The 57155-nt window shown below is 61.6% G+C and carries 53 protein-coding genes, 1 tRNA gene, 1 other RNA gene, 1 pseudogene and 1 riboswitch (2 of these 57 cut by a window edge); of the genes and pseudogenes, 24 read left to right on the top strand and 32 right to left on the bottom strand.

Annotated elements, in window-relative coordinates; all coding sequences use genetic code 11:
* The 14 genes from BUB54_RS07010 to BUB54_RS06945 all read right to left on the bottom strand — a co-directional run.
* A protein-coding gene (locus BUB54_RS07010; protein ID WP_048879607.1) for a low temperature requirement protein A crosses the window boundary here: on the bottom strand, nucleotides 1–648 show its 5' portion. Its footprint begins 513 nt before the window's first position; the window shows 648 of its 1161 coding nt (coding positions 1–648); the start codon lies at nucleotides 646–648; its stop codon lies beyond the left edge, outside the window.
* Nucleotides 648–2117 (bottom strand): carboxypeptidase M32, encoded by a 1470-nt coding sequence (locus BUB54_RS07005; protein WP_048879608.1) that lies wholly within the window; start codon nucleotides 2115–2117, stop codon nucleotides 648–650. Before BUB54_RS07005 ends, BUB54_RS07010 begins: the two co-directional genes overlap by 1 nt.
* Entirely contained in the window at nucleotides 2114–2797 is a 684-nt protein-coding gene (locus BUB54_RS07000; protein ID WP_048879609.1) for an SURF1 family protein, read from the bottom strand. Before BUB54_RS07000 ends, BUB54_RS07005 begins: the two co-directional genes overlap by 4 nt.
* A 37-nt stretch (nucleotides 2798–2834) precedes the next feature.
* Nucleotides 2835–3686: a cytochrome c oxidase subunit 3 gene (locus BUB54_RS06995; protein WP_048879610.1), complete on the bottom strand. Its 852-nt coding sequence runs from the start codon at nucleotides 3684–3686 to the stop codon at nucleotides 2835–2837.
* A gap of 36 nt (nucleotides 3687–3722) precedes the next feature.
* Nucleotides 3723–3941: a hypothetical protein gene (locus BUB54_RS06990; RefSeq protein WP_048879611.1), complete on the bottom strand. Its 219-nt coding sequence runs from the start codon at nucleotides 3939–3941 to the stop codon at nucleotides 3723–3725.
* A complete protein-coding gene (locus tag BUB54_RS06985; protein ID WP_048879612.1) occupies nucleotides 3938–4873 on the bottom strand; it encodes a heme o synthase in 936 nt (311 codons plus the stop codon). The genes BUB54_RS06990 and BUB54_RS06985 overlap by 4 nt, the downstream gene beginning before the upstream one ends.
* Before the next feature lie 19 nt (nucleotides 4874–4892).
* Nucleotides 4893–6491 (bottom strand): cytochrome c oxidase subunit I, encoded by a 1599-nt coding sequence (gene ctaD, locus BUB54_RS06980; protein WP_048879613.1) that lies wholly within the window; start codon nucleotides 6489–6491, stop codon nucleotides 4893–4895.
* Nucleotides 6492–6502: 11 nt separating this feature from the next.
* Nucleotides 6503–7417: a cytochrome c oxidase subunit II gene (gene coxB / locus BUB54_RS06975; protein WP_082075722.1), complete on the bottom strand. Its 915-nt coding sequence runs from the start codon at nucleotides 7415–7417 to the stop codon at nucleotides 6503–6505.
* A gap of 148 nt (nucleotides 7418–7565) precedes the next feature.
* The gene (locus tag BUB54_RS06970; RefSeq protein ID WP_082075717.1) at nucleotides 7566–8321 is read right to left on the bottom strand and encodes a cupredoxin domain-containing protein; all 756 of its coding nucleotides are present in this window, start codon (nucleotides 8319–8321) and stop codon (nucleotides 7566–7568) included.
* A 65-nt stretch (nucleotides 8322–8386) separates the two neighbouring features.
* Nucleotides 8387–9145, bottom strand: coding sequence for a lysophospholipid acyltransferase family protein (locus BUB54_RS06965; RefSeq protein WP_241869423.1), 759 nt, complete (start codon nucleotides 9143–9145; stop codon nucleotides 8387–8389).
* Between the two features lie 11 nt (nucleotides 9146–9156).
* On the bottom strand, nucleotides 9157–10206 hold the full coding sequence (locus BUB54_RS06960) for a rhamnan synthesis F family protein (RefSeq protein WP_082075718.1): 1050 nt from the start codon (nucleotides 10204–10206) through the stop codon (nucleotides 9157–9159).
* A 4-nt stretch (nucleotides 10207–10210) separates the two neighbouring features.
* Nucleotides 10211–12193 carry a class I SAM-dependent methyltransferase gene (locus tag BUB54_RS06955; RefSeq protein WP_048879616.1) on the bottom strand — a complete coding sequence of 661 codons (1983 nt, stop codon included), beginning with the start codon at nucleotides 12191–12193 and terminating at the stop codon, nucleotides 10211–10213.
* Nucleotides 12190–13893, bottom strand: a complete 1704-nt coding sequence (locus tag BUB54_RS06950) for a methyltransferase domain-containing protein (RefSeq protein WP_052948408.1) — start codon at nucleotides 13891–13893, stop codon at nucleotides 12190–12192. Before BUB54_RS06950 ends, BUB54_RS06955 begins: the two co-directional genes overlap by 4 nt.
* Before the next feature lie 45 nt (nucleotides 13894–13938).
* The gene (locus BUB54_RS06945; RefSeq protein ID WP_048879698.1) at nucleotides 13939–15252 is read right to left on the bottom strand and encodes a UDP-glucose dehydrogenase family protein; all 1314 of its coding nucleotides are present in this window, start codon (nucleotides 15250–15252) and stop codon (nucleotides 13939–13941) included.
* 128 nt (nucleotides 15253–15380) lie between these two features.
* Here BUB54_RS06945 and BUB54_RS06940 point away from each other — a divergent pair, with 128 nt between their 5' ends.
* Nucleotides 15381–16454, top strand: a complete 1074-nt coding sequence (locus BUB54_RS06940; RefSeq protein WP_048879618.1) for a glycosyltransferase family 4 protein — start codon at nucleotides 15381–15383, stop codon at nucleotides 16452–16454.
* Nucleotides 16455–16486: 32 nt separating this feature from the next.
* On the opposite strand, the gene metZ is transcribed toward BUB54_RS06940, so the two are convergent.
* Nucleotides 16487–17671 carry an O-succinylhomoserine sulfhydrylase gene (gene metZ, locus BUB54_RS06935; protein ID WP_175556475.1) on the bottom strand — a complete coding sequence of 395 codons (1185 nt, stop codon included), beginning with the start codon at nucleotides 17669–17671 and terminating at the stop codon, nucleotides 16487–16489.
* Nucleotides 17672–17729: 58 nt separating this feature from the next.
* Nucleotides 17730–17828, bottom strand: a riboswitch (SAM riboswitch).
* A 55-nt stretch (nucleotides 17829–17883) separates the two neighbouring features.
* On the opposite strand from metZ, the gene BUB54_RS06930 reads away from it, so the two are divergent.
* The 3 genes from BUB54_RS06930 to BUB54_RS06920 all read left to right on the top strand — a co-directional run bounded on the left by BUB54_RS06930 (nucleotide 17884) and on the right by BUB54_RS06920 (nucleotide 19850).
* Nucleotides 17884–17957 (top strand) — tRNA-Gly (locus BUB54_RS06930).
* Between the two features lie 85 nt (nucleotides 17958–18042).
* Nucleotides 18043–19155, top strand: coding sequence for an acyltransferase family protein (locus BUB54_RS06925; RefSeq protein ID WP_048879619.1), 1113 nt, complete (start codon nucleotides 18043–18045; stop codon nucleotides 19153–19155).
* Between the two features lie 149 nt (nucleotides 19156–19304).
* A complete protein-coding gene (locus BUB54_RS06920; protein ID WP_048879620.1) occupies nucleotides 19305–19850 on the top strand; it encodes a hypothetical protein in 546 nt (181 codons plus the stop codon).
* Between the two features lie 3 nt (nucleotides 19851–19853).
* Here the strand turns inward: BUB54_RS06920 and hrpB are convergent, their stop codons facing one another.
* Nucleotides 19854–22241, bottom strand: a complete 2388-nt coding sequence (gene hrpB, locus BUB54_RS06915; RefSeq protein WP_048879621.1) for an ATP-dependent helicase HrpB — start codon at nucleotides 22239–22241, stop codon at nucleotides 19854–19856.
* Nucleotides 22242–22289: 48 nt separating this feature from the next.
* Between hrpB and BUB54_RS06910 the strand changes: the two genes are divergently transcribed.
* Both BUB54_RS06910 and BUB54_RS06905 read left to right on the top strand, forming a co-directional pair.
* Entirely contained in the window at nucleotides 22290–24182 is a 1893-nt protein-coding gene (locus BUB54_RS06910; protein WP_158320132.1) for a protein-disulfide reductase DsbD family protein, read from the top strand.
* An 82-nt stretch (nucleotides 24183–24264) separates the two neighbouring features.
* Complete coding sequence (locus BUB54_RS06905; protein WP_048879700.1) at nucleotides 24265–24927, top strand: class I SAM-dependent methyltransferase; 663 nt, start codon at nucleotides 24265–24267, stop codon at nucleotides 24925–24927.
* On the opposite strand, the gene BUB54_RS06900 is transcribed toward BUB54_RS06905, so the two are convergent.
* Nucleotides 24924–25181: an usg protein gene (locus tag BUB54_RS06900; protein ID WP_048879623.1), complete on the bottom strand. Its 258-nt coding sequence runs from the start codon at nucleotides 25179–25181 to the stop codon at nucleotides 24924–24926. The two genes, BUB54_RS06905 and BUB54_RS06900, sit on opposite strands and share 4 nt — an antisense overlap.
* Nucleotides 25182–25449: 268 nt before the next feature.
* Between BUB54_RS06900 and groES the strand changes: the two genes are divergently transcribed.
* The gene (gene groES / locus BUB54_RS06895; protein WP_048879624.1) at nucleotides 25450–25743 is read left to right on the top strand and encodes a co-chaperone GroES; all 294 of its coding nucleotides are present in this window, start codon (nucleotides 25450–25452) and stop codon (nucleotides 25741–25743) included.
* A gap of 27 nt (nucleotides 25744–25770) precedes the next feature.
* Nucleotides 25771–27414, top strand: a complete 1644-nt coding sequence (groL, locus tag BUB54_RS06890; RefSeq protein ID WP_048879625.1) for a chaperonin GroEL — start codon at nucleotides 25771–25773, stop codon at nucleotides 27412–27414.
* Between the two features lie 65 nt (nucleotides 27415–27479).
* Here groL and BUB54_RS06885 read toward each other — a convergent pair whose 3' ends face one another.
* Nucleotides 27480–27953, bottom strand: coding sequence for an Hsp20/alpha crystallin family protein (locus tag BUB54_RS06885; RefSeq protein WP_052948410.1), 474 nt, complete (start codon nucleotides 27951–27953; stop codon nucleotides 27480–27482).
* 45 nt (nucleotides 27954–27998) lie between these two features.
* Here BUB54_RS06885 and BUB54_RS19915 point away from each other — a divergent pair, with 45 nt between their 5' ends.
* Complete coding sequence (locus BUB54_RS19915; RefSeq protein WP_048879626.1) at nucleotides 27999–28379, top strand: hypothetical protein; 381 nt, start codon at nucleotides 27999–28001, stop codon at nucleotides 28377–28379.
* Nucleotides 28380–28400: 21 nt separating this feature from the next.
* Nucleotides 28401–29054 (top strand): hypothetical protein, encoded by a 654-nt coding sequence (locus BUB54_RS19910; RefSeq protein ID WP_048879627.1) that lies wholly within the window; start codon nucleotides 28401–28403, stop codon nucleotides 29052–29054.
* A gap of 41 nt (nucleotides 29055–29095) precedes the next feature.
* Here the strand turns inward: BUB54_RS19910 and BUB54_RS06875 are convergent, their stop codons facing one another.
* The 5 genes from BUB54_RS06875 to BUB54_RS06855 all read right to left on the bottom strand — a co-directional run bounded on the left by BUB54_RS06875 (nucleotide 29096) and on the right by BUB54_RS06855 (nucleotide 32549).
* Nucleotides 29096–29689, bottom strand: a complete 594-nt coding sequence (locus tag BUB54_RS06875) for a nitroreductase family protein (protein WP_048879628.1) — start codon at nucleotides 29687–29689, stop codon at nucleotides 29096–29098.
* Nucleotides 29690–29785: 96 nt separating this feature from the next.
* Nucleotides 29786–30526 (bottom strand): CHAP domain-containing protein, encoded by a 741-nt coding sequence (locus BUB54_RS06870; RefSeq protein ID WP_073211387.1) that lies wholly within the window; start codon nucleotides 30524–30526, stop codon nucleotides 29786–29788.
* Between the two features lie 285 nt (nucleotides 30527–30811).
* Nucleotides 30812–31162, bottom strand: a complete 351-nt coding sequence (locus tag BUB54_RS06865) for a RidA family protein (protein WP_048879629.1) — start codon at nucleotides 31160–31162, stop codon at nucleotides 30812–30814.
* Nucleotides 31163–31174: 12 nt separating this feature from the next.
* Nucleotides 31175–31501 carry a hypothetical protein gene (locus BUB54_RS06860; protein ID WP_139284821.1) on the bottom strand — a complete coding sequence of 109 codons (327 nt, stop codon included), beginning with the start codon at nucleotides 31499–31501 and terminating at the stop codon, nucleotides 31175–31177.
* Nucleotides 31502–31550: 49 nt separating this feature from the next.
* Complete coding sequence (locus BUB54_RS06855) at nucleotides 31551–32549, bottom strand: NAD(P)H-quinone oxidoreductase (protein ID WP_048879631.1); 999 nt, start codon at nucleotides 32547–32549, stop codon at nucleotides 31551–31553.
* Between the two features lie 63 nt (nucleotides 32550–32612).
* On the opposite strand from BUB54_RS06855, the gene BUB54_RS06850 reads away from it, so the two are divergent.
* Complete coding sequence (locus BUB54_RS06850; RefSeq protein ID WP_048879632.1) at nucleotides 32613–33767, top strand: ABC transporter substrate-binding protein; 1155 nt, start codon at nucleotides 32613–32615, stop codon at nucleotides 33765–33767.
* On the opposite strand, the gene thyX is transcribed toward BUB54_RS06850, so the two are convergent.
* Entirely contained in the window at nucleotides 33753–34658 is a 906-nt protein-coding gene (gene thyX / locus BUB54_RS06845) for an FAD-dependent thymidylate synthase (protein WP_048879633.1), read from the bottom strand. The genes BUB54_RS06850 and thyX overlap by 15 nt on opposite strands.
* Nucleotides 34659–34730: 72 nt before the next feature.
* Between thyX and ssrA the strand changes: the two genes are divergently transcribed.
* From ssrA to BUB54_RS06830, 3 genes are all read left to right on the top strand, one after another.
* Nucleotides 34731–35083: a transfer-messenger RNA gene (gene ssrA / locus BUB54_RS06840) on the top strand.
* A gap of 122 nt (nucleotides 35084–35205) precedes the next feature.
* Nucleotides 35206–35508 carry a putative quinol monooxygenase gene (locus tag BUB54_RS06835; protein ID WP_048879634.1) on the top strand — a complete coding sequence of 101 codons (303 nt, stop codon included), beginning with the start codon at nucleotides 35206–35208 and terminating at the stop codon, nucleotides 35506–35508.
* Nucleotides 35509–35554: 46 nt separating this feature from the next.
* Entirely contained in the window at nucleotides 35555–36241 is a 687-nt protein-coding gene (locus tag BUB54_RS06830; RefSeq protein ID WP_048879635.1) for a hypothetical protein, read from the top strand.
* Nucleotides 36242–36474: 233 nt separating this feature from the next.
* Here BUB54_RS06830 and ispF read toward each other — a convergent pair.
* Nucleotides 36475–36963 (bottom strand): annotated as a pseudogene (gene ispF / locus BUB54_RS06825) (2-C-methyl-D-erythritol 2,4-cyclodiphosphate synthase); the annotation flags it as partial.
* Between the two features lie 102 nt (nucleotides 36964–37065).
* Between ispF and dusB the strand changes: the two are divergent.
* The 8 genes from dusB (at nucleotide 37066) to BUB54_RS06785 (ending at nucleotide 47565) form a co-directional block, all read left to right on the top strand.
* Nucleotides 37066–38121, top strand: coding sequence for a tRNA dihydrouridine synthase DusB (gene dusB, locus BUB54_RS06820; protein ID WP_048879703.1), 1056 nt, complete (start codon nucleotides 37066–37068; stop codon nucleotides 38119–38121).
* A complete protein-coding gene (locus tag BUB54_RS06815) occupies nucleotides 38118–39263 on the top strand; it encodes a two-component system sensor histidine kinase NtrB (RefSeq protein ID WP_048879637.1) in 1146 nt (381 codons plus the stop codon). The genes dusB and BUB54_RS06815 overlap by 4 nt, the downstream gene beginning before the upstream one ends.
* Before the next feature lie 2 nt (nucleotides 39264–39265).
* Nucleotides 39266–40723 (top strand): nitrogen regulation protein NR(I), encoded by a 1458-nt coding sequence (ntrC, locus tag BUB54_RS06810; protein WP_048879638.1) that lies wholly within the window; start codon nucleotides 39266–39268, stop codon nucleotides 40721–40723.
* Nucleotides 40720–42951 (top strand): sensor histidine kinase NtrY-like, encoded by a 2232-nt coding sequence (locus BUB54_RS06805; RefSeq protein WP_048879639.1) that lies wholly within the window; start codon nucleotides 40720–40722, stop codon nucleotides 42949–42951. The genes ntrC and BUB54_RS06805 overlap by 4 nt, the downstream gene beginning before the upstream one ends.
* Nucleotides 42948–44333 carry a nitrogen assimilation response regulator NtrX gene (gene ntrX, locus BUB54_RS06800; RefSeq protein ID WP_048879640.1) on the top strand — a complete coding sequence of 462 codons (1386 nt, stop codon included), beginning with the start codon at nucleotides 42948–42950 and terminating at the stop codon, nucleotides 44331–44333. The genes BUB54_RS06805 and ntrX overlap by 4 nt, the downstream gene beginning before the upstream one ends.
* Before the next feature lie 57 nt (nucleotides 44334–44390).
* Nucleotides 44391–45251 carry an acetyl-CoA carboxylase, carboxyltransferase subunit beta gene (gene accD / locus BUB54_RS06795; RefSeq protein ID WP_048879641.1) on the top strand — a complete coding sequence of 287 codons (861 nt, stop codon included), beginning with the start codon at nucleotides 44391–44393 and terminating at the stop codon, nucleotides 45249–45251.
* Entirely contained in the window at nucleotides 45248–46540 is a 1293-nt protein-coding gene (locus BUB54_RS06790) for a bifunctional folylpolyglutamate synthase/dihydrofolate synthase (protein ID WP_241869424.1), read from the top strand. Before accD ends, BUB54_RS06790 begins: the two co-directional genes overlap by 4 nt.
* A 92-nt stretch (nucleotides 46541–46632) precedes the next feature.
* A complete protein-coding gene (locus BUB54_RS06785) occupies nucleotides 46633–47565 on the top strand; it encodes a purple acid phosphatase family protein (RefSeq protein WP_048879642.1) in 933 nt (310 codons plus the stop codon).
* Between the two features lie 5 nt (nucleotides 47566–47570).
* Here the strand turns inward: BUB54_RS06785 and BUB54_RS06780 are convergent, their stop codons facing one another.
* From BUB54_RS06780 to BUB54_RS06750, 7 genes are all read right to left on the bottom strand, one after another.
* A complete protein-coding gene (locus tag BUB54_RS06780; protein WP_052948412.1) occupies nucleotides 47571–48938 on the bottom strand; it encodes a hydrogenase large subunit in 1368 nt (455 codons plus the stop codon).
* A complete protein-coding gene (locus BUB54_RS06775) occupies nucleotides 48935–50386 on the bottom strand; it encodes a proton-conducting transporter transmembrane domain-containing protein (protein ID WP_048879643.1) in 1452 nt (483 codons plus the stop codon). The genes BUB54_RS06780 and BUB54_RS06775 overlap by 4 nt, the downstream gene beginning before the upstream one ends.
* Nucleotides 50383–51042, bottom strand: a complete 660-nt coding sequence (locus tag BUB54_RS06770; protein WP_048879644.1) for a hydrogenase-4 component E — start codon at nucleotides 51040–51042, stop codon at nucleotides 50383–50385. The genes BUB54_RS06775 and BUB54_RS06770 overlap by 4 nt, the downstream gene beginning before the upstream one ends.
* Complete coding sequence (locus tag BUB54_RS06765) at nucleotides 51039–52001, bottom strand: respiratory chain complex I subunit 1 family protein (RefSeq protein ID WP_048879645.1); 963 nt, start codon at nucleotides 51999–52001, stop codon at nucleotides 51039–51041. Before BUB54_RS06765 ends, BUB54_RS06770 begins: the two co-directional genes overlap by 4 nt.
* 1 nt (nucleotide 52002) lies before the next feature.
* Nucleotides 52003–53667, bottom strand: a complete 1665-nt coding sequence (locus tag BUB54_RS06760; RefSeq protein WP_048879646.1) for a proton-conducting transporter transmembrane domain-containing protein — start codon at nucleotides 53665–53667, stop codon at nucleotides 52003–52005.
* A 109-nt stretch (nucleotides 53668–53776) separates the two neighbouring features.
* Nucleotides 53777–54757 (bottom strand): malate dehydrogenase, encoded by a 981-nt coding sequence (locus BUB54_RS06755; RefSeq protein ID WP_048879706.1) that lies wholly within the window; start codon nucleotides 54755–54757, stop codon nucleotides 53777–53779.
* 72 nt (nucleotides 54758–54829) lie between these two features.
* A complete protein-coding gene (locus tag BUB54_RS06750) occupies nucleotides 54830–55705 on the bottom strand; it encodes a diacylglycerol/lipid kinase family protein (protein ID WP_052948414.1) in 876 nt (291 codons plus the stop codon).
* Nucleotides 55706–55873: 168 nt separating this feature from the next.
* Here BUB54_RS06750 and BUB54_RS06745 point away from each other — a divergent pair, with 168 nt between their 5' ends.
* Together BUB54_RS06745 and BUB54_RS06740 are read left to right on the top strand one after the other, a co-directional pair.
* Nucleotides 55874–56731 carry a UDP-2,3-diacylglucosamine diphosphatase gene (locus tag BUB54_RS06745; protein WP_048879647.1) on the top strand — a complete coding sequence of 286 codons (858 nt, stop codon included), beginning with the start codon at nucleotides 55874–55876 and terminating at the stop codon, nucleotides 56729–56731.
* Nucleotides 56715–57155, top strand: the 5' portion of a protein-coding gene (locus BUB54_RS06740; protein ID WP_048879708.1) for a glycosyltransferase family 4 protein. Its footprint extends 624 nt past the window's final position; only the first 441 of its 1065 coding nucleotides appear in the window; the start codon lies at nucleotides 56715–56717; the stop codon falls past the right edge of the window. Before BUB54_RS06745 ends, BUB54_RS06740 begins: the two co-directional genes overlap by 17 nt.

Here is a 57155-nt window from a genome sequence, read left to right as displayed (position 1 = left end):
CCCCAGCGCAATCAGCACAAACGCCGCGCAACGCTCTGCCATGTGGCGCGCATCCACCCGCCAATCATTCGTCGTTGAACGCCCCAGACCCGGCACGTAAAATCCATTGGCTGGGCCTAAAAGATCAATCAGCAGCGCGACTAGCCACGCCCAAAGGCGCTGCTGCTCATCCACCACACTGCCCGCAAGCCACAACACCGAACCAGCCGCAAGCCACGCAAAAATTCTCTGAAAATTCCTGTAATTTCCGAAATCATGCTGCTTCAAAGCCCACAGCATAAACGCTGAACGTCCCAGGCTCATCACCGTCAGTCCGATGGCAAACCCAATTCCCCGCGTCCCGAATGCCTCAGGTATCGACGCCGCCAATAACAGCGCGCAGAACATCAACCCCAGCATCAGTAGCTTCACCGGCCTATGTTCGGGGTCAATCCAGTTCGTGACCCAACTCGTGTAAACCCAGCTCCACCACATGGAAGCAAACAGAATTGCCCCCTGGAAGCCCCCCAAAACACTCATATGCGCGCGCAGAAATTCAGAAACCTGCGTCACGGCGAACACAAAAATCAGGTCAAAAAATAACTCAACCTGCGTCACCTGTGCCCGCTCACCCTTGCGGCGCAGAAGGCTGAAAGCAGCGCCGCGCATCACCCCAAATAACGCGAGGTTAAATGCGCTTCAAAATAGGCCGGGTTCAACCCCTCCCCCGTCGCTGCCAGCAAAATATCGTTAAACCCCGCGGACGAGCCACGCCCATGCACATGCGCCGCCAACCAGCCGGTCAGCGGCGAGAGATTCCCCCGCGCCAACGCCTCATCCAAATCCGGCAACGCCTTACGGGCCGCAGCCATCAACTGCGCCGCCGCCATCGCACCCAGCGTATAGGACGGAAAATACCCAATCGCCCCATCGAACCAATGGATATCCTGCAAACAGCCCTGCGCGTCATCCGGCGGCACAATACCCAGCAACGCCTTGAAGCCTTCATTCCAGGCCCCCGGCAGGTCCTTCACCGCCAGGTCGTCCGAAAGCAGCGCCTGCTCCAGCCTGAAGCGCAACAGCACATGTGCCGGATAGGTCATCTCATCCGCTTCCACGCGGATAAAACTCCGCTCCACCCGCCGCAGCCTGTGCTTCAGCCCGGCAGGCGTAATCGCCTTGCCAAACGCCTCGGCGGCCAGCGACGCGAGATAAGATAGATACGCATCAGACCTCACAGCCTGCATTTCCACAATCAAGGATTGGCTTTCATGCACCGCCATTCCCGCCGCCGCGCCCACCGGCTGGCGCGCCCAGGCCGCTGGCAGATTTTGCTCATACAACGCATGGCCCGTCTCATGCAGCACCCCCATCAACGCAGCAGCGAAATCCCCCTCGTCATACCGCGTGGTAATCCGAATATCGCTCGGTGTCCCCCCGCAAAACGGATGAGCTGAAATATCCAGCCGCGCCGCGTTGAAATTCAGCCCCGCCGCCTCAGCTAAGCGCCGCGCCAGTACAGCCTGCACCGCCTCTGGGTATGGGCCAGCCGGCAACGCCTCATGCGTCTGCCTTGCCTGAAGCTCCTCGGCCCTGGGCAACACCTCCCACAAAAATGCCTCATAACGGGCAAAAATCGCCCCGGCCTGCGCCGCGCCAATCCCGCGCTGATACTGGCTCATCAGCGCATCATACGGCGTCATCCCCAGCGCCTCGCCCAGAATCACCGCCCCTTCACGGGTCAGCCGCACCACCTCGGCCAGCGCCTCCCGCACGGCGGAAAAATCCCCCGCCTTGCGCGCCGAGCGCCAGATCGTCTCGCAAACCTGGCCCGCGCGCACCTGTGCCTCGACTAACTCGCGCGGCAGCGCAATGGCGCGCACATGCGCCTCGCGCATCAACGCCAGATTTTGCTTATCCCAGCCGCTCTGCTCGCCCGCCTCGGCCAGCTTGTCACCAATCTCCGGCGCGCAGAGAAATTCATGCCTCAACCCCGCCAGCACCGCCAACTGCTCGCCCCGCGCCGCTGCCCCGCCATCCGGCATCATTGCCGCCGCGTCCCAGCCCAACATGGCACTGGCTTCGTCCAGGCAGGCAATACGGTGGAAGGAGGATTTCAGTGCCTCATATGCGCTCATGATTTCAGCAGCCTTTTCCGGGCAATAAAGATAAACTCGAACACCAGGACTCCGGCAAAGCCGAACCAAGTGAGCGCATATTCATAATGGTTGTTCGGCGGGGTCGGCAAATTCTGTGCGGGCTGCGGGAGCGAGCTGCCCGGCAGCGGCTTCGGCCCCATGGCAATCAGCATATAAGGGGCCACATCATGCAGCCCCATCCCCTTGCCAATCACCATGGGGTCCAGCGTGTAATAATGTCCCTTGGCCGGATTATCCGGCGGCGAGAACCACCCCCGGTCAATCGCCGCATGAATATATCCGGCGGGCAGCGCGGGCGGGTTGGCCAACGGCGTGGGCAAAGAGCCCGGCACCCAGCCCAGATCCACCAGCAAAATCTGCCCGCCCGGCCGCCGCAGCGGCATAATCAGCTCACCGCCTGAAACCGGGCCTTCCGGGCTGTTATGAACAATCTGCCCATAAAGCGCGGCCTTGCCGGGCACCCATGTGCCGGTCACAAACACTTTCTCAAATGGGCTAGGCTTGTCGGGCATCTTCACGGGCGGCGCCAACTGGGCGGCACGAATCTCCGCGATAATGCCTTCCTTCCATTTCAGCCTTTGAAGCTGCCAGGCCCCCAGGGCGATAAACAGGCAAAACGCGGCCAGCGCAGTCAGGCCCGGCGCAATCAAGCTGCGCAAAAAATCACCTTATCTCCTTCCGCTGCCATTCTGGCCCTCACCCCGCGGTAATAGCGCTGCGGCCGAGATAGTAGATGCACACAAACAGGAACAGCCACACAACATCCACGAAATGCCAGTACCAAGCCGCCGCCTCGAACCCAAAATGGCGCTGCGGCGTAAACTGCCCTGCCCTGGCACGGAAGAAGCACACGGTCAAAAACAGCGTCCCGATAATCACATGCGCCCCATGAAACCCGGTGGCGATGAAGAACGAGGACGGGTAAATCCCCCCATGATAAAACGGGAACGGCGAATGGGTATATTCCCACGCCTGACCGCACAAGAACGACAGCCCGAGCAGAATGGTCACCCCCAGCCCTCGCACCAGATTTTTCTGGTTGCCCTCCAGCAGGGAATGGTGCGCCCAGGTGATGGTAGTGCCGGACAGCAGTAGCACCATGGTGTTGAACAGCGGTACCGCGAACGGATCAACCGTGGTAATCCCCTGCGGCGGCCAAACCGGCGCAAACGCCGTCCCCATTTTGTCCGGGAAGAAGAAGTAATTGAAATAATTCCAGAAGAAGGAAACAAAGAACATCACTTCCGAGGCAATGAAAAGCGCCATGCCATAGCGTAACCCCACCTGAGTGATGATCTTATGCAGCCCCGGCGTGAGGGCCTCCTTAATCACATCCCGCCACCACAAGAACATCACGCTCAAATCCGCCACCACGCCGATGGTGAGCACAATAAATTCCCGGAAATGCGCTGCCAGAATAATTCCGGCAAAGGTCGTCATCGCCGAGGCGGCGCCAAGCAGCGGCCAAAGACTGGGGTTAACAAGATGGTATGGGTGGGGCACCGTACCCTTCACCTGGTCCGTGGCGGTATGGATTGTTCCGCTCATCTGTCTCTCCCTTTCTGGCGTTTCCTTAGATTATGGTCACCACATCCGTCCGTATTCGTGCAGCTTCACCATCGCGATGACATAGACAATCAAACAAAACCCACCCAACGCGGCGAGCAGCAGATAATTGCGTGCCCGCCTGCGCCGCAGAAACTCCGTCTTCTGTTCATCACTCCACTGCGCCTCGGTAATCTTGACACGCGGCATCCGGTCCTGAGCGTCCTTTTTTTCTGGCTTCATCGCCACGGCGCTCATACCAGCCGGTCCACCGCACAAGCGGCAAAGAGCAGGAATAAATACAGGATCGAGAATTTAAAGCAGGCTCGGGCGGGCTGATCCTTGGTCAGGCTCACGCCTTTGGCATCCTGCCGGTCGCGCAGCACACCCCAGGCATAATAGACAAACACCGTCCCCAGCACCAAGGCGGTGGCGCCATACACCCAGCCTGTCAGCCCCATGAACCAGGGTGACAGCGCCAACGGAAACAGAATCAACGTGTAAACAAATACATTCCACCGCGTATGCCGCGCGCCTTTCACCACCGGCAGCATAGGCACGCCCGCTTTCTCGTAATCAGTCGAGGCGTAAAGCGAAAGCGACCAAAAATGCGGCGGCGTCCAAAAAAACACGATGAAGAACAGCACCATCGGCAGCAGGCCGATATTGCCCGTCACCGCCGCCCAGCCAATCACCGCCGGAAACGCCCCAGCCCCGCCGCCAATCACGATATTCTGCGGCGTACGGCGCTTCAACCAAATCGTATAAATCACCGCATAATAGAAAATCGAGAACGCCAGCACGGCGGCGGCGCACAGATTTGTCGCCATCGCCAGCAAAAGCACCGAGATCACTGAGAGCACGACGCCAAACCCCAACGCCCCCGCCGCCTCAATCTTACCCGCCGGAATCGGCCGCGAGGTGGTGCGGCGCATGATTGCGTCAATATCGCGGTCATACCACATATTAATCGCCCCGGCCGCGCCAGCCCCCAGCGCAATACAGAAAATGGCGATCGCCCCGATCAGCGGGTTGATATGCCCCGGCGCGATAATCAGCCCGATGGCGCCAGTGAACACCACCAGCGAAACCACCCGGGGTTTCAGCAGCGCTAGCCAGTCGCCCGGCTCCGCCCCCAAAGACGGCGTCAGGCTGGCATCATGAAACAGCTCAGTAGTTTGACTGGACAAATCGGCTCCTTAACAACCTTTACCGGATAATCGGCACATCTTCGAACGTATGGTGCGGCGCAGGGCTGGGGATGGCCCATTCCAGCGTCGTCGCCCCCTCGCCCCAGTAATTATCGGCAAGCTTCTCCTTAGAGGTGAATACCCGCCAGATCACATAGAAGAACACCAGCGTCGAGACCCCGGAAATAATCGACCCGATGGACGATACATAGTTCCAGCCCGCGAAGGCATCCGCATAATCCGGATAACGGCGCGGCATACCCGCCAACCCCAAAAAATGCATCGGGAAGAAGGTCAGGTTCACCCCGATAAAGAAGGTCCAGAAATGCACCTTCCCCCAGAATTCCGGGTATTGGTGCCCGCTCATCTTACCGATCCAGAAATAGAAGCCGGCAAAAATAGCAAACGCCGCCCCCATTGAGAGCACATAATGGAAATGCGCGACCAGGAAGTAATCGTTATGCAACTCCTGGTCCAACCCCGCATTGGCCAGCACCACACCGGTCGCTCCGCCAATCACGAACAGGAAGATAAAGCCCAACGCCCAGAGCATCGGCGTCTTGAACTCAATAGACCCTCCCCACATCGTCGCGATCCAGGAGAACACCTTAATCCCCGTCGGCACCGCGATAATCAGCGTCGCCACCTCGAAATAGATCTTGGAATCCGTGGAAATGGCGGAAACGAACATATGGTGCGCCCACACCACAAACCCCACGAACCCGATAATCACCATGGCATAGGCCATGCCCAGATACCCAAAAATCGGCTTTTTGGAGAAGGTGGACACCACATGGGAGATAATGCCGAAGGCCGGCAAAATCATGATATACACTTCCGGGTGGCCAAAGAACCAGAACAGATGCTGGAACAGCACCGGATCCCCGCCGCCAGAGGGCTCAAAGAACGAGGTGCCGAAATTCCGGTCCATGATCAGCATGGTTACCGCCCCCGCCAGCACCGGAATCGCCAGCAGCAACAAAAAGGCCGTCACCAGAATCGCCCAGCAGAATAACGGCATCTTATGCATGGTCATGCCGGGGGCGCGCATATTTAGAATGGTGGCAATAAAGTTGATCGCCCCCAGCAGCGAGGAAATTCCCGCCAGATGCAGAGAGAACAGTGAAAAATCCGTTGCCACCCCTGGCGAATACTGAGCATTGTCCAAAGGTGGATAAAGTGTCCATCCCGCCCCAGTGCCTTTATCCAAAAACAGTCCCAGAAGTACGAAAATAAACCCCGCCACTAGGAACCAGAAGCTCATATTATTCAGCCGCGGGAACGCCATGTCCGGCGCGCCGATCATAATCGGCACAAACCAGTTACCCATCCCGCCAATCAGCGCCGGCATCACGAACCAGAAAATCATGATCAGCCCATGCGCGGTAATGATCGCGTTCCAAGTATTGCCGTTGGTGATGATGTCGTTATGCGGATACATCAACTGCTGGCGCATGATCATCGAAAGCACGCCGCCCACGCAGCCGCCAATAAACGCCATGCAGATATAAAGCGTCCCGATATCCTTATGGTTGGTGCTCATCAGCCAACGCGTGACGAAGCTTTGCTTATGGTGGCCTTGGGCGAGCAGGGCATGATCATTCGCGGTAATGGACATTCTCTAGCTCCTCAGGGCGTGGCGTCAGCCAACTGATTACGGGGCATGGGCGAAGACAGCGGCGGGCGGGCGTCGTTCTGCGTGTAATTGGCCAATGCCTGCTTCGTCCAGGCCAGATAATCCTTCATCGGCACTGCCTTGATCTCGATGGGCATGGAATCATGCCCTAACCCGCAAATCTGGTTGCACTGGCCATAATAGGTGCCGGGCTTGGTAATGGTGGTCCAGCTTGTCAGTTCGGTGCCAGGAATTGCATATTTCTGTACCCCCAGAGACGGCAGATAAAACCCGTGCAACACATCCGCGCTGGTAATCACAAACCGGATCTTCTTGCCCACCGGCAGCACCATCGGGTGATCCACCGAAAGCCGGCGGATCTCACCGGGCTTAATCTCATCATCGGGGATCATATAGCTGGTATAATCGAGCCCCGGCACAGAATTATACTTATATTCCCAATACCATTGATGCCCAGTGACCGTGACCGTCATATACGGGTTGCCGGTATCCGCCTCATAATAGATCAGATTGATAGAAGGTACGATAATCGCCACCAGAATCAGGCAGGGCACCACAATCCAGACAATCTCGATCAGCGTATTATGCGTGGTCTTGCTGGCCTTGGGGTTCCGCGAGGCCCGGAACCGGACCATCACATAGCCCATCAGCAGCGCCACAAACCCAACCACCCCGGCCATAATCCAGAGCACATATTTCATCAGCCAATCGATCCTGGCCTGCATCGGGCTACCCGCTGCGGGAAACCACATCTGCCAATCATGCGGCGCATCAACATATTGGTTCGCCGCCGCCGTCGGATTCGGCGCTGAGGATTGCGCCCAGGCCCCATGCGCCTGCACCAGAAAAATTGCCGTCAGCACGAGCAAGCCCGTCAGCCTTAGGGCTGATACATCTCTCCGCTTCATTATGCTGCGTCCCGCATTATTATTCATGGCCGTTTCCAAGCCTTCTTATGATCTCAGAAATAGAATCCGGACCGGCCAAGATCAAGCTAAATGCAAGGCTGCTCCATTGTGCGTCAGTTTCGGAGTAAAAATAACGAACCATCAGCGTTCAGGGTGCCTTGGCTCCCGAGTTCGCCAGGGTTTGCGCCACCCAGGCCTGATAATCCTTCAGCGGCACGGCTTTAATCTCAATCGGCATCTGCGGATGATTGGTGCCGCAGATCGAGCTACTATGCCCTTCATAAATCCCGGGTTTTTCAATGATCGTCCAGCCATTCAGCAGCGCGCCGGGCACGGCATAAATCTGCACCCCCAACTGCGGCACAAAAAACCCATGCAACACATCCCCGCTGCTCACCAGAAACCGCACCTTCTTACCCACTGGCAACATCAACGGATGATCCACACCTCCTGTCTTTTCAACCACATGGCTAGCAAAGCCCAGCCCGGCCTCAGAAACATAATCGTAATCCCAGTACCATTCATGGGCCGTAACACTCACCGTCACATAAGGCGGTTCATCATTATGGTAGATCAGCTCGATCGCGGGCACCACGAGAAAGACCAGCAGCACCAGCGGCAGCACAATCCAACTCAGGGCAGTCAAAGTCTCCGGGCGCATACGCCGCCCAGCAAGCCCTTTCCGCATCCCCCAACGCAACAGCAGATAAGCCAGGATAAACAGCCCCAGCCCCAGAACCCCCAACACCACCCACAGCACGCCATGCAGCAGCAAACCCAGCTCGGCGCTCATGAAGCTACTGGCGGAGGTCGGCGCCGCAATGTCCGTCGCCGCAACAGCGGGCCACGCCGCCGCCAGAGCCAAAACCACCCCGGCCCACATCCAAAATCCACGTTTTATCATGCTGCTCTTCCGGCCATACCGGAGCTGATAGCCGCTTCCGTCTCGGTCCGGCAGAGGGGGTACCGTCAAGTCTGAGGTGCGTCGCGCCCCTGCCGTAAACGCGCCGCATTGGCGCTGATCGTCTGCTCCATCATCAGGCTCAGCGCCTTGCGGTTGGCAAAACTGCCCGGCGGCAACGGCTCGCCGAACATAATCGTCGCGCGCACCCCGCGCCGGTGCAAAAGCGGCTTCAAATGCGGGGCCAGGTCCATATCCCCATACCAAGCCACCAGCGGCCGGTCGAAACGCCGCACCGGCTGCCCCTCCAGCTCGTCATAAACCACCGTCACCGACTGCACCCAGGGCTGCGCCTCACCAAAAGCCAGAGTAAAAAACGCCGAGGAAAACGGCAGCACACGGTTCCCGTCCGAGGTCGTCCCCTCAGGAAACAATATCACATTATCCCCGCCCCCCAGCCGCGCCGCCAACAAGCGCTGCTCCCGCGCCACGGTCTCACGGCTGCGCGAGACAAAAATCGTCCGCCCCAGCTTGGCGACAATACTAACCCCCGGCCACTGCCCAATCTCCGCCTTGGCCACAAAACAGCCTGGCAGCGTCGCCCCCAGGGCCACAATATCAAGCCAGGAGCAATGATTGGCGATAAACAAGGTCGGCCGATGGGGCGAGCATGGCCCAATCACCCGACGCCGCATCCCTATAATCCGCGCCACGCCCCGCCAATAAACCCGCGCGAACCACGCCTTGCCCCCCCCCGGCAGCAACAACAGCACCGCCTGCAAACAGGCCGCCGGTATCGTCCAGAGCAGAACGGCGACCAGACGCAAAGAAAACCGGTTCAGGGCGCCTTCCCCTTCAGCATCAACCGCAACTCCCGGCGAATCGGCTCCGGGTCAGCCCCCAACGTCTCCCGCACCAGTTCGGCCCAATCACCAACGTCCTGCACCCGGCTCGGATTATCCCGCAACAATTCCCGTTTGATAAACGGAAACCCCGCCAGGAGTAGTTGCCGCCAAAGGTCCGAGGTTGGGTTCAAAGCCACCCGTTCAGCCATCCTCTCGCGGATATGCAGTAATTGTTTTCGGCGCATCGCATACAGCGGGTCCACCTTACCCAGATCCGTCTCGTCTTCCTCAAGCAGGCGGCTCAACGCATCTCGCCCGGCCATGGCGGTCAAGGCCTCATAATTCCACAGCGCGGCACAACGCAGCCCCGCCCGCATCATCGCTTGCGTCACACCAACCTCATAACGTTTCACGATGTAGGTTTTCATCGGCACCGGGCGCACATTCGCCCAGAACGCCCGAAACCCCGCCGCTCGCAACGCCGCCGGGCCGAAGGCCAGAAAAAAAGACTGCAGGTGATACCGTACCTGCCAGCTCTCGGTCAGGCCCCAGACATCAGCCTTGTCGTAATCGATCTGGAGCAGCACATTTCCCAGCGGCAGCAACGGGCCAAACACGCTGTCATTCGCCAGAATCACCTCTTGCGTATCCGCACGCGGTAGCCCCAAATGCTGCAACGCATCCGCCCAGGCCCCAAAATCATACCCAACATTCCGGCGCACCAGCACCGCCGCGCAATGCGCCTGCAACTCGGCCAGCGCCTCGGGCCGCAGCTTGCCGGAATTGGTCACAAACACCACTTCCCGCCCATTGGCTTTGAATTCTTGGATGTAATGCAGCACCTGCGGCCGTACCGCACCGCCCCGGTCAAAATGAATAAACAGCACCAAACGCGGCCCGAGCTTAATCTCCCCTTGCGGCCACGCGCTGATAATCTGCTTCTGCGTACGTAACCGCCCCAGCCCCACCGCCACCGGCACCACCAGCAGCCATTTGACCTGAGACAGAAAAGTATAAATCCACGCCTTCAAACGCCGGTTCATGATGTCACTTGTGACCCAACAGCTCTTTCAAATCCTCCGGCGCCCCCGCATCCGCCAAAACATAAGTCTTTAACAGTCCGTGAACCTCATTATTCCGGCCAAGCCGCTGCAACGCCACCACCTCACCGCGCAAAGCTGGCCAGAAAAGCGGCGTTTCGACATCCTGCCTATGCCGGGCCAACGAATCACGCAACCGCGTAAAGCTGGCGGCACTGCGCGGCCATGTCTCCTGGTCCTGGAGAAACAGCACGCCCACCGCGAATAACGCGTCCCGCTCAGACTGCTCATAGGGCGGCCTCATGGCCAGCAGATAAGGCTCAACCTGAATCAGTAAACTCTTGGCCGCAGCAAAAGCCTGACCATTCACCAGCGTCACGAACGCCCCCAGAACCAAAGCCTTCGCCCGCGTCCTATCCACCCCAGCCTCCAAAACCAGCGCCAGCCGTTCAGGCACAGCTACCAGCCCTTCCGCTTGGTTCATGCTGAGATAAAGCGACGTCAACCGCACATCCTGCCGCAAGGCTTCGGGCAGATCCGCGTCCAGGGTCAAGCTCTCCAGCGAATCTCGCAACCGAGACGCCGCCTCATACGCCCCCGCATTCACTAACCCCACAAAACCGCGCCAGCCCGTAAGCCCATCTCCCAGCGCCAGCAACTCGGTCACCACCGCCTGCCGCCCAGCCTCGGCATCGCACAGCAGCAGTTCCTTGTGCAGCGCTTCCGCAATGCTGGAAGACAGCCAATCATCCCCCAAAGCCCGCTTGGCCAGCGCCGCCTGCAAAGCCGCCACCGCTTCCAGCGCCAGCACCATCAGCGACCGCACCGTTTGGCGCGACGCCCCCCGCGCCAATAATTGCATGGACCTGGCAAACAGCATCATACCAAGCCCGAACGGCATCTTGTTGCCCAGCTCCATCAAGGTCGCCGTGGCCGCTCCATCCGGCAGCGCGTCCAGCGCATCCAGCCTGTATCCAAACCGCGCCAAAGTCCCTTCATTCAACGACGCCCAGGCCGCCTCCGCCGCCGCATCGTCCCCATCATTCACGGCATCGAACAACGCCCGTCCGGCAAAACCAAACTGGATATCCCCCCCCAGCGGCGCCCGCGCGGCCCGCGCTTCCATATAACGCCGGTACAACTGCCAAGCCGTGCACTCATCCTCATCCAGCACCAACGGCGCGGGCGAAGCATAAGCCACCAGCGCTGAGCGTTTCTGGACTACCCGCACATGTGCGAACCCGGCCAGAACCAACGCCTGACGCAGACTTTGCGCACTATGCAGCATCACATGTCGGTTCGGCACAATCAGCCTGTCCAGCTCCAGCGCCGCCAGTTCAGGGCCAATATACTCCACCGCCGGAGTGGTCAGCATCAATACCCCGTCCTCGGCTACGGCCTGCCGCATTAGCTCCAAAAATCCGCGCGGCTCCTCCAGATGCTCAATCAGCTCCGTCGCGACAATCACATCCCACGGTCCGCCAGCGAGCGTCTCCGCCATGAACATGCCCTGGACAATTTCCAGCCCCAGCGTCTCCCGCCCCACGCGGGCCAAGGGCGACGGATCATACCCCACCCCTTGCCAACCCTTGCCATGCACGCAGAAATCCAACCCAAAGCCATAGGCCCCGCCAATTTCCAGAGCCCGGGTCCCGGGAGGCTTCATAATCGGGGCCAGAGCGGCCGCAATCGGCCACGTCCCCACGCCCATCTGCGCATAATAACCCGGCCAACCGATCTCGATCAGTTCGTCATCCCCGTAATCGACATGCGGCAACTCATCCGCAAACAGCACGGTGCAGCCGGGACAACGCTGCAAATGGTAAAACAGGCTCTCCCGGGGCGAGCGGTAATCAACCTCCAAAACCTGCTCCACCGTGCCCTGCACGCCGCAATTTGGGCAGGTCGCAGTCGCTTTGCGTCTATCCAGCCACTCAATAACCGTAAACGCGCTAATCCGGCATTTCCCCTTCGGCGCTGCTGGCATCATGCAAACAATTCCGGGACACGTTGCTTCAGCGCCTCATTCAACTCGGCCCGGCGTTCCCACAACGCCCGGTACCAGTCAGACCGCGCCTGGACCTGGTAAGCCATCATGCGGTTCTGCGCGACATAAGCGCGAGCCGCATCCGCGATCCGCCGCGTCGCCTCCGGATAGGCCAGCAACCGCAGCAGCGTCGCGCGTAACTCCGCCGGGCTACGGAACAGCACGCCGGTCGTTCCATCCTGGATCGAGCCTTCATAAACCACATGACTAGCCAGCGCGCAGACCCGCGCCGCACCGGCCTCAATGAATTTCAGATCCGACTTGGCACGGTTGAACGGGGTATCCCCAAGCGGCATGAAGCTGATATCCGCCGCCGACAACTCATTGAGATAGCTAGCATAATCCACCAACTCCGGCTCAAAGCTTTTATGCGGCGTCTCCAGCGCGTTAAAGAACGCTTCATCAAACACCACCCGGAATCGTAGCCTGTCCCCCACGGCCCTCGCCACCTCGTTCAGTACCGGCATCAGCGGCGCCCAGTCCTTCTGCCGGTTCAGCGCGCCAAAGAACATCGTCAGATGTTCGGTGTCCTGAAAATTCCGTACCCGGGGCAGCTCGAACACGGCATTCGGGAACACCGCCAGCTCGGCATTTTCCCGCAGCAGCGCCTCAGCCAGCGTGGGCGTGCTGGTCTGCACTGCATGCACCCCCCTAAATGTCAGCAAATCCTCCATCTTCACCCCGCGTTCTTCCATGAACATCGGGTGATCGTCGAACTCACTCACTACCACATAATCCTGCTTCAGCAGCGCGCGAACTCGTGCCAGCCCAGCCTCTCCTACCAGCAAAGGCCGGTGCAGAATGGCAATACGCGGCGCCTCCGCCAGACGCGGACGCAAATCCTGCTCGGCGATAATGCTGGTCAGCAGCGCGCTGTCCGTCCGCAAAGCGCGCAGCGGCTCCACCACTCGCACATCAGACACACCGCCCTGCGGGGCCAGCATGGTGGCATTCACCTCCAGCCTTTGCTGCACGACCTTGCGCGCCCGCCAGATCACCTGCAACGGCGCGCAGCGGTTGAGATATTCCTTGGGATCAACCCCCAAAGTCTCCAGCGCGGGGGCCATCGCGGCGGTGAATTTCTCTGCGGGCCCCAGCGCAATCGGCCGGGGCGCGGCGTCAGACAACTCCAGCCCGGCATCCGTCAGTGCCCGGGCCATAGTGCGCGGGGTGAACCAGCGCAGATGCGTGCGGTCGAACAACCCCTGCTCGTCATAATCGAAATTGCCAGTCAGAACCCTCGCCACAAAGCTCCAATGCTCAATATTCGGCATACAGACCAGCACGGTACCATGCGGGGAGAGATATTTGGCATGCTCCTTCAGCACCGCCCAAGGGTCGGTCAGATGCTCCAGCACATCGCCATAAATAATGCAGTCAATGCCGTCCGGCACCTCGAAGGGCATCTGGGTTTTTTCCACATCCCCGACAAACACTTCAGATAGGCGCGCCTGGGCATGGCTGGCGGCTTCCTTATCCATCTCAATGCCCAGAACCCGGCAGACCGGGTTTCGGCGCAGATAATCCGCCCCCAACGCCCCGTGCGCGCAGCCCACATCCAGAATGGTGCGGGCACTCAGGGGTATCTTCTCAAGCAGTTCAGGATTGGCAAAATCGGGGTAATGCGTGTGCGAAGCGTTCAAGCTGTCAATCCTCATACGGCTCGGGATTCAGGATGGAATACAGGCTTATGTCTCAGGCCGGCCGATGCTGGCATAGCTAAAGCCCGCCGCGCGCAAAGGCGCCGGGTCATAAACATTACGAAAATCGACCACGACGTTACCGCGCATCAATTCCTTCAGCCGAGCGGGCGCCAAAACACGGAATTCGTTCCATTCCGTGATCAGTACAAGCGCATCCGCCCCGGTCAAGGCTTCGGCCGAACTCTCCGTCAGCACCACACTCTCGGGCAGCAGGGGTCGGGCGGTCTGAATAGCTTCGGGGTCAAAGGCCTGAATCCGCGCCCCGCGCGAGACCAGCCCGCGAATCAGCGGCAAAGCGGGTGATTCACGCATGTCATCCGTCTCGGGCTTAAAAGCAAGGCCCAGCACCGCGATCACTTTATGCTGAACATCCCCGCCACAAGCCGCCACCACACGTGCGGCCAACCCTTCCTTGCGGGCATCATTCACCGCCACTACAGACTGCACCAGCCGGGACGGCGCGCCCGCCTCCTCGGCAATGCGCATCAGCGCCAACGTGTCCTTGGGGAAGCAGGAGCCGCCAAAGCCCGGCCCAGCGTGCAGGAATTTTTTCCCAATCCGCCCATCCAGCCCAATGCCGCGCGCTACGTCATTCACATCCGCGCCCACCTTCTCGCAAAGATCGGCCATTTCGTTGATGAAGGTGATCTTCATCGCCAAAAACCCGTTGGCGGCGTATTTAATCAGCTCCGCCGTCTCCAACCCGGTAAACACGATCGGGGTTTCCAGCAGGTAAAGCGGCCGGTAAAGCTGACGCAAAACCTCCCGCGCGCGGTCGCTCTCCGCCCCCACCACCACACGGTCCGGCCGCATGAAGTCGGTGATCGCGCTGCCCTCGCGCAGAAATTCGGGGTTGGAGGCCACCTCCACCGCCAAGTCAGGTCGCAATTCGCGCACCATCTCCAGAATTTTCCGCCCGGTGCCGACCGGCACGGTGGATTTGGTTACAATCACCGCCGGATGGTCGAGCACCTTCAGCACCTGTTCCACCGCCGCGAACACATAAGTCAGGTCCGCATGGCCATCGCCGCGCCGCGTGGGGGTGCCGACAGCAATAAAAATCGCCTCAGCCCTCTCGATCGCGTCTTGCAGCTTCACCGGAAATGTCAGCCGTCCAGCCGCGGCATTGCCCGCCACCAGCTTGTCTAGCCCCGGCTCATAAATGGGTATCTGCCCCTCGAGCAGCATCTGGCGCTTGGTGGGGTCAGCCTCGTAAACCGCCACCTCCACGCCGAATTCCGCGAAACAGGCGCCCGAGACAAGCCCGACATAGCCGCCCCCGATAATCGCGATTCTCACCCCAGCCACTCCGCTCCGGTATGGTTCCGTCTTGCTTCTGGCGCGGGGGCGCGGGGGCTGCAAGCCCTGTATTTCTGAAATCCCGGCATCTTCAAATTTCATGCCGTTTCAGCCATGGTCCGCGCCACATGATTCTCACGACCCTTACCGCTTTGTCATTGCCGCGTCATCTCGCCCTGATGGGCGGGCTCGCGATTTTTTCGGGCATTATTGTCCGGGTCATGATCACTATTGGCGTGCCGGACCACCCAGACGCCCGAAAAGCCCACAGCACCACCACCCCCAAATCCGGCGGGGTGGGAATCGTCTGCGCCTTCCTGCTTGGCGTGCTGCTGCTCTACCGCTACGCCCAGGTGTCACGAATCGCGGAGCCGTATTTCATCGGCGTGATCGCCGCGGCCGTGCTTATAGCGCTGGTGTCGCTGTTAGATGACATTAAGAACATGCCCTACAAGGTCAAACTTGGCGGGCAATTCGTCGCGGCCCTCACCGCCGTGGCCTCCGGCCTGTGGCTGCACAGCATCGCCCTGCCTTATTGGGGCTATGTCGATCTCGGTTGGGCTGGCCTGCCGCTGACAGTTGGGTTTCTGCTGTTCGTCACCAACTCGATGAATTTCATCGACGGGCTGAACGGCCTCGCCGCAGGGGTCACGCTCATCTCCTGCCTGTTTTTGGCGGGAATTGCCGGGGTGCTGGGCGGATTTTTCATATATACCGCCTCCTTGCTGCTGGCGGGTGGGGTGCTGGGATTTCTGCCTTTCAACTACCCCAAGGCGCGGATTTTCATGGGCGATGTCGGCAGCCAGTTCTGCGGCTTCATGCTGGCTTTGTTCGGCATCGCCGCCGCGCGGTTTGAGCAGGTTCAGCTCTCCTTCCTGCTGGTGCCGTTTCTGCTGTCAGGCGTGTTGTACGATGTCAGCTTCACGCTGGTCCGGCGCCTGCTGGCGGGTGAAAACATTGCCCGCGCGCATAATGGCCATCTGTACCAGGTGGTGCGCCGGGCGGGCATGAACGCCGAAACCGTCGCCATCATCCATTGGCTGTTCGCGGGGCTGGGCGGTCTTACCGCCATTGCCTTTATCAGCACCCCCTCCATGCCCCGACTCTGGATCGGGCTGGTGCCGTTGCTGGTGCAGGCGGTCTGGACCTTCTATGTCGCCGCCCGCGCCCGCCGCGCGGGGCTGGGGCGTTGGTCCAAATAAAAAAGGCCGGGGGATCACCCGGCCTCTCAGGCTTAAACCTGATCGAGCGCCTGGGTCAGATCCTCGATCAGATCCCGCGCATCCTCCAGCCCCACCGAGAGGCGGATCGTGCCATCGGTAATGCCGAGCTTGGCGCGTTCCCCTGGGCCGATCTTCATGTGGGTCGTGGTGGCCGGGTGCGTGGCGAGGGATTTGGTGTCGCCCAGGTTATTCGAAATCGTGATAATCCGGAACGCGTTCATCATGCGGAACGCCTCCGCCTTGCTCCCCTTCAGCTCAAACGCCACCAGCGTGCCGCCGCCGCTCATCTGGCTCATCGCCAGTTCACGCTGCTTGAAGGAGTCCAGGGTCGGATACAAGGCGCGCTGGATTTTCGGATGCCCCTCTAGGAACCGCGCCACGACCTCGGCGTTTTCGCTCTGTGCCTTCACGCGCAGTTGCATCGTCTCCAGCCCCTTGAGGATCACCCAGGCATTGAAGGGCGAGATAGACGGGCCGGTATTGCGGAAGAAGGGCTGGAACACTTCCTCGATCCATTTTTTGGAGGACAGCACCGCCCCGCCCAGCACGCGACCCTGGCCGTCCATGTGCTTGGTGGCGGAATACACCACCACATCCGCGCCCAGCTCCAGCGGCTTTTGCAGCAGCGGGGTGGCGAACACATTATCCACCACCACAATCGCCCCGGCCTCGTGCGCCAGCGCGGAGACGGCGCGCAGGTCCACAATGTCCAGCATCGGGTTGGAGGGGCTTTCAAGCAGAACTAGGGCGGCAGGCTGACTCAGCGCAGCTTTCCAGCCTTCCAGATCCCCGCCATCCACAAACACGCTCTCAATGCCGTATTGCGGCAGCAGGGTGGAGATGATCCAGTGACACGAGCCGAACAAAGCCCGCGAGGCCACAACACGGTCCCCGGCCTTGATCCCGCACATCACCGCCGCATGAACCGCCGCCATGCCGGTGGCCGTGGCGCGGCAGGCCTCGGCACCGTCAATCTTGGCCAGGCAGTCCTGGAGCATTGTCACGGTCGGGTTGGCGAAGCGGGAATATTGATAATGGTCGGCCTGGTTGGCGAACACAGACTCGGCCATCTCCGCGCTTTCATAGGTGAAGCCGGAGGTCAGGAAGAGGGCTTCGCCGTTCTCCTCCAGATTGGTACGGATACGCCCGGCATGGATCAGATCCGTGGCGAGGCGGGTTTTCAGCGGTTCGGACATTGTTCGTGGCCCAATCTTAAAAACAACGCGTTCATCCGGCCACAGGAGAACCCGGCACGCAACCGTGCCGCAAGCCTCTTTAGCGCGCTTATTTTGCCTCTCCCCCGCAAGGAAGCCTCGCCGCAATCCGGCCGGACAAATCGCGAGGTGCATTTGGCGTACGCCGCATGGCTTGCGCGGTCAATGCCATCGGATTATGAACGCCCTCGCAGGCGGGTATGATGTAATGGTAGCCTGTCAGCTTCCCAAGCTGAATGCGCGGGTTCGATTCCCGCTACCCGCTCCAATTTTCCCCTCAGTTGATTCCGCTGCCACTTCCCCCCTAAGTGCTGCCCGGCGAAAGAGGCAACCAAATAAGGCGGCACGAACAGATGGCGATAACGCAAACAGAGCCTGGTAAGGCAGCCAAAGAAAAGCTGTACACGCTGGAATTAGGCCGGTTTCTGGCAGCTTCCGTGGTGGTGCTCACCCATTGGCTGCCGGAGGTGAACAGCCACGCTAGGGCAGGGCAACAGATTTTTGGCGGATTCGCGGCCCCCGGTGCGCTGGGGGTGCAATATTTCTTTGTGCTCTCCGGGTTTGTGATGGCCAGCGCGCATCATCAGGATTTCGGCCGTCTGACCTCGCCGCTTAAATTCTGGTGGCGGCGCGCCTGCCGGATTTATCCGGTTTACTGGCTGGCGCTGTGCATTCCCGCTTACTACCTCTACGGCTTCATGACGCCGGATTTCAGTTTCCGGCTCTTCTCGCTGGTGCCATGGAGCAATGCCGAATTCATCGCCCCGGCCTGGACCTTGCGGTATGAGATGTCCTTTTACATTATGTTCGGCCTCGCCTTGCTGCCTTATATCGGCCGTCCGATTCTGGCCTTGTGGATTTTCGCCGTGTTCTGGCGCTGGGCGCCACATGGGCTGTTGGGCATATTGCATCTGCCCCCGCCTTATCTGATCAACAAACTCTCCAGCGGCTGGGCGGATAAATTCACGGCCTATCAGGATTTCTATTTCTTCGCCGGATTGCTGGCGGGTATTCTGGCCGTGAAATGGCGGCCAGGAGTAACATGGAGCGCGGTGCTGACCGCCTTTGGGTGTATCGCTGGGCTGCTTGCCCTGCCGTATATCAAATGGGGCGATGCGTATGGCCCCCCGGCTTTTGTGATGGTGTTCTGCCTCGTGCTGGCCGCTTTGCTGCTTGGCGTGGCCGGGCTGGAGCGCAATGGAAAGCTGCGCCTGCCGCGGCTCGCCGCAACTCTGGGCGCCCTCTCCTATCCGCTTTATATTTTGCACACACCGCTGATGCTGGTGTTCCACGCCAATGCCGCGCATCTCAGATTCGGCGGTTTCAGCATGTATTTTCTATTTTTAGCCGGGTTGGTGGTGATTTATGCCGCATCGCAGTTTGTAACCGTTTTCTACGACCAACCCATTCAGAAAGGGTTGCGGCGCTTCAGCCGGGCTGTGGTCCGGCGGCCCGCCACGGCCTGACAGGTTTGAGGGGAAAAGCCATGCACCCCTCAGGTTTTTTCAGAATCGAAAGAAAACCTTAACCCTTCCGCCGCAAAGTTCCGCTCCACGGGGACCAGACAATCCTGGTCCGCCTCACGCAACAGCGAAACAGTTGGAAGGAACCAAGGATGCTTTCGCAAATTAGTCCTGTCTCACCACCGCCCGGTGAACGGCGTTTGGCGCATCGCCAGGAGGTGGAAAATGGCAGCCACCTCGCCCAACGCAGTTTTTTACGCGTGCCTGGGCAAAAGCGCCAGTATAAATGCCGGATCACCAACAGCTCCGCCATTGGCTACCGGGCGGTGATCCTGTCCCCTTCGCCGGATGCCGGGCGGCATTTTGCCGTGGGTCAGGCGCTGATGCTGGAACATAGTGGCGGATGGGCCCGCACCGTGGGGTTGCGCTGGAGCCAGGGCAATATGCTGGGGCTGGAAATTCTCGACCCGGTGACAAGGCTGATTCTAACCGGCGAGCAAGGGGAAAAGATCGTCCATGACTGCCAGCTGCTCGGCACGCATGGGGAGCTGTACCGGGTCAGCCTGCCGGAGCCGCCCGTGCTGTTTGGAGTGTTCACGCTGGAATTGCCGAATGGGGAGAACCTGCCGGTGCGGGTGCGCTGGGCGCTGGCAGACGAAATCTGCTTGCAACTCGCCCAGCCACGCTATCGTCTTTAGTTTTTATTCCCAAGGGCGTTCCGGCCAGTCGTGTTTCGGGTAACGCCCGCGCATGTCCCGACGGGCATCCGCCCAGCCGCCGCGCCAGAACCTAGCCAGGTCGGCCGTGATAGCGATAGGGCGTTGCGCCGGGGAGAGCAGCGCCAGTTGAAGCGGAATTTTGCCGCCCGCCAGAATCGGCGTGGAATCCGTCCCATAAAACACATGCGCCCGGGCGGAGGCAACGGGCACGGGGCCTAAATAATCAATTTTCACCCGCCCGGCTTTGAGGTTCAGCTCCGCGGGCAGGTCTTTATCCAGCCGTACGGCTTGCTCGTGAGAAAGCTGGGCGCGGAGAATCTGGTAGAGGTCCAGGCTTTTTGCTTCTTTCAGGCTAGCCATGCCCGCGAGGTACGGGGCCAACCAATCCTGCACGCTGGCGGCCAGAGCGGGATGGGTCAGGTCGGGGTAGGCCGCATCCAGCCCGCGCATAACCGCCACGCGGGCGCAGAGATTTTCCGCCGCGTCGGTCCAGTCCAACTGGTCCAGGCGAGTGGAGAGCGCCTGGGCTAGGGCGGCCTGGATTTCCTCCGGCGCCGGGGCGGCGGAACGGTCCGCCAACACCAAATTGTCCAGCCGCACCCGCTCCCGAACCGAGACAGCGCCGCTCAACGGCTCAAAGCTCGTATCACGCGTGGTTTTACAGCGGGCGGTCAGGAACGCCGGCAGGTCGTTCACGTCCAGCACCGCGCCGAGGCGGATTTTGGCGCCACGCCCATCCAGCGCCGCCACGGCGATGAGCTTGTGACGGGCCAGCGGGTCCGAAGCCGGCAGATTGCCCGAGCCGCCGCCGGCGAGCCGGTAAGACCCCGGCTCGCCGCGCGCCTGGCCGATCCGGTCCGGGAATCCCGCCGCCACTATGGGCCCGGGAGAGCCAAAGCCGGGGATGCTCCCCACCCCTAAACGGTGGCGATAAATTTTAGCCGCCTGACGCACGCGGGAGAGAATGGCGCGGTCTCCTTCCCCACGCCCGGCCAGGGCCTCCAGCCGCAGGGCCAGGTCCGCCGAGACGGTTTGGAGGAGAAAATCGCGTTCCTCCAGAATCGCGGCAATGTCGGCGGCCAAGGCGCGAGTGGGTTTGTCCTGTGCCGCCAGCATCATCGCAGCGAGGCGCGGTTCAGCCCGCAGGCGGGCCATGTCACGGCCCTGCGGGGTGATCTTGCCAGTGTCGTCCAGCGCTCCCAGCTTGGTCAGCAGGGCTTGCGCGGCTTTCAGCGCGCCCTCAGGCGGGGCGTCCGGGAAGGGCAGATCCGCCGGGGATTCGCCCCAGGCGGCGCAGGCCAAGGCGAGGCCGGACAGTTCAGCAGCGAAAATCTCTGGGCGGTCAAATTGCGCCAGGCCACGATTCAGCGCCTCGCTCCAGAGCCGGATGGCGACACCCGGCCCCAACCGCCCCGCGCGCCCGGCACGCTGGGCGGCGGCAGCGCGGGAGATGCGCTGAGTGGTGAGGCGGGTGAGGCTAGAATTTGTGTCCAACACCGGGGCGCGGCGATATCCGCCGTCGATGACAATTCGCACGCCGGGCACGGTGAGCGAGGTTTCCGCGATGGAGGTGGAGAGCACCACTCGGCGCTCCTGATGCTCACGCAGGGCTTTGTCCTGCGCCTCGCGGGAGAGGTCGCCGTGCAAGGGCAGCACCAGAGCCGGGCAACGGGCAAGCGCCTGCTCCGTCCGGCGGATCTCGGCCATGCCGGGCAAAAAGACCAGAATATCACCCGGATGCTCAACCAGCGCCTCGCGCACCGCTTTGGCAGCGGCGTCCGGCAAGTCACGCAGGGACATCAGGTCCCGCTTGGCGTGAATATGTTCCACGGGGAACTGCTTGCCCTCGCTGGTGATAATGGGCGCTTCCAGCAGGGCGGAGAATTTCTCCGCCTCGGCGGTGGCAGACATGGCGAGGATTCGCAGCTCCGGCCTCAGGCCGCGTTGCAGGTCACGCACCAGGGCCAAGGCGAGATCGGCCTCCAGGCTGCGCTCATGCACCTCGTCAAAAATCACGAGATTCACGCCGGAGAGCCCGGGGTCGGAGAGCAGGCGGGAGGTGAGCAGACCCTCGGTGATGACCTCGATCTTGGTTTTGGGGCCGACGGCGCTGTCCAGACGGGTGCGGAATCCCACACGCTCCCCCGCCTCCTCACCCAGCAGTTCGGCCATGCGCATCGCCGCCGCGCGGGCGGCCAAGCGGCGCGGTTCCAGCAGCAAAATCTTGCCCAGCCCAGCCTCCAGCGCCCGCAGCGGCACCAAAGTGGTTTTGCCCGCACCGGGCGGGGCCACCAGCACGGCGTTGCCGCCTTCGGGCTTTAAGGCATGCAGCAGGTCCGGCAGGGCATCTGTAACGGGAAGGTAAATCATGCCGCGCCCTGGTATCAGAGGCTAGGCTTTTATGCGATGTTCAGGCTCATGCGTTTTCTGCTTCTGCTCGTTTTGCTACTGCTTCCACGCTTGGCCCTGGCGGCAAGCAGCACAGTCTACAGCTCACCCCGCGATGAGGTGCGGCTGATTTCGGCCAGTAATGACGCGCAGAACGGCACGGTGAAGCTGGCGCTGGATTTCACCCTCAAACCCGGCTGGCATATTTATTGGCGCGACCCGGGGGACGCCGGTTTTCCGCCCAGCGTGAGCGCTGAGGCGCCGGTGACGCTGGGGCCTATCGCCTTCCCGGCGCCGGAATTTTTCTCCCAGGCTGGGGTGGGGGCGTATGTGCTGTCCGGCCATGTGGTGCTGCCATTCACCTCCAGCCATGTCAGCGGGAATCAGGTCAGCGTACAGGCGCGCTGGCTGGTATGCTCCAACCAATGCGTGCCGGAACAGGCGCATTTCACCTTAAATTTAACGGGCGGCCCCGCCGCCGAAGCCGGGCTGTTTCCCGCCACGCCGTCCATCGTACCCTCACCCTATGCGGCGCATCTGGCCGCTGATGGCACGCTCAGTCTGACCGGCGTGACCGCCACGCAGGTGAAGGCGGCCCGGTTCTTCCCGGATTCCGCGACTGTTCTGGTGAATGACGCACCGCAGCCGCTCTCTTTCAGCGCGCAGGGGGTGCAGTTGCACCTGAAGCTGGCGGGGAAGCCCCCCGCCGCGCTCTCCGGCGTGCTGGAACTCACCGACCCGAGCGGCCAGACCCAGGCTTTGCGCCTCACCACCACCCCCGCGCCCCCAGCCGCGCATGCGCCCTGGTGGCTGTTGGCCTTGGCGGGCGGGCTAATTCTCAACCTCATGCCCTGCGTGTTTCCGGTGCTGGCGATGAAAGCCGTGGCCTTCGCGCGGATGGGCGGGGCGGCACATGGGCATATAAGGCGCGAGGCGCTGGGCTACACGGCGGGGGTTCTGGTTTCCATGGCAGCCCTGGGCGGAATGCTTTTGGGGCTGCGAGCTGCGGGGATTTCGGCCTTTTGGGGATTTCAGTTCCAGTCCCCGGTTTTTGTAGCGCTGGCGGCCTGGGTGATTTTGGCGGCGGGACTGAGTCTGGCGGGGCTGTTTCATCTGTCCATGCCAGGCTTTATCGGGCGGGTTCCGGCACAACATAGTTTCCTGACCGGGCTGCTGGCGGTGCTGGTGGCCACGCCCTGCACCGCGCCCTTTATGGGAGCTGCCATTGCCGCCGCGCTGGCTCTGCCGCCGCTGCCCGCCATGGGGCTGTTTCTCGCGCTGGGGCTGGGGCTGGCCTTGCCGATTCTGATGATCGCGGCAGTGCCGCATCTGGCCGCCGCCCTGCCCCGGCCGGGACGCTGGATGATGTTAGTGCAGAAGCTGCTGGCCGTCCCGATGTTCGCCACCTTTGTGTGGCTGGGCTGGGTGCTGTTCCAACAGGCGGGCGCACCCGCCTTGGCGCTGCTGGCACTAGGCGCGCTGACTTTGGGGCTGGCCTTGCCGCGCCGCCCGGTTTTCGTGCTGCTGGTGCTGGTGCTGCTGCCGTTTTTCCATGCTGTTCCGGCGCGCCCGGCGTTAACCTTGCCCGGCGCGCAGCCTTATAGCGCATCGGAGTTGGCCGCCTTGCGGGCGCAAGGACGGCCGGTTTTCATCGACCTCACCGCCGCCTGGTGCATCACCTGCCAAGTGAATGAGCGTTCCACCCTGGCCACGGCCCCGGTGCAGCGCTTGTTCAAGGATAAAAACGTGGCGGTTCTGGTGGGGGACTGGACAGACCGCAGCCCCGCCATCACCGCCTTGCTGGCGGCGAATCACCGTGCCGGGGTGCCGCTTTATCTATACTACCCGCCCGGCCAGGAAAGCGCGAAAGTGCTGCCGCAGATTTTAACCCCCGGCATTGTCGCAACGGCGATTTCAAGGTGAATCCGGGACCTAACCATTGCACCAGCCGCCGTTCCGCGCAAAGCTTTGTTACTCATCAATGACAGGCGCCAAGGATATCAGGATGCGAAATGTCTCCGGCGCGGCGCTGAGCGGCCCGCGCGCGAAACTGGATGCGGATACGATTCGCGCCACCTATTCCCGCTATGCCAAGTCTTACGATAGCTGGTTTGGGCTGATCTCACGCGCTGCCCGCAATGCCGCCGTGACGGCGGTAAATAACGCGCCCGGCCACCAGGTGCTGGAGGTTGGGGTGGGCACGGGGCTGGCCTTGCCGCTTTATAAATCGGCCAAGCGGATCACCGGCATTGATCTTTCGCGGGACATGCTAGCCATCGCCCGGGAGCGAGCCTCCAGGCTGGGGCTGCATCATGTTGAGTCCCTGCTGGAAATGGACGCGCAAGCCACCGAGTTCGAGGATGACAGCTTTGATGTGGCGGTGGCGATGTTCGTGGCCTCGGTGGTACCGGACCCGCACGCCTTGGTGAAGGAACTGCGCCGGGTGGTGAAACCCGGCGGCAAAATTTTGTTCGTAAATCATTTCGCCAGGGAAAGCGGGCCTGTGTGGTGGGTGGAACGCGCCATGGCGGGGGCGTCCGGCAAGCTGGGCTGGCACCCAGATTTCCGGCTCGGCCACATGTTCAGCCCCGCCGACCTTGCGACCGCCAAGGTGCGGGATATGCGGCCGCTGGGGCTGTTCCGGCTGGTGGAAATGCGGAACGATTAATGCAGGGTCAACAATTCCCTCGCCATCCAGCGTGGCGGGGTGACGAGGGCTACCTGCGCGACACGCACGGAATGTAATTTGCCATCCAGATTGCTGGCCCAGAAATCCAGGAACTTATGCAGCGCCGGGAATTTCGGGGCGAGGTCCAGCTCCTGCCAGATATAGCTCTGCAGCAGGCCCGGGTGGTCCGGCATGTGGTAGAGGATCTCAGCGGTGGTCAGGCGATAGTCGCGCATTTGTAAGGCGAGGGACATACTCCAATCACTCCATTGGCTTGATTGCGGCGGATCCCCGGGGTTTCATCAGTTTGCCATACACAACCCCCTGGTTTGCAACTAAATTCTTCAATGAAACCAAAAACTTAGCACTCACCCCCGAAGAGCGCTGCTGTTCCTTGACTTCTTCAATATCAAGGGCTACATCGGTGGCACTCTCATGGAGGGAGTGCTAACAGCCGCGGTGCCGCATTCTGGGCCGGGCAGGCTGGAAAGCTTTTAAGACATAACGTTTAGGAGCGATCAAATGGCGAATTTCCGCCCTCTGCATGACCGCGTTGTCGTCCGTCGTATTACGGCCGAGGAAAAGACCGCGGGTGGCATCATCATCCCCGATACCGCCAAGGAAAAGCCGCAGGAAGGTGAAATCGTTGCCGCTGGCCCGGGTGCCCGCAACGAGACTGGCGCACTGGTGGCCCTGGATGTGAAGGCTGGCGACCGTGTTCTGTTCGGCAAGTGGTCCGGCACCGAGGTTAAGATCGACGGGGAAGACCTGCTGATCATGAAAGAGTCTGACATTCTCGGCGTCATCGCCGCCTAATTCATAAAATTCTGAAGGAGTCACAACATGGCTGCCAAAGACGTCCGTTTTGGTTCCGACGCGCGCGACCGTATGCTGCGCGGCGTCGATACGCTTGCCAACGCTGTTAAGGTGACGCTGGGCCCGAAGGGCCGCAACGTTGTCATCGAGAAGTCCTTCGGCGCGCCGCGCATCACCAAGGATGGCGTGTCCGTCGCCAAGGAAATCGAACTGTCCGACAAGTTCGAAAACCTGGGCGCCCAGCTGATCCGCGAAGTCGCTTCCAAGACCAACGATCTGGCCGGTGACGGCACCACCACCGCGACCGTGCTGGCCCAGGCCATCGTGCGAGAGGGCGTGAAGGCCGTGGCCGCTGGCCTAAACCCGATGGATCTGCGCCGTGGTATCGACAAGGCCGTTGCCGCCGTGGTTGAGGAGCTGAAGAACCGTACCAAGAAGATCACCACCCCGGGCGAGACCGCTCAGGTTGGCACCATCTCCGCCAATGGCGAGTCCGAGATCGGCGACATGATCTCCAAGGCGATGCAGAAGGTTGGCAATGAGGGCGTGATTACGGTTGAGGAAGCCAAGGGCATCCAGACCGAGCTGGACGTGGTCGAGGGCATGCAGTTCGACCGGGGCTATGTCTCCCCGTACTTCATCACCAATCCGGAGAAGATGATTGCGGACCTCGACAATCCGTACATCCTGATTTTCGAGAAGAAGCTCTCCCAGCTTCAGCCTATGCTGCCGTTGCTCGAGTCCGTCGTGCAGTCTGGCAAGCCACTGCTGATTATCGCCGAGGACGTTGAGGGCGAAGCCCTGGCCACCCTGGTGGTGAACAAGCTGCGCGGCGGCCTGAAGATTGCCGCCGTGAAGGCTCCTGGCTTCGGCGACCGCCGCAAGGCCATGCTGGAAGACATCGCCATCCTGACCGGTGGCCAGGTGATCTCCGAGGATCTCGGTATCAAGCTTGAGACCGTGACCCTGAACATGCTGGGCAGCGCGAAGAAGGTGCTGATCGAGAAAGAGAACACCACCATTGTTGAGGGTGTGGGCTCCAAGGAAGACATCACCGGCCGCGTCAACCAGATCCGCGCGCAGATCGAGGAGACCACCTCCGACTACGACCGCGAGAAGCTGCAGGAGCGTCTGGCCAAGCTGGCTGGCGGTGTTGCCGTGATCCGCGTCGGCGGCGCCTCCGAGGTTGAGGTGAAGGAGCGTAAGGACCGCGTTGATGACGCGCTGCACGCCACCCGCGCCGCGGTTGAGGAAGGCATTGTCCCCGGTGGCGGTGTGGCCCTGGCCCGGGCCTCCAAGGTGCTAGACGGTCTGAAGGCCGACAATAACGACCAGATGACCGGTATCGAGATCATCCGCCGTGCCATCCAGGTGCCGCTGCGTCAGATCGCCGAGAACGCTGGTGAAGACGGCGCCGTGATCGCCGGCAAGGTGCTTGACAATGGCGAGTACACCCATGGTTACGACGCCCAGTCCGGCGCATTCAAGGACATGGTTGCCGCTGGCATCATCGACCCGACCAAGGTTGTTCGTACCGCTCTGCAGGACGCTGCTTCCGTGGCTTCCCTGATCATCACCACCGAAGCTGGTGTAACCGAGCGCCCTGAGAAGAAGGCGCCAGCTGCTCCTGATATGGGCGGCATGGGCGGCATGGGCGGCATGGATTTCTAATCCGGCCTCTCAGCCAGAAACAGGAAACCCCGGGGGCAGCCCCGGGGTTTTTTGTCGTACGGGACTCAGCCCAACTGCTTGACCTCGATCTTTTTAGGGGCAGGTTCGCTGAGCTCGGATTTCGGCAGCGTGACCGTGAGGATGCCTTTATCCGCCGAGGCGGTGATGGCGTTGCGCGCGATCCCTTCCGGCAATGAGAAGCGCCGCTGGAAGGCGCCGTAGCTGCGCTCGCTCAGATAATAGTTTTTCTCCTCGGTCTTGGTGTCGCTGCGCTTCTCACCTTTGATGACGAGCACGCCGTTGTCCAACGCAACATCCACATCCGCCGCCGCCATGCCGGGCAGTTCGGCGGTGATGATATAGGCTTTGTCTGTTTCCTCGATATCAACGGAGGGCCATTGCGGGCTGGAACCGCCAAACAGGCTCCAGGGCGCATTATCCAGGCTGAACCGCTCGAACATCCGGTCCAGCTCATCACGGAAACTGCGCCAGGGGGCTGGAACGGCGCCCACTTTGGGACTTAGATCTGATTTGGCCATGCGACTCTCCTTTGGCTGTCAACGCGGCGGGAAACACCATCCACCATGGGCTTGCCACACCATTCCGTACCCGCCATGCAAGCGCATCATTCTGTACCCGTGATGGCCGGGCCGGCTATGATTCTTGTCAAAGCCAGCGCTTTCATGCCCGCCAGCCGGCAAAGTCCGGCGGTGGATGAGGAGTATGTCCGGCTGCTGAGCGGGTTTAACGATATCTTTGTGAGCATCGCCATCGCGCTGGTGGCCATTGCAACTTATGTGCTCACGGCTTCAGCCCGCGAGCGCGGCGTGGCCATGGCGGCGGAAGCTTGGCTACTTGCCGAATATTTCACCCGCCGCCGCCACATGGCGCTGCCCAGCATTCTGTTACTGCTGCTTTACGCCAAGGGTGTGGCCGAAGTGCTTGTGCATGTTGTGGGGAGCTAGGTCGCAGGCCATCTGCTCGCTTTGCTGCCATTTGGGGAGATTGGCACCAAGACAGGGCTCTATCTGACGATCGGCTTTGCCGCCGGGCTGGAGGCACTGGCCATTTACGCCCATTGGCGGCGGTTTCATGTGCCGGTCACGGTGGCGGCAGGGACGGGCTCGCTGGTGCTGCTGGTGGTTTTCCTAGCGCTGGGGTTTGCACCGGGGCTGCTGCCTTATTGGCCCTGGCTGATGATTCTGGGCGGGCTGTGCGTGTTTGTCCTGGCGCTGCGCTGGGATATGTCAGACCACACCCGCCAGACCCGCCGTGTCGATGTGGCCTTCTGGCTGCATTTGCTGGCCGCGCCCATGCTGGTGCATCCGGCTTTTTATCTGCTGGGGCTATTGCGCGGGGGACATGCGGGCGATGCCGCCGTCGCGGTGGGGCTGTATGCACTGCTAGCAATCGTGGCGCTGCTGGTGGACCGGCGGGCCCTGCTGGTGTCAGCTTTGGGTTATGTGATCTATGCGCTGGCGCATGCCATGGGCACGGACAACAGCGGACTTGGCGGGCTGGCGGTTACGGCGTTGATTGCTGGCTGTGCGTTGCTGCTGCTCTCGGTTTTCTGGCATCGCGTGCGGATGGGCGTGCTGGCATGGCTGCCGGACCGGCTGACCGCCAAATTGCCTGCGTAACCGGTATGGGGGCTTTGAAGAAAGCCCCCATACGTGGATGATTAGAACCCGCCCTCAAGGGCAAGATCCGTCAACGGCTTGCGGGGGCTTGGGGCCTCGCGGGCCTGAAGGGCTTCCGGCAACAGGGTCTTGGGACCTGGGCGGCCGATGGCCACGGCTGCCTCAACCCGGAAACCGGGTGGCACGTTCAACTCTGTATAAGAGCGCTCCAAGTCAAACCCGACCATGCCATGCGCCTGCCAACCCATGAAAGCCGCCTGCAAGGCCAAATAGCCCCAGGCTGCTCCGGTATCGAAGGAGTGGCTGTAGGAAGGGGCAGGTGTGTCCTTGCCCGGCACCGCCATGGTCTCGGACGATACCATGAACACCAAAGCGGAGGCGGTCTTGGCCCAGCTCTGGTTAAACTCGTTCAACAGGCCCAGAAACTTGTCCCAATGGGCGTTGTCCCGCCGAGCATACACAAAGCGCCAGGGCTGCGAATTGTAAGAGGAGGGCGCCCAGCGCGCGGCCTCGAACATGGTGCGTAATGTGTGTTCCGAAATTTCCTCGCCGGTGAAGGCGCGGGGTGACCAGCGTTCAAGAAAAACCTGTTCGATCGGATGGTCAGCGGTACGGGAATTGGCCGTAAGAGACATGGCATCGCTCCTTGATAAAGTAACGCGATGCGAACTTAACCGAGCTTGGCTGGACAGGCAAAAACCTGATAAATGAAAGAAAATCCAGTTAGTGGCTTATTGCAGATTCCGATTTGGCGCCTCTGCGGCAACCGGGCGGGAGACGGGTGCCTCAGCGACTTCGTTACCGCTGCCGCCATTTCTGGCGATCACCGTTTCAATCGGCGCACTCTTATAAATAAAGCCGTAGGTGGGATAGATGGAGCCCAGCGCGCTGGAATTTCCAAGTTCAACCCGCACTTCGGTCCAGTTATTATCCGGGGAGACATCCTGCACCGTCACGTCGTTGGTGATGGTGCCTGGCACCCAGTTAGCCTGGGTCACGAGGATTGTGCGGGAGTCCAGCACTGCGGTGACCACCGCAACATGGCCCAGCGGCATACGGTGGATCGGGCGGAAATTCAGTACCGCACCCACATGTGGAGTATTGCCGCGCGCATAACGCCCGGCGGCCTTGGCCCACCAGAGAAACGCGTCGCCCGTAATGTCGATATGCGAAACCTCGCGCGCATAGGGTACGCATTGCAGGCGGGAGTGACGGAATTCAGCCTCGATCCTCTGATGCTCGGAATAACGTGTGTGGGAGACGTAATGCACGTCGTGCCTGAGCTTATGGTGGCTCTTCTCGTGATAGCGGATCGAATGTTCCAGCCGGTGGGTTGTGCGGTGGGTGGAATGATGGGGGGTGGAAGCGTGAGCGGAAACGGGGAGAACAATGGCTAATGCCGCCAGGGAGACACCTGTAACACATGCGCGCAAGACGCTGCGGAGGAATATGCCTGCCTTTTGTTCCACCATTTTCGTGCTTACCAAACCCGTTCGTGAAGCCGAGAAACTATGTCTAACGGCTACGTTTGGATTGCGTTAAACGCAACACAACGCTGCGACAAAATTACAACAGTAACAGAAAAACGTTCATCTACCCTTCATCTGCAAATGGCGTTTAAGACAGTTTTCCTAAACGCCGAAATCGTAACGACTTTCCTGTGCCGTGAGACGACGCCAGCCGAGTCGAAAAAAGGGGAGCTGTGGACGCTCCCCTTAAACATCTCATTATTAACAGAAAATAAATCGATTCCGGGCTTACCGACAGGCGGTGATCATGATCTCAACCAGGTAAGCTGGGTCCGCCAGTTTGGCTTCCACGCAGGCGCGCACGGGCGCCTGGCCTTCCGGCAGCCACTTCGTCCAGACTTCATTCATGGCGCCGCGATCTGAAATATTTTTAAGCCAGATCTGCGCTTGGAGCAGACGTGTATTATCCGTGCCATGCGTTTCAAGCAGGGCATCAATCTGCGCCAACACGTCTTGGGTCTGGGCGGTGATGTCACCGGACGGATCCTGCGCGACCACCCCCATAGTGTAAACAAACCCGTGATACTCGACCGCCTTAGACAAAACCGGGCTGGCCTCGGTGCGGATGATGCGGCTCATGAGAAACTCCGTTCAGTTAACGATATGGGGGGTCACAACCGGCACGCCGTTCACGGTGGGTGAGCCATTCTGGTTGCCGATCTGCTCGCAACGCTGAATCTGCAGGGCGCGGTCGTTCATCGCACCCATGCGCTCGGCATCAAATACCTGGTTCGGTCCGCCATAGCGCAGCCCGGTTTGGGCCGTACGGGCCTGCAGATTGACCGTGCTGTTCTGATACATGGCGTTGGCCTGCTGGGTGCAGGCGGCTTGGTTGGCGACCTCAGCCGGGGTTTGTTTCTGGCTGGCGCAGCCAGCCAGAAACAGGACCGCGGCCACGGCCGGAAGGCGAGCATTCATGCGTGGATTCCGTTTGTCTGCGCCAGCCATATTCTTTTTGCCAGAAAACTCAACCAGCTACGCGCAGCAAAATTTTGCCTATATGGGTGCTGGCTTCCATCAGCGCATGGGCCTGCGCCACCTGCTCCAGGTCGAACACCTTATCGATAACCGGGGTCACGGCGCCGCGTTCCAGCAATGGCCAAGCTTTCTGCTTCAAGGACGCCGCGATGGCCGCCTTTTCCGCCGCGGAGCGCGGGCGCAGGGTGGAGCCGGTGATGGTGAGACGCTTGAGCATGACCGGCAACAAATCCAGCTCCGCCTTCGCGCCCTGCTGAAAGGCCACCTGCACCAGCCGCCCGCGCGGGGCGAGGCTTTTAATATTGCGCTGGATGTAAGAGCCGCCGACCATGTCCAGAATCACATCCACCCCGCGCTTATCCGTGGCCTCGGCGATAACCTGCTGGAAATCCTTGGTTTTGTAATTGATCGCGGTGGCGCCGTAACGCGCGATGAAAGCGCATTTTTCGTCCGACCCGGCGGTGGCGAACACCGTAGAGCCATGGGCGCGGGCCAACTGCAGGGCTGTGAGGCCAATGCCGGAGGTGCCGCCATGCACCAGCAGGCTTTCCTCGGGCTTCAGGCCCGCCATGTCGAACACATTCGCCCAGACGGTGAAGAAATTTTCCGGCAGGGCGGCGGCTTTCAGCGCGTCATAGCCATCCGGCCAGGGCAGGCACTGGCCGCAAGGGACGGTGACATATTCCGCATACCCGCCGCCATTGCACAAAGCGGTGACTTTATGGCCGGGGTAAAACCCGCTGGCATTGGGGCCGAGTGCGGCGATCTCGCCCGCGACCTCCAGCCCTGGCACCGGGCTGGCGCCGGGCGGCGGCGGGTAGAGCCCCTTGCGCTGCATCACGTCCGGCCGATTCACCCCCGCCACCTGGACGCGGATCAGCACCTCGTCATCCTTGGGCACGGGCAGCTGACCTTTGGCCAAAACCATGGCTTCCGGGCCGCCGGGGGTGGGGATATCGATAAAATGCATTGTCTCGGGCAAAATCATGCGTCCATATCGACGCCTTCAACCCGCTTGCGTCAAGCCGAGGCCGGTGCAAGTTAGCAGCGCATGTCTTCACTCCCCCGCCGCTCCTTGCTTGGCGCCGCCGCGGCGCTCAGCTTTGCCGCACCAGGCCGCGCCGCCACCAAGGTAGGCGCGCCGCCCGCCAGCACGCCCCCTGCCCCACATTTTGGCGCTGTACTGCCGCTCACCGGCGCGTATGCGCTCTCTGGGGACGAAACGCTGCGCGGGATTCAGCTGGCGATGGACAAGGTGAACGCAGAAGGCGGGGTTGCGGGTCAGTCGCTCGCCGTAACGGCGACGGATATGCCTTCTCAGAGCAGCGCGGCCGCGGCGGTGAAGGGGCTTATCTCGCAGCAGCATGTGAATCTGCTGTTTGGCAGCGGCGCATCCGCTCTCTCGTACCCCGCCACGGCGGCGGCGGAGCTGGCGCAGGTGCCGTTTATCGAACTCACCGCCCCGGCGGACGGCATCATGACGCGCGGGTTTAAATTCCTGCTGCGCACGGGGCCCAATACCAGCATGACAGGGAATCTGGCGGCGAGTTGCATCCAGACCCGGTTCGCCAAACGCAGACTGGGGTTTTTGTTCAATACCGGCGCCACGGCCGGGGCCATCGCCGCCGCGGTTATCGCCGCGCTGAAAGCCGCCCAGTTGCCGATCACCCTCATGGCGGGCTACGCGGAGGACACGGCTGATCTGTATGTCCAGACCGAGCGGATGATGCGCGCCAGGGTGGAGGTGCTGCTGCATGCCGCCGGGCCAGATGACACGCTGGCCTTGTTCCAGGCCATGAAAAGCCTGGCGTGGCGGCCGGATGATCTGATTGGCTGTGGTGAAGGCTATGGGCTGCGCGACACGGCGGCGGCCTTGGGCGGGGCGCTGAACGGCACGCTGGTGATTGCCGCACCGTTTTATCCCGGCAAGGCGGAAAGCGTGGCGCAGGCTTATGAGGCCCGCTACGCCACCCCACCGCGTTCAGCCGAGTCCTGCACCGCTTATGTTGGCGCCAAGCTGACCTTTGATACGCTGAAGGCCGCCAGGGGCGACCCGGGGAAGCTGCTGGCCATGCTGAGCGCCGTGAATCTGCCCCAAGGAGCGTTGCTGAACGGCTTTGGGGCGGTGTTCGATATTACCGGCCAGAACACCGCCAGCTTCGTGACGCTGCAACGCTGGAAGGACGGGGTTTTAAACCCGGCCTAACGCGGCGTAAAACTCCGCCCATTCGCGCTTGGAAAGGCCCGAGGTTTCCTGCGTCACTGCCTCGCCCGCCAGCATTTTCTTCACGCAATCAAGCATCTTGGCGGAGAAGGTGACCGCCCCCAGCCGGTAGTCGCAGAACGCTTTGTAAGAAAGCGGAACCCAAGCCTCGGTGAGTTTCAGCATCGCCTCGGCATAGACGCGGATCTCGTACTGGGCGTGAGAATCGGCACGCAGGCGCAGAAAGTGGAAGAGGTTGTGCAGATCCGTCTTCCAGTACCATTGGGTATAGGTGTTGAGCGTGAGATTCATGCGCGCCAGCTCCCGCGCCAGCCCGACCTCGTCACCCAGCATGTCCTCGTAATGGCCATAGGTCTGCTCGGCGTCCTGACGCAGCAGACCCAGCACGCGGGCGGTGATTTCGGCATCCAGAACCTCCCCTCGGCCCTGGCGGTTATCGGTGCTTTGCTTGGCCATCTGCTCCGGCGCGGGGAGGTAGAAGTCCTTGTCCAGAATGGAATAGCGCGCGGAATATTCGTTCACATTGGCGGTGCGGTGACGAATCCACTGGCGCGCGACGAAGATCGGCAGCTTCACATGAAATTTGATCTCGCACATCTCGAACGGGGTGGAGTGATAATGGCGCATGAGGTAGCGGATCAGCCCTTCATCCTCCAGCGCCCGGCGGGTGCCGCGTCCGTAAGAGACACGGGCCGCCTGCACCACGGCGGAATCGTCACCCATATAATCCACCACGCGCACAAACCCGTGGTCCAGCACCGGGACGGCGTTGAAAAGCTGTTCTTCCAACTCCGCCACGGTGGGGCGGCGGGTGGTGTGGGAGGCGGCGCGCGCGGCCTCGATCTCGGTCTGCTGTTCGGATGAAAGGCTCATGGTACCTCTCTTTCATATTGCTGCGATTCGTCCCTATCACGAAGAGCAATCTTGCGGCAGAAGCACAGTCCGGCTCTTTCACATCTGCCGAACACGAACTATATAGGTGGCGTCAGCTTGCTGACTATGGTGATAAACGGTGCGTGAAATAAGCGTTGTGGACCCGGGGGCGGTACCCGGCGCCTCCACCATTTTCCGTGGGCCTGGGCGAATCGGCATGAGCCGGTTGCGGTTCAGATCCGGGGTTATGGGGGCGAAATAGACTCGACACGCGTGGTAAAGACCCACCTTTTGCCCGGCATTGTACCGCCGTTATCGGGCTAATTTTTAAATGCGAACGATAACAACGTAGCATTCGCTGTCGCCGCCTAATAAGCGGAGATAAGCGCGGCACGGGGGGCGCCGGGCAACAGAAGCCCCCCACTCTCTTTCCTGCTCCACTCTGGAACATTGGTTGCACTGGCGTGGCCATGAATTATCGTGCCCGGGCTGGTGACGTGCCGCACCCGCCTCACCGGCCATTAATGTCTTTGAGGAGGAGTATTCCATGCCGGACCAGAACAGCGTCTATGTTTTCGCCACCCTGACCGCCTCCGCGGGCAAAGAAGCCGAATTGCGCCAGATTCTCCGCAATCTGGTTGACGACACCCGGAAGGAGCCGGGCAATCTGAGCTATCACCTCTATGAAGGCACCGAAACGCCGGGCACTTTCCTGGTTTATGAGTGCTATCAGGACCAGTCGGCGGTGGAGACCCACATGGCCAGCCCGCATCTGCAGGCAGCCCTGGCAGCGGCCGGGCCGTTGCTTGGCGCGGCGCCGGTGATCACCTCCGCGAAGGAAGTCGCCTGAATTTAACGGCTTGACTCAAAATGATTTGGCCCGCTGACATGCGCGCATGAGCGGGCCAAATCCATGGGATAACTATTTTGCCAGCCTCGGTGCGCCTTTATGCGAGGAGGTTCAGGCATTTGAAAGCCTGGGGCAGAATTGTGAATTCGCGTTTGTGCAGCATGGCAATGGCTTTGGCGAGGGCAATTTGCTCTCATGGGCCTTGGTCGAGGGCGGCATTCCCAGCCTGGTGAAATTGCTGAAGCAGGATTTCGCTGGGCTGTTCGCGCAAGACGCATTGGAGCCGCTACATGAGGGGCTGCTGCTCAAGGACAAAAACTACCAAATTGCCTTTCACTCCCGCTGGATGGTCCGACAAGAAAATGGCGTTATTACGCCCAGGCCAACCCAGGAACGGGACGCCATTTATGCCGAAGAAGCCGCGAAACACGCTTATCTGATCGATAAAATGCGCCGTCAGTTGGCGGAGGGTAAGCGCATCTGGGTTTATAAAAGCCTCACACCTGTGAGCTGGCCGGATATTTTAGCGTTGCATGCCGCCTTGAACAGATTTGGCCGCAACCAGCTGCTGGTGGTGCAGAACCAGCCGGAGCGCGACGGGCAAGCTGAACCGCTCGATCAAGATATTTACCTGGGCTATCTGGAGCGTTACGCCTCCCCCGCGAAAACCTGGTATTTTGACCCCACGGGCTGGAGCAAGCTGTTGCCCGCCACGCTGCGCCTGGCGCGCTGAGCAAAAAAAAGGCGGTGCAAAATTGCACCGCCAAGTTTAGGGAGGAAACGTCCAAGAAATAGGAGAAGAAACTCATCCTATGGCTCAATGATATATCTGGGCGGCGCATGCGACGAAACATGAGATTTCGCAGCGCAGCAATACCAAAAAGCTGGCGGCATGAAGTTTTATTCACCGACTTCATGCGGCCGTATCCAGCCGCCTAGAAAAAATGCAGAATGATTCAGGAGGCGTTACCCCTCCGGCACCAGCACGATCACGGCGGCCTGCGCGGCAATACCCTCGCCGCGACCGGTGAAGCCCAAACGCTCAGTTGTGGTAGCTTTAACGGAGACCAGATCGACGGAGACGCCCATCAGCTCCGCCAGCCTCTCGCGCATGGCTTGGGCATGCGGGCCAATTTTTGGGCGCTCGCAGATAATCGTAACATCCGCGTTGGAAAGCCGGCCGCCGCGCGCGGCAATACGCTCCGCCGCATGGCGCAGAAAGCGGGCGCTGTCGGCGTCTTTCCATGTATTTTCGCTGGGCGGGAAGTGGCGGCCGATATCGCCCTCCGCCAGGGCGCCGTAAATGGCGTCGCACAGCGCATGGATACCGACATCGGCGTCTGAATGGCCCGCCAAGCCTTTTTCATGCGGAATTTTGACACCGCAAATGATCATGTCGCGGTTATCCGCCATGGCGTGAACGTCAAAACCTGTGCCGATGCGCGGGATCATGGTGTGTTTCTCCTGAGATTGCCGGGCGGGAATGCACGTGACGCAGCATTATCGTCAATAACCATCATTGCACGGCGGGGCATTGGCAACTAATTTGCCCAAATGATGAGCAATGACGTTTTCCCCATGATCAAGCCGCTGACGATCGGAACAGGCCCGCGTCAGGTCCGGCTGGATCACCCTGTCATCCTCGCCCCGCTCTCTGGCGTGACCGATCTGCCCTTCCGCACCTTGGTGAAGGAGCATGGCGCCGGGCTGGTGGTTTCGGAAATGATCGCCTCCTGGGCGATGGTGCGGGAAAACCGCGCCACGCTGCGCATGGCCGAGGTGGTGGCGGGCGGCGGGCCATCCTCTGTGCAGCTTGCCGGCTGCGACCCCAAGGCCATGGCCGAGGCCGCGAAGATTGCCGTGGGGCTGGGAGCGGATCTCATTGACATCAATTTTGGCTGCCCGGTGAAAAAGGTGGCGATCGGCCAGATGGCCGGGTCCTCCCTGATGCGTGACGAGGTGCTGGCTGGGCGCATTCTGGAAGCCACCGCGCGCGCCGTGGACGTGCCGGTGACGCTGAAAATGCGCATGGGCTGGGACCATAATAGCCTGAACGCCCCCACCCTCGCCCGGATTGCCGAACAGGCGGGCATTACGCTGCTCACCGTGCATGGCCGCACCCGCCAGCAATTTTATGAGGGCACCGCTAACTGGGACTTTATCGCCGAGGTGAAGGCCGCTACCTCCTTGCCGGTGATTGTAAACGGGGACATAACCACCGCGCATAAGGCCGCCGAGGCGCTTCGGCGCTCCAACGCGGACGGCGTGATGATCGGGCGCGGCTCTTATGGCCGCCCCTGGTTCCTGCGGCAGGTGATGCATTATTTGACCACCGGGGAGCTGGTGCCGGCACCGTCCCTGGCGGAGCAGAAGGAAATTCTGCTGCACCATTACCGCGCCATCCGCTCGCACTTTGGCGACCGGCCGGGCGTGCGTCTGGGGCGCAAGCATGTGGCTTGGTACAGCCAGGGGCTGCACAGTTCCGCCGGGTTCCGCGCCGAAGTGAACCGGCTGGATACCGGGGAGGCCGTGGAAGCGTTGATCCATCAATTTTACGACCCGCTGATTGAACAAGGGTTTGTCCGGCAGGATGAAATGGCGATTGCAGCATGAGCAGCTTCAGAAAGGCGTTCAAGCTGGTACGCCGAGCACCACGTGAAAAGCAGATCGACATCGACCCCGCGCAGATTATGGAGGCGCTGCCCATCGCCGTGATTGTGGTGGATGAGCAGGATGCGATCTCCGAGGTGAATTACGCCGCCGAGGAGTTTTTCGGCGCGTCTAAGAGCATTTTGCAGTCGTCCAATCTGGGCGAATTGCTGCCGGTGGATCATCCCGTGTTTCTGATGATGGAACGCGCCCGCAGCGCGGGGGTGACCATCGCGGAGCATGACCTGGTGATGGAAGGCCCGCGCATGACCCGGCGTGGCTGCGCGGTGCAGGCCGCCCCGGTACTGGATTATCCCGGCTATGTGTTGCTCACCTTCCAGGATGAATCCGCTGCCAAGGCGCTGGATCAGCAAATGTCCGCCCGCAATGCCGCGCGTTCCATCACCGGCATGGCCGCGATTCTGGCGCATGAGGTGAAAAACCCACTCTCCGGAATTCGCGGCGCGGCGCAGTTGCTGGAGCTTAACGCCACGCCGCAAGACAAGGAGCTTGCCGTGCTGATCCGCGATGAAGCCGACCGCATCCGCGCCATGGTGGAACGAATGGAGACATTCGGCGAGAAGAAGCTGGAACGCCAGGCGGTGAATATCCACCGCGTGCTGGAGCATGTACGCAAGCTGGCCGGGTCTGGCTTTGCGGAACGCATCAAATTCATCGAGGTCTATGATCCTTCTCTGCCGCATGTGTTGGGGGACCGAGACCAACTGATCCAGGTGCTGCTGAATCTGGTGAAAAACGCCGCCGAGGCGATCTCCGGCAGCGACAAGCATGATGGTGAAATCCACCTCACCACCGGCTTTCAGCATGGCGTGCGACTTTCCGCCGCCATTGGACGATCCCGCCCCAATCTGCCGCTTTTTGTCTCCGTGCGGGACAATGGCCCCGGCATCCCCGAGGATATCAGGCGGCATTTGTTTGAACCTTTTGTTTCCACCAAGGCAGCGGGGTCTGGTCTTGGTCTTGCCCTGGTCGCGAAAATCGTGGCCGACCATGGCGGGTTGATCGATGTCGATAGCCGCCCCGGACGCACCGAGTTCCGCATCCATCTGCCCGTTTACGAAGATCCCGAAGAAGGCGTGAATTAAGTATGACGCTTCCCACCGTTCTTGTCGCCGATGACGACCGCTCCATCCGTACCGTTCTGACTCAGGCGCTGGGCCGGGCCGGATATCAGGTGCGCGCCACCTCCTCCGCCGCGACGCTCTGGCGATGGGTGGAGGATGGCGAAGGAGATGTCGTGATTACTGACGTGATCATGCCGGATGAAAACGGGCTGGACCTGATTCCGCGCATCCGCCGGATCCGCCCGGAGCTGCCGGTGATCGTGATGAGCGCGCAAAGCACGCTGACCACCGCCGTCCAGGCCACCCAGCGTGGCGCGTTTGAATATCTGCCCAAGCCGTTTGACCTCACGGACCTGCTGGCGGTGGTGGACCGGGCGCTGAAACAGCCGCTAGTGATTGCCGCGCAGGCTGAAACGCCAAAAGCGGTGTCCGACGAGCCGATGCCACTGATCGGCCGTTCACCGGCGATGCAGGAGATTTACCGGATCATCGCGCGCCTCACCACCACGGACCTGACCGTGATGATCAACGGTGAATCCGGCGCGGGGAAAGAGCTGGTGGCCCGCGCTCTGCACGATTATGGCCGCCGCCGCACCGGGCCGTTCGTGGCGATCAATATGGCGGCGATCCCGCGCGAGCTCATTGAAAGCGAACTGTTCGGCCATGAACGCGGCGCCTTTACCGGGGCTACCAACCGGCATATCGGCCGGTTTGAGCAGGCGGCGGGTGGCACCTTGTTTCTGGACGAAATCGGCGATATGCCGCCAGAGGCCCAGACCCGCCTGCTGCGCGTGTTACAGGAGGGCGAGTTCACCACTGTGGGCGGGCGCCAGCCGATCCGCGCCAATGCGCGGATTGTCGCGGCCACCCACCGGGATTTGCGCGCGCTGATCCGCTCCGGCCAGTTCCGCGAGGATTTGTTCTACCGGCTCAACGTGGTGCCAATCCGGTTGCCGCCTCTGCGGGAACGGCCTGATGATATTCCCGTGCTGGCGCAGCATTTCCTCAACAAGGCGCAGTCCGAGGGGCTACCCGCCAAAACCGTTGAGCCGGCGGCCATGGCGCTGCTCTCGTCCTACCGCTGGCCAGGGAATGTGCGCGAGCTGGAAAATCTGATCCGCCGCCTCGCCGCACTGGTGCCTCAGCCGGTGATCTCCGAGGAAATTATCACCCAGGAGTTCACAGAATATGCTCCGCCTGAAGAACCCGTGGCCGCCAACCCCGGTGAGGACAGCGACAATATGTCCTCGGTGGTGGAACGCCATATTGCCCGGCTGCTGACCTCCTTGCGGGAATCCGGCGAGGAAGGCGTGCTGTATGAGCGAGCCTTGGCGGAGCTGGAACGCCCGCTGATCCGCATGACGCTGGCGGAAACGCGCGGCAACCAGATCCGCGCCGCGGCGCTACTGGGGCTGAACCGCAACACGCTGCGCAAGAAAATCCGTGAGCACGGGATTGGCGTGCAGCGCCGGGTGGGATGAGCGGCCAACTGCCACAATCTGAAAAGCCTCCCGCACGCTCCAGGCTTGCCTGGGCGGTGGATCTGATGCTCGGGCGCGTGGCGACGCTGCTGGTCGCCTCCGTGGCGCTGGTGCTGGGCATTGTCACCTTCGCGCTGCTGGCCGGGCGGGTGCATCTGTCCCTGCATTCGGGGACGGCGGTTGGACTAATCGTGGCGGATTTCGCGGCGCTGCTGCTGCTGATTCTGGTGCTGGCCGGGCGCGTGACTCGCGTCGTGCTGGAGCATCGGCGTGGCGCGGCGGGGGCCCGGCTGCATGTACGGCTAGTGCTGCTGTTTGGCGGCGTGGCGGCGGTGCCTGCGATTCTGGTAGCGGTGTTCGCTATCGTGTTCTTTAATTTCGGCGTGCAGGCCTGGTTTAATAACCGGGTGCAGACAGCCCTGGCTGAGAGCGACCAAGTCGCGCAAGGCTATCTCTCGGAACATGAGAACGATATCAGGCTGGACGCGCTGGCCATGGCCAACGATCTCTCCCAAGCGGGGTCGGTGTTTTTTGGCAACCCCAACGAATTCGCCTCTTATCTGGTCTCCCAGACCTCAACCCGCGGCCTGACCCAGGCGGTGATTTTTGACCCGCTGAGCGGGCAGGTGATTGCCTCAGCCGGGCTATTCGCGGGCATTGCCGCCAGTATTCCGAACCATAACGCCATCGCCCAGGCCAATAGCGGGCAGGTGCCGGTGATCAGCCCGCCCGGCAGCACAGTGGAGCAGGCGGTGATCAAGCTCGACATCACCCCGCCGCTGATGCTGATGGTGGAAAAGCCGATCGACCCAGCGATTCTGGACCATGTGAGCAAGACTAAGCAGGCGGTGGCGGAATATCAACGCCTTGCCCGCAACCGCTCGCAGCTTGAAATCTCCTTCGCGATGATCATTGCCGTGCTGACGCTGCTGGTGCTTTCGGCATTGATCGGCTTTGGGCTGGTTATCGCCAACCAGATCGCCAAGCCACTGGGGCATCTGATCCGTGCGGCGGAAACTGTGCGCGATGGCGACCTGGATGTGCAGGTGCCCGAGCGTAATACCGGCGATGAGATGGCCGGGCTCTCCCGCGCGTTCAACCGCATGACCGCGCAGCTCGCCGCCCAGCATAAAGCGCTGCTGGACATGAACGACCAACTCGATGAACGCCGCCGCTTTACAGAGACGGTTCTGGCGGGCGTGTCCGCCGGAGTGATCGGGCTGGATACCAAGGGGCGGATCGAGTTGCCGAACCGCGCGGCCTCCGAATTGCTGCGGCTCGACCTTTTGCCGCAGACTGGCCAGCCTCTTGCCGAAGTCGTGCCAGAATTCGCGCCTCTTATAGCAGCCGTGATGGCCGCCCCGGAACGCGCCGCCACGGCGCAGATCGAGCATGGCGCCGGGGCGAGTAAGCGCGTGCTGCTGGTACGGATTGGTGCGGAGATGAATGAAAATGTCGCGGACGGGTTCATCGTGACTTTCGATGACGTGACGGAGCTGATGTCCGCCCAACGCAAGGCCGCCTGGGCCGATGTGGCGCGGCGGATCGCGCATGAAATCAAGAACCCGCTTACCCCCATCCAGCTCTCGGCCGAGCGGCTGAAGCGGCGCTTCGCCAAGGAAATCACCTCCGACCCGGAGAGCTTCACCCAATGCGCCGAGACCATTGTGCGGCATGTGGGGGATATTGGACGGATGGTGGACGAATTCTCCACCTTCGCCCGGATGCCGCAGCCGGTAATGCGCCCCCAATCGCTGGAGCGACTGGCCCGCGAGGCGATGGTGCTGCAACGCGTTGCAAACCGGGACATTGAATGGAATGTGGTCATCGACAAGCCGCTGCGGGCCTCCTGCGACCGACGGCTGATTGGCCAGGCATTGACCAACCTGCTGCAAAACGCCGCCGATGCCGTGACCATGCGCCAGGGCGCGCGGCATGTTACGCTGCGCCTGCACCAGAAAGGCAGCATGGCGGTGCTGAGCGTGACCGATGACGGGATCGGGCTGCCGGAGACCGGACGTGACCGGCTGACCGAGCCTTATGTGACCCATAAACCGAAAGGCACGGGGCTGGGGCTTGCCATTGTCGCCAAGATCATGGAGGACCATGGTGGGCGGCTTGAACTGAAAACTGCGCCGGGCGGAACCGGCGCTGAAGTGTCTCTGATTTTACCGGCCTTGCCGGAGGATGCGATGGTGGAGGAAGCGAAGGAGTTGCCTGCCCGATGACCGAGATTCTGATCGTGGATGACGAGCCGGATATCCGTATGCTTGTCGAAGCGATTCTCAAGGATGAAGGCTATGAGGCGCGTTGTGCCGGCACATCGGACGAGGCGCTGACCGCCTATCGCGCCCGGCGCCCGAATCTCGTGATTCTCGATGTGTGGCTGCAAGGCTCCAAACTGGATGGAATCGGGATTCTGGACGTGCTGCACCAGGAGGTGCCGCGCGTGCCGGTGGTAATGATCTCCGGCCATGGCACCATTGAAACCGCAGTCGCCGCGATTCAGCGCGGGGCCTATGACTTCATCGAAAAACCCTTCAATTCCGACCGGCTGCTGCTGGTGGTTAAACGCGCGTTGGAGGCCGCCAAGCTGGAGCATGAAAATGCCGAGCTGCGCCTGCGCGTGGGCAACGACACCAAGCTGACCGGCGAGGGCCATGGCATTGCCAGCCTGCGCAACGCAGTGGAAAAAGTGGCCCCCACCGGCTCGCGCGTGCTGATTTCTGGCCCGCCAGGGGCTGGCAAGGAGATTGTGGCGCGGATGATCCACGCCAAATCCCGCCGGGCGGATGGGCCATTCGTGGTGATGAACAGTGCCATTCTGGCGCCGGAGAAGTTCGAGGCCGAGTTGTTCGGGGTTGAGGCCGGGCCGAACAGCCCTCGCAAGCTGGGCGTGCTGGAACGCGCCCATGGCGGCACGCTGCTGCTGGATGAAGTCTCTGAACTGCCGCCGGAAATGCAAAGCAAAATCGCCCGCGTGTTGCAGGACCAGAGCTTTGATCGCGTGGGCGGCACAACTCGAGTGAAGGTGGATATCCGCGTTCTGGCCACCACCGTGAAGGACCTGCAGACCGAGATCACCGAAGGACGGTTCCGGGAGGATCTTTATTACCGCCTCGCCGTGGTGCCTCTGCGCGTGCCCGCCTTGAAGGAGCGGCGCGAGGATATTCCGGCGCTGGCTAGCTATTTCCTGCACCATGCGGCTGAAATTTCCGGTCTGCCGCCGCGCAGCTTGGCCTCGGACGCGGTAGCGGCGCTACAGGCGCATGACTGGCCGGGCAATGTGCGCCAGCTGCGCAATGTAATGGACTGGCTGATGATCATGCGCTCTAATGAGCCGGGCGAGTTGTTCCATGCGGAGCATCTGCCCACCGAGCTCGCCGCCCACGCCCCACGGGCTTTGGCGATCGACCCGGCGGCGGATGTGATGTCTCTGCCGCTGCGCGAAGCGCGGGATGTGTTCGAGACACAATATCTGCAGGCCCAGCTTTTGCGGTTCGGCGGCAATATTTCCCGCACGGCGAATTTTGTGGGCATGGAGCGCAGCGCCCTGCACCGCAAGCTAAAGCAGCTTGGCATTGGCGCGGCGGAAGATAAGGTGGCCTGAAGCGCCGCCGCGCAGGAATCTTCCCTTTCCGGCGTAAACAGGTTAATTCCCTGCCTCATGAGCTGGCTCACCGAATATGTCCGCCCCAAAATCCGCACCTTGCTTGGCCGCAAGGAGGCACCGGATAATCTGTGGCATCAATGCCCCTCCTGCCAGCAGATGATTTTTCATACCGAGCTGGCGGCAGCCAAAAAGGTCTGTCCGCATTGCGGCCACCATATGCGCGCCACCGCGCAGGACCGGCTGGCCTGGACCTTCGATGATGGTTCCTTCACCAAGATCGAGCTGCCAAAAGCCGTGCCGGACCCGCTGAAATTCCGCGACCAGAAGCGCTATGCCGACCGGCTGAAGGATGCCCGCGACAGAACCAAGCAGGATGACGCAATTCTGGTGGCCCACGGCACGGTGGGCGGCGCCAATACGGTTGTGGCGGCAATGTCTTTTGAGTTCATGGGCGGCTCCATGGGCTCCGCCGTGGGTGAAGGGCTGGTGGCCGCCGCAAGGCTGGCCGTGCTACAGAACGCCCCGCTGATTGTCTACACCGCCTCCGGCGGTGCGCGGATGCAGGAAGGCGCCATCAGCCTCATGCAGATGCCGCGCTCCATCATCGCCAGCCAGATGGTGAAGGAAGCCGGGCTGCCTTACATCGTGGTGCTGACGGACCCGACCACCGGCGGCGTTACGGCCTCCTTCGCGATGCTGGGTGATATCCAGATCGCCGAACCGGGCACGTTAATCGGCTTCGCGGGGGCGCGTGTGATTGAGCAGACCGTGCGCGAAAAACTTCCCGAAGGCTTCCAGCGCGCTGAATATCTGCACCAGCATGGCATTATCGACATGGTGGTGAAACGCGGTGAACTGACCGAAACACTCGCGCGGCTCATCTCCCTGGCCACCGCCAACAAGAAAGCCGCTTGACCAACGAGTTGCACCGCGAGGCCGGAGCCACAGGCGCCCGGCTGAAAGTCAGCGCGGCGCTGGAGCGTCTGCACAAGCTCTACCCGCGCATGATCGACCTCAAAACCGACCGACTGGAACGGCTGCTGGCGGATCTCGGCGCGCCTGAAAAACATCTTCCGCCGGTGGTCCATGTGGCGGGCACCAACGGCAAGGGCTCCGTCTGCGCCCTGGCGCGCGCCGTGGCCGAGGCGGCGGGGCTGAAGGCCCATGTTTTCACCTCTCCGCATCTGGTGCGGTTCAATGAGCGGATCCGGCTTGCGGGCAAGCTGGCCACGGATACGCAACTGGCCGAGGCGCTGGATGCGATTGAGGCCGCGAACCAAGCTAACCAAATCACGGTGTTCGAGGCCATCACCGCCGCCGCGCTCTGGCTGTTCTCGCGGATACCGGCGGATTTGTGCATCATCGAGGTCGGTTTGGGCGGGCGGCTGGACGCCACCAATGTCGTCTCCCCCACCGCCTGCGCCATCACGTCCATCTCGCTCGACCATCAGGATTTTCTGGGCAACACGCTGGAGCTGATCGCGGGAGAGAAAGCCGGGATCATCAAGCCCGGCATCCCGGTTGTGACCGGTTACCAGCCCGCCGAAGTGCTGGCGCGCATTGCCGCCGAGGCCGCGCAGAAAGGAGCGCCGCACCTGCGCCGGGGGCTGGAATGGGCGGTGGACTCCATCGCCACGGGCATGATTTTCGACGGCATCGCTCTGCCTCGCCCGGCGTTGACCGGACCGCACCAGATTGAGAATGCGGGCATTGCCCTCACCGCATTGCGCGCGGCCGGGTTCAGCATCACGCCGCAAGCCATGGCGGCGGGCTTACGGGCGGCTGAATGGCCCGCCCGGCTGCAAAAGCTCCAGGGCAAGCTGGCGGCGATGCTGCCGCGAGGGTCGGACTTGTGGCTGGATGGCGCGCATAACCCCGGCGGTGCAGAAATTCTGGCCCAGCAGTTGCAGGCGTGGGGCACGCCCACCACCGTGATTCTGGGCATGAAGCAATCCAAGGACGTGGCGGAGTTCATCCGCATCATCGCCCCTCATGCTGCTTGCCTTTATGCAGTGGAGGAGCCGGAGCAGCATTTGGCCTTACCGGTGGCGCAGATCATTGAAGCATCAGGCGGGCATGCCGTGCCGGGGCCGGATTTGCGTGGCGCACTGGCACAGATTACCGCCCCCACCCGCGTGCTGATCTGTGGCAGCCTGTATCTGGCGGGCGAGGTTTTAAAGCTCGATGAAGCGGTTACGGCCTGAGCCTCGGCAAGGCTTTTCCGCTTGTCATGGAATTGTCTCACACACGGGTTCGTAGCGTTTGCTACAGGGCGCCGGTAGCATCAGGAGCCGTCATGAATCTGACACGCCGCCAATTCACCACCACCAGCGCCGTTCTGGGCGCCGGCGCCGCGCTGGCCCGCCCCGCCAATGCCGAGGACGCGTCCATCTCCTTCCTGCTAGTCGGGGATTGGGGGCGGCATGGCTATCATCACCAACGCGCCGTGGCCCGCCAGATGGGCCGCACGGCGCAGGAGATCGGCAGCCTGCACACTGTCTCGGTGGGAGATAATTTCTACGAGAACGGGGTGGAGTCAGTTTCCGACCCACAATGGAAAAGCTCGTTCGAGGATGTATACACCGCGTCCTCGCTGCAGACGCCATGGAAAGTGACGCTCGGCAACCATGATTACCGTGGCAATGTGCAAGCGCAGCTGGATTACACCAAGCACAGCCAGCGCTGGCAGTTGCCTGCCCGCTATTACATGGAAACCGCCACCCTACCCGGCAGCGCCACAGCGGCGTTTTACTACCTGGATACTTCACCCTTCATCAAAAAATATTACGGCACCCGCGTCGCGGTGGACGGGCAGAACAGCCAGGAACAGCTCGACTGGCTGGACGCGAAGCTCACCGCCTCGACGGCGGAGTGGAATATCGTGATCGGGCATCACCCGATCTATACCGCGCAGTCTGATGCTGATGGGTATGACCATGACCAGCCAGACATGATCGCGCGGGTGAATCCCATTCTGCAAAAACATCATGTGCCAATTTATGTTTGCGGGCATGACCATCTTTTACAGGCGGTGAAGATGGACGGCATTTCTTACGTCTGCACCGGCGCAGGGTCCGAGACCTACCAGCCGGAGCCCGCGATTCGCGGCGGCTTTGCCTCTGGCGCGCATGGCTTCATGGTGGCCCGGCTTTCAGGCCGGCGGTTGGACTATTCGCTGGTGGATGAGCATGGCAGCGCGCTTTATTCCCAGTCCATCGTGCGGGCGTAAGGCGCCTACAAATCCACGCCTGAGTAAGACCCGTTGATCGATTTATTGATCAACGGGAAATCCGCGAGAATGGCGGTGGTGGCTGCGTGTTCCAGAAGCGGCCAGTGCAAGGTGCTTGCATCCGCCACAAAGGCGTCCTGGATCTGCCCGTTATCAATTTTCAGCCAATGCCAGACGGGGCCGCGGAAGCTCTCCGCCACCCCCAACCCCATGCCACTGGCGGCATTAGGCGCCAGCGCCACCGTGCCTTCAGGCAGCGCCTCGAGAATGACGCGGATCAGCCGGATACTTTCCGGGATTTCCCGCAGCCTGATCTTGATACGGGCTGCCACGTCGCCATCCTGTTCCACCGGCACCGCCAAGCCGAGTTCCCCATAAGGCGGATAGCCCGGCATCACCCGAGCATCACGATTCTGGCCCGAGGCGCGCCCCACATAGCCGCCCGCGAAATATGAAGCCGCAAGTTCAGGTGGCACCAGTCCCGTGCCCACCACGCGGTCCTGCAGACTGGCGTAATCCTCAAATACGCGCGTCAGGCTGGGCAATTCCTGCTCAAGCGCGTGCAGCGCATCCTCCATCGCATCTGCCCCACCTTCGGCCAGATCCCCGGCCACGCCGCCCGGCACCACCACATCCATCATCAGCCGGTGGCCAAAGGCGACCTGCGCGGCAGCGCAAAGATATTCACGTATCAAGGCAAAGCGAGAATCCAGAAAAGCGAACCCGGCATCGCCCGCCATGGCGCCGATATCGCTGGTATGGTTGGCCAGACGCTCCATCTCCGCCATTAAGGCACGCAAGGAAACAGCGCGCTCGGGCACCTGCGTTCCCAGCGCCTCCTCTGCCGCGCGGGCGAAGGCGATGGAGTGCGCCACCGTGGAATCGCCCGAAATCCGGGCCGCATAACGCGCCGCCTGCCGGGCGGATTTTCCGCGCATCAGCCCCAGCGTGCCTTTATGCGCATATCCGAGCCGGGCCTCCAGCTTCAACACTTGGTCCCCCACCACAGAGAAACGGAAATGCCCCGGCTCGATGATCCCGGCATGTATTGGCCCCACCGCCACCTGATGCACACCCTCAACTTCCGGGGCCTTGAAGTCAGGCCAGGGGGCGCGACCATCCAGCTCGCGGAAATGCTCCACCGCCGTGCGGGTCTCGGTAAAGCCGGTGGCTTTGTGGCCGTTCAGATCCTTGGCCAAACGCTGGAACCAGTTGGCACCGGGGTAATGCAGGGTTGGGTAGGCGCCGTCTTGCAGCTCCACTGCCACCAGCTCATCCGGCTCATACAAGGCGTAAGCGTGGGAGGAGTCCGTCCAGAGCGCGATGAAATGCCCTTGATGCGCGGCCCAGGCCTCTGGGGAAAGCAGCTTCATTGTAATGTCTCCGCCGCGTGAGAGAGTAGGTTCACCAGCGGTCCCGGCATGGCGAAGGCCACCACAAACACCAGTACCAGATGCAGCCCCACCAGCCACGCGTCGCGCCCGGCCGGTTTGGGCTTTTCATACGACGCCGGGGCAAAGAGCAGCGGGCCGATATTCCGCGAGATCGCGACCGCGCAGAGCAGCAGCCCCAACCCCAGCGGCAGAGACATATAAGGATTCTTCTTGATGGTCTGGCTGATGATGATGAACTCGCTGGCGAACAAGCCGGACGGTGGCAGGCCGGTAAGCGCGAAGATACATGCCCCCAGCAGCCAGCCGACTTTTTTATTCGCCTGCAGCAGCCCACGCAGATGCGAGAACCCGTAATTCCCCGGACTAGCCGAGCCGCGCAGGCTGGCGGCGCGGATCAGCGCCAGAAACAGGCCCGATTTCAGCAGTGTATGCAGCACCATGTGCAGCAGTCCGCCAAAAATCGCCACCGGGCCCCCAATGCCGAACGCAAAAGCCGAGATGCCGGATTGCTCGATGGAGGAGAATCCGAAAAACCGCCGCGCATCCCGTCGGCGGGAGAAGGAAAACGCCGCCAGAAACAAAGAGGCCAGCCCCAGACTCAGCAGAAACGGCCCCGGCGGCATGGCCGAGCCACCCGCCGCCGCGTTGGCTTGCATCAGATGACGGAAGCGCAAAATGGCCAGTAGCGCCACGTTGATAAGCAGGCCGGAGAGGGCGGTGGTGAGCGGTGCCGGGCCTTCGGCATAAGCATCCGGCAGCCAGCCATGCAGCGGCACCAAGGCGGCCTTGGTGCCGTAGCCGAACAGGATAAACACAAACGCCAAGGTCAACAACGCGCCATCCATATGCGCGGCATGGGCGGAGAGGGCGGTAAAGCTCATCGCCGCAAAACCGGGCCCCAGGGCAGGCTGCGCAGCCAGATAAACCAGCATGGTGCCAAACAAAGCGAGTCCGATGCCTACACCGCCGAGGATGAAATATTTCCACGCAGCTTCCAGCCCTGTTGGGGTGCGGTAGAGGCTTACCCCCAGTGTCATGGCGATGGTGCCACCTTCCATCGCCGCCCAGAGCAGCCCGACATTATCCGCGTAAAGCCCCAGGAGCGTAGTGCCCAGCACAATCTGGAACAAGGCATGGTAAAGCCGCCAACGCTGTGCTGGCATACGCGCCGTATCCGCGCTGACATAGCCGATATTCACCAAGGCGGCCGTCAGCCCGACAAACCCCGAGACTGTGCCAAACAAGGCGGCCAGCGGGTCCACTGCGACCAGCCCGGCGCTATGGCCCCAGAACACCGCCAAGGTAAGGCCGAACAAGGCCAGGCTAGCAACGGCGTTGCCAATGGCCCCTTGGCGCGGCGTGCCCGCCAACCCCAGCAAGGCCGCCGCCACAAATGGCAATCCAATGGCGAAAAGCGCGAAATTCACCGGCCCCGCCTTTCAATTTCCTCAAGGCCGGAGAGGTCCAGCGTGTCGAAGTGCTCACGGATGCGCAGCAGGAACACCCCCACCACCAGAAACGCTAGCAGCACCAGGAGCGCGACGGAAAACTCCGCCACAAATGGCATACCCGGCATACCGACGGCCGCCAGCACCAGCCCGTTTTCCATGGACAGAAACCCAATGATCTGCGCCAGCGCATTGCGCCGCACGATCATCAGCAGCAGCCCCAGCAGCACCACGGAGAGCGCGATGGCCAGATCCTCCCGCGTGAGGGAGATGGAGCGCATCGTGGTCGGCAGCACCACCAGCACCGCGACGCCGATGAGCGCTAAGCCCAAAATCATCGACAGCGCCATGGGCATCGCGGTTTCAACGGCGCGGACCATGTTGAACCGCAGCACGATCTCCCGCAGACCCCAAGGCAGCAGCACCGCTTTCAGGGCAAAGGTGATCAGCCCGGTCAGATACAGCGCCATTTCATGCTGTGCATAGCCCTGCCAGAGCGCGGCAACGGAGAGGATCAGCGCCTCAAGCTGGTAGAGCGTGATCATCGCCGCCAGCCGCCTCTGAGAGAGTTGCAGGAAGGCGCAGAGCAGGATGATCCCGCCCATCAGATGCGCGAGAGAGAAGGTGAGGCTCATGCGCCGATCCTCGCCGCCACAAACAGGAACACGCTGGCCAGCATACCCAGCAGCAACGCGGCGCCCAGAAACTCCGGCACGCGGAACACGCGCATCTTGGCGCGCGAAACCTCGAACACCGAGAGGACCGCCGCCATCACCAGCAACTTGACCACCCACAGCGCCAGCCCGCCGGGCCAGGAGAGAATATCCGCCGCCCGCGCCATGCCGAAGGGTAGGAAGATGGTGCCGATGAGGTTCATCCAGGCCACCAGCCGCAGCATCCCGGCATAATCCAGCAACGCCAGAAGGCGGCCTGAATATTCGAGCACCATCGCCTCATGCACCATGGCGAGTTCCAGATGGCCGGAGGGGTTGTCCGTGGGGATGCGCCCGGTCTCGGTCAGGGCCACAGTGAGCATGGCCGCCAGCGCAAAACCGAGCGAGACGGAGATGCCGATATGCGCGGTGCGGAAGGTGGCGGCGATGCCATCCAGGCTGGTGCTGTGGGCCAGCAGCGCGAAGGCCAGCAGCAGCACCAGCAACGCACCCTCGGCGAACAGACCGAACAAAGCCTCCCGCGCAGCACCGGCCCCGCCAAAGCCAAAGCCGGTTTCCAGCCCACCAAGCATGGTCGCGGTGCGGGCCAGGGCGAACAGCCCGATGACGGTGATATAGTCTGCCGCCGGAGCGGTGAGCAGGCCGGTGGCAAAACCAGGAATCAGCATCGTTGCCACGGTCACGGCCAGAAACGCGCCTAGCGGCCAGAAGGTAAACAAATCCGTTGCCGTGTCCGGCACAAGCGTGCTTTTGCGCAACAGCTTGACCAAATGCCAGTAAGGCTGCGTCAGAGGCGGGCCGCGCCGCCCTAGCAGCCAAGCTCGCAGCTTGTTCACCAGCCCCAGCAACAGCGGCGCCCCGGCGAAACAAAGCCCGATATGCAGTGCTGTGGCCAGCACGGTGAGGGTGATAATCAACATCTCAGCCGCCCTCCCCCAGCCCTAGCACCAGCAGGAACACCACCAACACCGTGAACACAAAGGCCAGACGCTCCCGGATGGTGGCGCGGCGTACACGTTCAGCCAGGCGGACCAAACGCGTCTGGACCCTGAACAGCGGGACGAACAGAAAGCGTTCTGCCGGGTCGGTCTTGGACACCCCCAGCAGGCCCTTGCCCATCACGCGCATCACCGGCTCGGCAAAGCCGGTAGCGCTAACCTGGGTGTGCGGGTCGCCAAAAGGCAACCAGGCGGGCGGGCGGCCAAAGCCGCCATTCCAGGCCGGCGCTTCCTGCAGGCCGCGCACGCCCCAGCGTGTCTGCACAAACCCCGCCGCCAGGGCCGCGAACCCGGCCAGGATTAACAATGTCAGTGGTGCATAGGTCAGCGGTAAGGTGTGCGCCTGCGGGGCCAACAGTAGAATAACAGGACTCATCAGCTGCAAAAGCAACCCCGGCACCAGCGCCACGGGAACGTTCAGCGCGCCTAGCAGCACCATAGCCACAAGCGGGCCGCGCCGTAGATCTTCCGCCGCCGCCGCATGCAGGCTGCGCGGGCGGCCCAAAAACCCCAGTCCGATAATCCGCACCGCCGCCGCCAACGCCAGCGCCGCCCCTATGCCCAGCACCGCCAGCAGGGCAGAAAACCCGATCCGCGCCAGAATCCCGCCCGTTGCCGCCGCGCCGATAACCGCATGAAACAGCAGAAACTCCGGCGCGAAGCCGGGCCCCAGCGGCAGCGCCCCCATCCCCACCAGCCCCAGCAGCATCAACGCGCCAAGCCTTGGCATCCCACGCATCAGCCCGCCCAGCCAATTCAACGAGGTGGTGCCGGTGGCGTGCTTCACCTCTCCGGCACCGATAAACAGCAGCGGCTTGAACAGCCCATGCGCCACCGCGCAGAGCAGGGCCGCCTGCAACGCCACGCCGGCCAAGGCGGCATCGCCGCTGGCCTTGGCATAAAGGGCGAGCCCCAGCCCCACGGCGATGAGCCCCACATGCTCAACGGTGGAGCAGGCCAGAGCTGTTTTCAGTTCCACCTCCAGCACCGCCCGCAACGCGCCGATCAGGACAGAAAGCGCCCCCGCCGCCACCAGCGCCTCGCCCCACCATGGCTGTTGCGCCGAGGCCAGATTGATGAAAGCGTAGCGAATGAGCACATAAAGCGCGACCTTCACCATGCCGCCTGACATCAACGCCGAGACGCCCGCCGGAGGGGCAGGATGCGCGCGAGGCAACCAGCTATGCAACGGCGCCAGCCCCGCCTTAGCCCCCGCTCCCAGCGCGATCAACACAAACGCCAGCGAGGAGGCTGGTAAAAACAAAGCAGGGATCAGGCAGGCGCCTGAGAAAATCGCGATTCCGGCGTAAAGCGTGGCGGGTTTGCGGTCGCCTTGCAGCACCAGCAGCCAAGAGGCGGCACTCATCAGCTCGAACCCGAAGATCAGGGTAAACTGATCACCCGCCAGTAACGCCAGCGCCATGCCCAGCACAAACACCCAGAACGCCACCGAGGCCCGCATGCCCGCCACCGCCGCCGCCACCACCTGCGGCAGCAAAATGCAGCCAAACAGCAGGGATAAGGCATCAAGATGCAGATGCATCCCCTGCCCCGGCAAGCCAAACATCAGGCCGATGGAATTTCCCACATCTTCCCCCTACCAAACCCCTTGCCGCGCCGCCAACTGCCTTATGCAAAAAGAAAAAGGCCCTCCCGTGGTCGGGAGAGCCTTCTTATATCGACGTACCGGCCGAAACTTACTTCAGCAGGTCGGCCACGGCGGCCTGTTCTTCCAGCAACTCGTTCAGCGTGTGCTGAACGCGGCCCTTGGAGAACTCGTCCATCTCAATCCCCTTCACGCGGGTATATTTGCCGTTCTCGCAGGTGCAGGGCACGCCGAACATCACGTCCTCGGGCACGCCATAGTCACCATCGGAGGGGATGCCCATGGAAACCCAGCGGCCGTTGGAGCCCAACACCCAGTCGCGTACATGGTCGATGGCGGCATTGGCGGCAGAAGCGGCGGAGGACAAGCCACGTGCCTCGATGATGGCGGCACCGCGCTTGCCAACGGCGGAGAGGTACGTGTCCTTGTACCAAGCTTCGTCGTTGATGATCTCGGGCATCGGCTTACCGGCGCCAGTGGCGTTGCGGTAGTCGGCATACATGGTGGGGGAGTGGTTGCCCCACACGGCCACTTTCTCGATATCCTTCACCGCCACACCGGACTTCTCGGCCAGCATGGAAACCGCGCGGTTATGGTCGAGGCGCAGCATCGCGGTGAAGTTCTCCTTCGGCAGATCCGGGGCGGACTTCATGGCGATGTAAGCGTTGGTGTTGGCTGGGTTGCCGACCACAAGCACCTTCACGTCGCGCTTGGCGACATCGTTCAGCGCCTTACCCTGAACCTTGAATATCTCGGCATTGGCGGCCAGAAGGTCGCGGCGCTCCATGCCGGGGCCACGGGGGCGGGAGCCGATGAGGATGGCGATGTCCGCATCCTTGAACGCCACGCGCGGGTCGTCACTCGGGCTCACGCTTTGCAGTAGCGGGAAGGCGCAGTCATTGAGTTCCATGATGACACCGTTGAGCGCCTTCTGCGCCTGCGGCAGGTCCAGGAGATTCAGGATAACTGGCGTATCCTTACCGAGCAGATCGCCATTGGCGATACGGAACAGAATGGCATAGCCGATCTGGCCAGCGGCACCAGTCACGGCAACGCGCACGGGGGTTTTCATCTCTTTGGTCTCCTTCTTTGGGGGCTGGCTTCCCATAGAACTCTCGCCCGCCCCGTCAAGCCCTTTGGCCGCCTAACCCACAATCAGGGAAATTGGCGCTTCAGCACTGATAACGCCGCATGGCGTGGCAGATAACGCATCCCCGTCAGCCTGGGTCAAAATGCCCTCATTTGGGACAGCGAATTCCACATGGCTGCCGCTGACCACGCGCACCCCTGGGCAACGCGGCAACAACCCCAGAGGCAGCGCCGCGCCGGTGAGCAAGGCGGGCCAAGTGCCTGGCTTTTCAAACAGGACCACCTGAAAGCCCGGTGCCTCCGGGTGGGCTTCCGGCGCCAGCAGATAAGGCCCGCCATAAAGCCGCCCCTTGCTGACCACTACGCTCGCGGCCTGATGTGCCATCCCATCCACCGTTACGCGCACGAGCGGAAAGCCATAAGCCACGGACTCCCACAAGGATTGCCAGACATACGCCCCCTTGCCGATGGCCCGTTTGAGCAATGGCCGTACGCCCTTCACCACCGCGCCATCAAACCCCAGCCCCAGCATCTGTACGAACACATGCGGGGTTTGCCCCTGCAGCTGCGCCACCCCCGGCCACAGCCGCCTGCAACGCTTATAGGCCAACGTATTGGCGATACCGCGCGCGCTGGTGGACAAGCGATATTCCTTGGCCAGTACATTCGCCGTGCCCAGCGGAATGATACCCAACGCCGTCTCTGAGCCAAGCAGGCCATTCGCCACCTCCGCGATGGTGCCATCCCCGCCGGCGGCCACGACCATGAAAGCCCCGTCTCGCGCCGCCTCCCGCGCCAGCTCCGTCGCATGGCCAGCATATTGGGTTTCCGCCACTTCGATTTTCACCCCGTTTTCGACCAGCAGGTCCAGCACATGCCACAACGAGGCGGCACGACGCCGCCCGGCAACGGGATTGAAAATGACCAACAACTCAACAGGCTCCGGCGCGTTTCACAAACGCCCTTAATACCCCAAACAGATGGCGTTGGAATGACAACGAAATGACACAAACAAGACAAAGAAATTTTTAGATTTTGCAGCTCTCGTCATGGAAACTTCACTGTCTCCGGCGCGGAGTAACAGACTATTTCACCTGCCATGAACGCATTCAGCCAGCCCCATCCGGCACAGACGGCTTACCGCAGCGTCTTCATCTCCGACGTCCATTTGGGCACCCGGGGTTGCCGCGCAGAATTCCTCGCGGATTTTCTCAAACAGAATAAATGTGAAAATCTATTCCTGGTCGGCGACATTATCGATGGCTGGCGGCTGAAACGCTCCTGGTTCTGGGACAAGCACCATGACGAGGTGCTGCGCTTGGTGCTGAAGGCCGCCCGCGCGGGCACGAATGTTGTGTATGTGCCCGGCAATCATGACGAGATGCTGCGCAAATATATCAGCCTCGGCATCGAGATCTGCGGCATCAAGCTGCAAATGGAAGCCGAGCATACCACGGCAGATGGCAAGCGCCTGCTCATCACCCATGGCGATATGTTCGACAGCGTGGTTCGCCATGCCAAGCTGCTGGCGCTTCTGGGCGACTGGGCCTACACCGCCGCCCTAACGGTGAACCGATATTTCAATATTGTGCGGAGCCGGCTTGGCTACCCGTACTGGTCGCTCTCCGCCTGGCTGAAATTGCAAGTGAAGGAAGCGGTCAAAGCCATAGACCGGTTCGAAACCGCACTGGCCGACGACGCCAAGGCTCGCGGGTTCGACGGTGTGGTGTGCGGGCACATCCACCATGCCGAAATGCGCCCGGTGAACGGCGTAATGTACCTGAATGACGGCGATTGGGTGGAAAGCTGCACCGCCCTGGTCGAGCATTTCGACGGCCGGCTGGAACTGGTGGACTGGGTGGCGCGGCAAAAGCTCTCCATGCTGGCCCGTCCGGCGCCGAAACTCCCCCCCGCCGCCACGCCAGAGGGTGCCACAGCGCGTGCGCTATCAGCCTGAGCCTGAGACGTCACTCGCTTTCGCGGGCCTGAAACGCATCCTGATCATTTCCGACGCCTGGGAACCGCAGGTGAACGGGGTGGTGCGGACCATGCGAACCGTAACAGCGGAACTGCGGGCCATGGGCAAAATTGTGGAGGTGGTAGGGCCGGACCGGTTCAACACCATGCCCATGCCCTCTTACCCGGAAATCCGGCTGGCGCTGCTGCCGGGCAAAAAGCTGGCGAAGATCATCGCAGACTTCCAGCCCGACGCACTGCACGTAGCCACTGAAGGCCCACTGGGTATGGCGGCGCGCGCTTACGCAAAGAAAAAGGGGCTACGTTTCACCACCGCCTTTCACACGCGCTTTGCGGAATATCTTGAGGCACGCACGCTTATCCCGGCACGCCTTACCTACGCCTGGCTACGCCATTTTCATGGG

Origin of the sequence: Acidocella aminolytica 101 = DSM 11237 (assembly GCF_900129125.1) — a bacterium.
Taxonomy (GTDB): Bacteria; Pseudomonadota; Alphaproteobacteria; order Acetobacterales; family Acetobacteraceae; genus Acidocella; species Acidocella aminolytica.
The sequence above is the reverse complement of the archived record's forward strand: the minus strand, read 5'-3'. Positions and strand labels throughout refer to the sequence as shown.

Coding starts and splice junctions, on each gene's coding strand:
- BUB54_RS07005 (WP_048879608.1), bottom strand. CDS start 2,117: ATGAGCGCATATGAGGCACTGAAATCCTCCTTCCACCGTATTGCCTGC.
- BUB54_RS06995 (WP_048879610.1), bottom strand. CDS start 3,686: ATGAGCGGAACAATCCATACCGCCACGGACCAGGTGAAGGGTACGGTG.
- BUB54_RS06990 (WP_048879611.1), bottom strand. CDS start 3,941: ATGAGCGCCGTGGCGATGAAGCCAGAAAAAAAGGACGCTCAGGACCGG.
- ctaD (WP_048879613.1), bottom strand. CDS start 6,491: ATGTCCATTACCGCGAATGATCATGCCCTGCTCGCCCAAGGCCACCAT.
- coxB (WP_082075722.1), bottom strand. CDS start 7,417: ATGAAGCGGAGAGATGTATCAGCCCTAAGGCTGACGGGCTTGCTCGTG.
- BUB54_RS06970 (WP_082075717.1), bottom strand. CDS start 8,321: ATGATAAAACGTGGATTTTGGATGTGGGCCGGGGTGGTTTTGGCTCTG.
- BUB54_RS06960 (WP_082075718.1), bottom strand. CDS start 10,206: ATGAACCGGCGTTTGAAGGCGTGGATTTATACTTTTCTGTCTCAGGTC.
- BUB54_RS06955 (WP_048879616.1), bottom strand. CDS start 12,193: ATGATGCCAGCAGCGCCGAAGGGGAAATGCCGGATTAGCGCGTTTACG.
- BUB54_RS06940 (WP_048879618.1), top strand. CDS start 15,381: ATGATTCTCACGACCCTTACCGCTTTGTCATTGCCGCGTCATCTCGCC.
- metZ (WP_175556475.1), bottom strand. CDS start 17,671: ATGTCCGAACCGCTGAAAACCCGCCTCGCCACGGATCTGATCCATGCC.
- BUB54_RS06925 (WP_048879619.1), top strand. CDS start 18,043: ATGGCGATAACGCAAACAGAGCCTGGTAAGGCAGCCAAAGAAAAGCTG.
- BUB54_RS06920 (WP_048879620.1), top strand. CDS start 19,305: ATGCTTTCGCAAATTAGTCCTGTCTCACCACCGCCCGGTGAACGGCGT.
- hrpB (WP_048879621.1), bottom strand. CDS start 22,241: ATGATTTACCTTCCCGTTACAGATGCCCTGCCGGACCTGCTGCATGCC.
- BUB54_RS06910 (WP_158320132.1), top strand. CDS start 22,290: ATGCGTTTTCTGCTTCTGCTCGTTTTGCTACTGCTTCCACGCTTGGCC.
- BUB54_RS06905 (WP_048879700.1), top strand. CDS start 24,265: ATGCGAAATGTCTCCGGCGCGGCGCTGAGCGGCCCGCGCGCGAAACTG.
- BUB54_RS06900 (WP_048879623.1), bottom strand. CDS start 25,181: ATGTCCCTCGCCTTACAAATGCGCGACTATCGCCTGACCACCGCTGAG.
- groES (WP_048879624.1), top strand. CDS start 25,450: ATGGCGAATTTCCGCCCTCTGCATGACCGCGTTGTCGTCCGTCGTATT.
- groL (WP_048879625.1), top strand. CDS start 25,771: ATGGCTGCCAAAGACGTCCGTTTTGGTTCCGACGCGCGCGACCGTATG.
- BUB54_RS06885 (WP_052948410.1), bottom strand. CDS start 27,953: ATGGCCAAATCAGATCTAAGTCCCAAAGTGGGCGCCGTTCCAGCCCCC.
- BUB54_RS19915 (WP_048879626.1), top strand. CDS start 27,999: ATGGGCTTGCCACACCATTCCGTACCCGCCATGCAAGCGCATCATTCT.
- BUB54_RS06875 (WP_048879628.1), bottom strand. CDS start 29,689: ATGTCTCTTACGGCCAATTCCCGTACCGCTGACCATCCGATCGAACAG.
- BUB54_RS06870 (WP_073211387.1), bottom strand. CDS start 30,526: ATGGTGGAACAAAAGGCAGGCATATTCCTCCGCAGCGTCTTGCGCGCA.
- BUB54_RS06865 (WP_048879629.1), bottom strand. CDS start 31,162: ATGAGCCGCATCATCCGCACCGAGGCCAGCCCGGTTTTGTCTAAGGCG.
- BUB54_RS06860 (WP_139284821.1), bottom strand. CDS start 31,501: ATGAATGCTCGCCTTCCGGCCGTGGCCGCGGTCCTGTTTCTGGCTGGC.
- BUB54_RS06855 (WP_048879631.1), bottom strand. CDS start 32,549: ATGATTTTGCCCGAGACAATGCATTTTATCGATATCCCCACCCCCGGC.
- BUB54_RS06850 (WP_048879632.1), top strand. CDS start 32,613: ATGTCTTCACTCCCCCGCCGCTCCTTGCTTGGCGCCGCCGCGGCGCTC.
- thyX (WP_048879633.1), bottom strand. CDS start 34,658: ATGAGCCTTTCATCCGAACAGCAGACCGAGATCGAGGCCGCGCGCGCC.
- BUB54_RS06835 (WP_048879634.1), top strand. CDS start 35,206: ATGCCGGACCAGAACAGCGTCTATGTTTTCGCCACCCTGACCGCCTCC.
- BUB54_RS06830 (WP_048879635.1), top strand. CDS start 35,555: ATGAGCGGGCCAAATCCATGGGATAACTATTTTGCCAGCCTCGGTGCG.
- dusB (WP_048879703.1), top strand. CDS start 37,066: ATGAGCAATGACGTTTTCCCCATGATCAAGCCGCTGACGATCGGAACA.
- BUB54_RS06815 (WP_048879637.1), top strand. CDS start 38,118: ATGAGCAGCTTCAGAAAGGCGTTCAAGCTGGTACGCCGAGCACCACGT.
- ntrC (WP_048879638.1), top strand. CDS start 39,266: ATGACGCTTCCCACCGTTCTTGTCGCCGATGACGACCGCTCCATCCGT.
- BUB54_RS06805 (WP_048879639.1), top strand. CDS start 40,720: ATGAGCGGCCAACTGCCACAATCTGAAAAGCCTCCCGCACGCTCCAGG.
- ntrX (WP_048879640.1), top strand. CDS start 42,948: ATGACCGAGATTCTGATCGTGGATGACGAGCCGGATATCCGTATGCTT.
- accD (WP_048879641.1), top strand. CDS start 44,391: ATGAGCTGGCTCACCGAATATGTCCGCCCCAAAATCCGCACCTTGCTT.
- BUB54_RS06785 (WP_048879642.1), top strand. CDS start 46,633: ATGAATCTGACACGCCGCCAATTCACCACCACCAGCGCCGTTCTGGGC.
- BUB54_RS06780 (WP_052948412.1), bottom strand. CDS start 48,938: ATGAAGCTGCTTTCCCCAGAGGCCTGGGCCGCGCATCAAGGGCATTTC.
- BUB54_RS06770 (WP_048879644.1), bottom strand. CDS start 51,042: ATGAGCCTCACCTTCTCTCTCGCGCATCTGATGGGCGGGATCATCCTG.
- BUB54_RS06765 (WP_048879645.1), bottom strand. CDS start 52,001: ATGTTGATTATCACCCTCACCGTGCTGGCCACAGCACTGCATATCGGG.
- BUB54_RS06755 (WP_048879706.1), bottom strand. CDS start 54,757: ATGAAAACCCCCGTGCGCGTTGCCGTGACTGGTGCCGCTGGCCAGATC.
- BUB54_RS06745 (WP_048879647.1), top strand. CDS start 55,874: ATGAACGCATTCAGCCAGCCCCATCCGGCACAGACGGCTTACCGCAGC.